Source organism: Limnohabitans sp. MMS-10A-178 (assembly GCF_003063375.1).
Classification (GTDB): Bacteria; Pseudomonadota; Gammaproteobacteria; order Burkholderiales; family Burkholderiaceae_C; genus Limnohabitans_A.
The window spans coordinates 229,534-287,204 of sequence record NZ_NERY01000002.1 but is presented as its reverse complement, the minus strand read 5'-3'; the positions used below and the strand labels follow the sequence as shown (position 1 = coordinate 287,204).

Below are 57,671 nucleotides of genomic sequence, written 5' to 3'. Positions count from 1 at the left end.
TTCAAAAAGATTTGGGATTGAGCTATTTGTTCATCTCACACGATTTGGAAGTGGTGAGATACATGTCCGACTCTTTGCTGGTGATGAACAAAGGCCAAGTGGTGGAGCAGGGGGATGCTGCAAGTATTTACCAGCAACCTCAGCATGCTTATACGCAAACCTTGTTGGCCGCTGTTCCGAGGGTTCAAGAGTCGTTCGTTTGATTCACTGTTGGCAGTTGTTTGATCGATCTCAAACGGGGTCTGGCATAGGCAATGGTGGCAACCAGCAAGGTTCCAACGCCTGCACATATCAAGGAGCTGCGCATGCCAACATGCTCGGCCATCCAACCTCCCAAAATGGCTCCTGGCCCAGCAGGCAAGGTAATGAGCCATCGCATGGTGGTTGTCATTCTGCCTAGAAGTTCTGTGGGCGTGTAAGACTGCCTCAATGATAAGAAATTGACGAACAGCAAAGTGGCTCCCCAACTAAAGCAAAGCAGCATCCACGAAAAGAGAATAATGCTTGGCAAATACCCTTCAAGCAAGAGAAGGCTTAACCATCCGATCGAAGTGATGACAATGCCAAGAATCAGTGCTGGCCCTAAACCAATGCGTTTTGAAATAGGCGGCCCCGCCATGCCACCCATGATGGAGCCCAAGCCCATGGCCACAAAACTCAAAGCCACCAATGCCTCATCGAGGCCCAGATCTTTGACCGCAAAAATGATTTGAACAGACAGCGCCATTTGTGCAAAGAATTGCCAAGCCCCTACAACCACGGCCATTTCAATCAGCATGTTGTGAGAGCGCACAAAATTGAGACCCTTCATCAGTTCTGCTTTGAACGAACGGTCCTTCCAAGTCGATCGAGGCGGCACTTGTTCATGGATCCGAATCCCTTTGAGCATGGCCACTGAACCAATTAGCAGAATGGCGTCCATGACCAGCGCCAAAGGGGCGCCAAATACTTTGATCAAAATACCCGCTAAACCGGGCCCCATCACTTCAGCCATAGAACCTGCAATGGCGTTTTGGGAATAGGCTTCCACCAATTTGTCGCGTCCCACCAGCTGGGTCAACACCAGTTGTGAGGCCGAGCCAGCAATGGTGTAAACAGCACCAATGGCAAAGCAAACGGCATACATCCAACCCATGGTGAGCAAATCAAAGGCCCATGCCAGTGGAATGGTCAGTAAAGAGAGCCCCATGACAAATTCGCCAGCAATGTAGACAGGTAGCTTTTGCATGCGATCTAGCAAAACACCACCAGGCAAAGACAAAAGCACAAAGGGTGCAATTTCCATGGCAGTGAGCAGGCCCATCTGAGTGGGCGAAGCATCTAGCAAAAAGACCGCGGTGAGAGGGAGGGCAAGGAGCGTAATTTGTCCTCCCAAATTACTGAACAAAATTGAAAACCACATCCGCCTGTAGCCAGGAATTTTGAACAAGGGGCTTTGGAAAATATTCATTCGCTTAACAAGTACTTACTGCAAGGGGCAGGTCAATTCAGTTTTAATGCCTCAAAAAAGAAAACCCCACTAAAACGTTGTTCTAGCAGGGTTTCAAATGTGGCGGAGCAGGCGGGATTCGAACCCGCGGTGGGGATAAACCCACACACGCTTTCCAGGCGTGCGACTTAAACCACTCATCCACCGCTCCGAAGCTGGCCATTCTATCAGAGGATCATGTGGAAAATGACGGTGCAAGCGTACCTTGGTATTCGAAATTAGAACGGCAAAGGCCTTTAAATTCTTTACACTTATGGTTTAAACAATGAATTGGGCGCTTCATGAAATTCCGTTTTCCGATTGTCATCATTGACGAAGATTACCGTTCTGAAAACACATCAGGTTTGGGAATTCGCGCCTTAGCGCAAGCCATCGAAACCGAAGGGTTTGAGGTGTTGGGGGTTACCAGTTATGGCGACCTGTCGCAATTTGCGCAGCAACAATCACGCGCCAGTGCCTTCATCTTATCGATTGACGATGAAGAGTTCAGCCCCGGACCAGACCTCGATCCTGCAGTTTTAAGCTTGCGGGCCTTCATCGAGGAAGTTCGACGCAAGAACGCAGATGTGCCTATTTACATTTACGGTGAAACCAAAACGTCTCGCCATATTCCCAATGACATCTTGCGAGAACTGCACGGCTTCATTCACATGTTTGAAGATACGCCAGAATTTGTATCGCGCCACATCATTCGCGAAGCCAAGAGTTATTTAGAAGGTCTTCAACCGCCGTTTTTCAAAGCTTTGCTTGACTACGCAGAAGACGGATCGTACTCATGGCATTGCCCAGGTCACTCTGGTGGCGTGGCGTTTTTGAAGAGCCCTGTGGGTCAGATGTATCACCAGTTTTATGGTGAAAACATGTTGCGTGCCGACGTTTGCAATGCCGTGGAGGAGCTGGGTCAATTGCTTGACCACAATGGCGCCATTGGCGAAAGCGAACGCAATGCCGCCCGCATTTTCAATGCAGACCACTGTTTCTTTGTCACCAACGGCACCAGCACTTCCAACAAAATGGTTTGGCACCACACAGTTGCTCCTGGCGATGTGGTGGTGGTCGATCGCAATTGCCACAAGTCAATTTTGCACGCCATCATCATGACGGGTGCCATTCCTGTTTTCTTGAAGCCAACGCGCAATCATTACGGCATCATTGGCCCCATTCCTCAAAGCGAATTTGAGGTGGCCAATATTCAGTCCAAAATCAAGGCCAACCCTTTGCTCATGGGGGTGGACGCCAAGAAGGTCAAGCCCAGAGTCATGACCCTGACGCAATCGACTTACGATGGCGTGTTGTACAACACCGAAACCATCAAGGGCATGCTTGATGGCTATGTGGAAAACTTGCACTTTGATGAAGCCTGGCTGCCACATGCGGCCTTCCATCCTTTCTATGGCACCTACCATGCCATGGGCAAGAAGCGCCCACGCCCAAAAAACTCGGTGGTGTATGCCACACAGTCCATTCACAAGTTGTTGGCTGGCATCAGCCAAGCCAGTCATGTGCTCATTCAAGATTCGCAAAACACCAAGTTGGACCGCCATTTGTTCAACGAGGCCTACCTCATGCATACCAGCACTAGCCCGCAGTACAGCATCATTGCCAGTTGCGACGTGGCTGCGGCCATGATGGAGCCACCCGGTGGTACTGCCTTGGTAGAGGAGAGTATTGCCGAGGCCCTAGACTTCCGCCGCGCCATGCGCAAGGTAGACGACGAATACGGCAAAGACTGGTGGTTCAAAGTATGGGGCCCGGAGAATTTGGTTGACGAGGGTATTGGCCGCGCTGAAGACTGGATCATTCGCAGTGACTCTCGCAAGAAGGGCAGCAAGTGGCACGGTTTCGGGCAAATGGCCGATGGCTTCAACATGCTCGACCCCATCAAGGCAACCATTGTCACGCCAGGCTTGAATTTGGATGGCAAGTTTGACAAAACAGGTATACCGGCCTCAATCCTCACCAAGTTCCTCACGGAGCATGGCGTGGTGGTGGAAAAAACAGGTCTTTACAGCTTCTTCATCATGTTCACCATCGGCATTACCAAAGGCCGTTGGAATTCATTGTTAACCGCGTTGCAGCAGTTTAAAGACGACTACGATCGCAACCAGCCCATGTGGCGCATCATGCCGGAGTTCTGCCAAAAGCAGCCCAAGTATGAGCGCATGGGCCTGCGTGATTTGTGCCAGCATATTCACACCTTGTATGCCAAATATGACATTGCACGTTTGACCACGGAAATGTATTTGTCAGACTTGACGCCTGCCATGACGCCCGCCGATGCCTACGCTCAAATTGCGCGTCGCAAAACAGAGCGTGTGTCAATCGATGAGCTAGAAGGACGCATTACGGTTGGGTTGGTCACGCCTTACCCACCTGGTATTCCATTGTTGGTACCTGGCGAGGTTTTCAACAAGAAAATTGTCGACTACCTGAAGTTCTCTCGAGAATTCAATTTGCAATGCCCAGGCTTTGAAACCGACATCCATGGTTTGGTGGAAGATATTGGCGAAGACGGTATCAAGCGGTATTTTGCCGACTGTGTTGCCGTTTAAACACGTATCTTTTTGCAATGGGCGTTGGGGACCTACTCGATGCCGCCAACGACATGGCTAAATCCGCCATCGACATAAATAATTTCAGCTGAAATGCCAGCTGAAAGTGGGCTCATTAAAAATGCCGCTGTATTTCCAACATCCTCGATGGTTACATTCCTTCGAATGGGAGATGTTGCGGCAACAGCACTCAAAATTTTGCCGAAATCTTTAATGCCAGAAGCCGCGAGGGTTTTAATGGGGCCCGCACTGATGCCGTTGACCCTGATTTTTTTAGGTCCTAAGGAGTTTGCCAAGTACCTGACAGAGGCTTCAAGCGAGGCCTTTGCAAGACCCATGGTGTTGTAGTTGGGTACGACCTTCAGAGAGCCCAAGTAGGTGAGGGTTAAGAGGGCGGCATCTTCTCTCAAGTAGGGCAGAGCCGCTTTGGCCATGGCTGGAAAACTGTAGGCACTGATGTCATGCGCAATCTTAAAACCTTCACGACTTAAGCCTTCAATGAAATCGCCTGCAATGGCCTCTTTGGGTGCGTAGCCGATGCTGTGCACAAAACCATCAAATTGCGGCCAGTGTTGCGACAAGTCTTGAAACAACTTGTTGATCTGTTCATCGTTCCCAACATCACAATCAAAAATGAGTTTTGAATTGAAGTCTGCAGCAAATTCAGTGATGCGATCTTTGAATCGATCACCCACATAGCTGAAGGCCAACTCAGCGCCTTGTTCATGACACGATTTGGCAATGCCATATGCGATGGACCTGTTAGAAAGAACACCTGTGATCAATATTTTTTTGCCGGATAGAAAGCTCATTTTGGTTCTTGTCAAGTTGCGATATCGAGTATTTTGACACGATACACGCCTAAATTTGGGCACAATAAGCGCTTGTTTAAAAGGGTTGAACGTTGAACTTCGATAAAAGTCATTTCCGGAAAATTGGGGCCGGCTTGTTGGTGGCTGCTTTGCTTTCAGGCTGCAACGGTGTTACCAACGAGCCCGTCCCCAAGGCCTTGTTGGCTGAAAATGCCTTGTTCACCTCCTATCAAGAATCGCCCAAATATTTAGATTCCACGTCTTCGTACAGCAACAACGAAACGCCATGGACCTATGCGGTTTATGAACCGCCGCTCAAATACCACTATTTGAAGCGCCCCTACGAGTTGGAAACTCGAACCCTGACACAAATGCCATCGGTCAAATACCTGAGCCAAAATGGCCGAGAACTTTCTGGTCAATCACCTGCAGATCAAATAGCCGAGAGCGTGTTTGAGCTCAAAATTCAGCCAGGCATCATGTACCAGCCCCATCCGGCCTTTGCCAAAACAGCCGATGGTCAACACCGTTATTTGGCGCTGAAAGATTCAGAAATTGAAGGCAAGCGGCGGCCATATGATTTTGAACACATGGGCACCCGCGAACTGTTGGCAGAGGACTATGCCTACGCCATCAAGCGACTGGCCACCCCCAGAGTCAAGTCGCCTTCTTTTGGTTTTTTGTCTGAAAAAATTGTGGGCCTGGCCGATTACGGAAAACACATCAAAAAAGTCAATGAGCAACTCAAGCAGGGCAAGTCTGCGCGTGAAGTAGGCCCCTTAGGCCATTTGCCTTGGCTTGACTTTCGTGAGCACGCGCTTTCTGGCGTTGAAGTGGTTGATGCCCACACTTTGAAAATTCGGGTGGTGGGCAAGTATCCCCAATTTAAATATTGGCTGGCCATGACTTTTTTCGCGCCTATTCCTTGGGAGGTTGACGCGTTTTATTCGCAAGATGGCATGTCTCGTCGCAACCTCAATCCAGACACATGGCCGGTGGGTAGTGGCCCCTATATGCTTACGGAATACATTCCCAACTCGCGCATGGAGTTGGTTCGAAATCCCAACTACAGAGGTGTTCCTTACCCTTGTGAGGGTGCGCCTGGCGATCAAGAAAAAGGCTTGTTAAAGGATTGTGGCAAGAAGACACCTTTTGTCGACAAAGTGGTTTCTGTGATCGAAAAGGAATCTACTGCCTTGGCAACCAAATTCATCCAAGGCTATTACGACATGCCGCAATTCGAGCGGGGTGAACCCGGCATTGGATATCAAGTTTCAATTCAAGATGGTACTGGTCGAGCCAAAGAATTGCTTGAGCGGAAAATTCAATTGCCCAGCACCATTCAAGTGGGCTTTTGGCACTTTGGCTTTAACTGGTTAGACCCTGTCGTGGGGCTTGGTAAAACGCCTGAAGAAAAAATTAGAAACAAAAAACTTCGACAAGCTTTGGCCATTGCGTTTGACTTTGAAGAATATGTCTCTATTTTTGAAGACGATCGCGCCCAAGTGAACCACAGCGTGGTGGTGCCTGGTTTATTTGGCAACAATTTGTCGCAACCCAACCCTGTCATTTACGACAAATTACCCGATGGCAAATACAAGCGCAAATCGATTGAGGCTGCCAAGAAGTTAATGGTTGAAGCGGGTTACCCCAATGGCCGCGATGCCAAGACGGGCCAGCCACTTGTTTTGAACTACGACACTCAAGGCGTTGGCCCGGGTTACAAGGCCAGACTCGATTGGGTGTCTAAGCAATTTGCCAAGCTCAATATTCAAATTGAGATAAGAAATACCGACTACAACCGCTTTCAGGACAAGATGCGCAAAGGCTCCGCTCAGTTCTATTTTTGGGGTTGGTTGGCTGACTATCCCGATCCAGAAAACTTTTTGTTCTTGCTCTATGGCCCCAACTCAAAGGTCAAGTTTGATGGCGAGAACTCAAGCAACTATGCCAATGCAGAATACGACAAATTGTTTGACCGCATGAAAGACTTAGACGACACGCCAGAACGTGCCGCCATGATTGCCAAAATGATTGAGATCACCCAAGACGAGTTGCCCATGTTGTATGGTTGGTCGGAGGAGTTTGGTGGTGCTTATCACCAATGGGTGAGCAACGGCAAGCCCTCCAACATCATTCGCGACTCCTTGCCCTATCTGCGCATTGACACACAACTTCGAAGCAACAAAATCAAAGAGTGGAACCAAGGCATTTGGTGGCCTGTGGCTATCTTGCCATTGTTGCTTTTGGCAGTGGCTTGGCCAGCATGGCAAGCATGGCGCCGTCGTCAATCACAACGCGCTGTTCAAGCCACTTCACAATCACAAAGGAGGCTGTGATGTTCAGTTTCTTAACTCGTAAATTGGCCTATGGTTTTGCCATTTTGATTGGCATCAATTTGCTCACCTTTGTGCTGTTCTTCAAGGTGAATACACCCGATGACATGGCTCGCATGCAATTGGGTGGCAAGCGTGTCACCCCCGATGCCATCGAGAAGTGGAAGGCCGAGCGTGGCTATGACAGACCTTTGTTCTTCAATGAAAAAGAGCAGGGTATTTCTAAGCTCACCAACACCTTGTTTTTAGACAGCTCCTTGCGCATGTTTGCCTTTGACTTTGGTCGTGCCGACAGTGGCCGCGACATTGCCTCTGAAATTGTTCGGCGCGCAGGGCCTTCCCTGGCACTTGCGCTGCCAACCTTTGTGGTGGGCTTGGGTATTTCAATCGTCCTGGCTTTGGGGCTTGCGTTTTTTAGAGGCACCTATCTGGACTTTTGGGGAACGGTGTTGTGTGTGGTGTTCATGTCGATCTCCTCACTTTTTTTCATCGTGATTGGGCAGTTCATGTTCTCGCGTGTTTTGCAACTGATGCCTGTGTCAGGCTTCGCTCCAGGATTGGATGCTTGGCGCTTTTTGATTTTGCCCATAGCCGTAGGCATTTTGGCTCGCTTGGGCGGCGAGGTGAGGTTTAACCGCACCTTGTTCATGGAAGAAATTGGCAAAGACTATGTTCGCACCGCACGTTCAAAAGGCTTGTCGGAGGCCAGGGTGATGCTGAGTCATGTGCTTCGCAATGCGCTCATCCCTATTTTGAGCGCATCGGTAGCGGTCATTCCCTTGTTGTTCATGGGTAGCCTCATTACCGAATCATTCTTTGCCATTCCCGGATTGGGTAGCTATTTGATTGAAGCCATCTCGGGACAAGACTTTGCCATTGTTCGCGCCATGGTGTTCATTGGTTCTTTCTTGTACATCCTTGGTTTGATTTTGACCGACATCAGCTACACCTTGGCCGATCCACGCATTCGTTTGCAGTAAGCGCACCATGCAACCTGTATTTTTATTAACTGATTTGTTTGTCTATGGCATTTTGCTGTTTGTGCTTTGGTACATCTGGCACGTGCGTTCAGATCGCAACCTCAGATCCAATTGGCGCTTGGCCATGCAACGGCCTGTGGCCATGGTCAGCAGCATGGTGTTGGGCTTCTTCCTGGTTGTAGCCCTCACAGACTCCGTTCACTTTCGGGAAGCGCTTCCATCGGCGGCTGGTCAGGCCACTCAATATTCAACTGAAGCCAGCTCGGTGTTAGACAAAGTGCTAGAGCCTTTGGCAAAAGCTCGTGAGCGCAGTTATTCAGAGCCTTTGTCTGCTGTTGGATTCAGAAAAGAAACTTTTGAGCGCGATGGCGTGTCGGTTCGTGACTACCCAAGACTGAATTTTGGGGGGCAACATTTGACCGATCCAACGCAACAGTTGTCTGCCGATATATCAAGCAAAACATGGTCTTCTTTGGGATTGAGCTTCACCATCATTTCTTTGACGCTGTTCTTGGGCTTAAGCTGGGCCACAGTTCGAACCCGCCAAACTTTCTCTGTGGTTTGGGAAAGGTTTCGGAAAGGTCAAACCGCGTGGCCTTGGCGCTCAATGGCCATTACTTTTGCTGTGATGGTTTTGTGCATCACATGGGTTGCAGTGTTGTCTCAGGGATATCACGTTTTTGGCACCGACCGCACTGGCAATTCCGTGTTGGTCTTTGCACTTAAAAGCGTTCGAACAGCGCTTGTCATTGGTGGCCTCACTACCTTGGTGGTATTGCCACTGGCATTGTTATTGGGTGTCATGGCTGGCTATTTGCGCGGTTGGGTGGATGAGGTTATTCAGTACATCTACACCTTGTTGGCTTCCATTCCCGATGTGCTCTTGATTGCAGCTTCCGTGTTGTTGTTGCAAGTATTCATTGATAAAAACCAAGGGGTATTTGAAACTGCTTTAGAACGCGCTGATGCACGTTTGTTTTTCCTTTGCCTCATTTTGGGAATTACCTCCTTCACAGGGCTGTGCCGATTGGTGCGAGGCGAAACCTTGAAACTGCGTGAGCTTGAATACATTCAATCTGCACGTGCATTTGGTGTCTCAACGCCACGTGTTTTATGGCGCCACATCGTGCCCAATTTGATGCACTTGGTTTTGATCAACACAGTCATGCAGTTTTCCAGTTTTGTTTTGGCTGAAGCCGTGCTGTCCTATGTGGGTGTGGGTGTAGATCCTAAAACTGCCAGCTTTGGTGTGATGATCAATACGGCGCGTGCTGAACTGTCGCAATCGCCCTTGGTTTGGTGGTCTTTAACCACCGCCTTTGGGTTCATGTTCCTCATTGTGCTCAGTGCCAATTTGTTGGCAGATGCTGTGCGTGATGCCTTTGACCCGCGAACCCGCTTGCGCAGCGTTACGCCTGTGTCTGCCAACTCAAAAGCTGGCACTGAAGGAGCTGCAGCATGAATGCTCAATTGAATGTGCAAAATTTGGTGGTTGACCTGCAAACTGAGGTGGGTATGGCCCGCGCAGTAGATGCACTCAATCTCACCTTGAGCAAGGGCCAAACCTTCGCATTGGTGGGAGAGTCGGGTTGCGGTAAATCCATGACAGCTTTGTCCTTGCTTCGACTGTTGCCCGACAACGCAGTGATTCAAAGTGGCCAAGTTCAGTTGAGCGACGTCGATGTTTTTCAGCTCAGTGAAAACCAAATGCGAAGCATTCGAGGGCGTCGCATTTCTATCATTTTTCAAGAGCCTTCCAGCAGCTTAAACCCTGTGATGACGGTGGGCGATCAAATTTTGGAAGTCATCTCACAGCACACCCCATTGAAGGGTGAGCAAGCTCGTGCGCGGGCAGTCGAGTGGTTCACCAAGGTTGGCTTGCCAGAGCCTGAACGCCGCATGGGCAGCTATCCCTTTGAAATGTCTGGAGGTCAGTTGCAACGGGTCATGATTGCCATTGCCTTGGCAGCCGAGCCCGATTTGCTCATTGCTGATGAACCCACCACGGCTTTGGACGTAACCATTCAAGCCCAGATACTCGATTTGCTCAAAAGTCTTCAGCAAGAGCGAGGCATGGCCATGTTGTTGATCACGCACGATTTGGCTGTGGTGAGTGGCATGGCAGACCAAGTGGCTTTGATGTATGCCGGACAAATTGTAGAAGTGGCATCAGCGGCTGACTTCTTTATCAGGCCCTCACACCCCTATGCCAAGTTGTTGTTACAAGCTTTACCGGGTGAAGATTTGCGAGGCAGGCAGCTCGCTGCCATCCAAGGCACTGTGCCTCCACTAACGCAAGCATTCAAGGGTTGCAGATTTGCGCCGCGCTGTCCTTATGAAACTGAAGCTTGCACCGACAAAGCGGTGGTCATGTCGCCTTTGTCCGATACACACCATGTGCGATGTGTTCGCCTTCAGGATGCTAGCTTGCAGTTCTTGAGCTTGCCGCCTTTGCTTGACCGCGCACAAGCCTTATCTAACGACCACTCAGCCCTTCTTTCTGTCAAAGACTTGTCTGTTGCATATTCCCTTGGCGGCGGTATTTTTGGCAGCAAAAAAACCTTCCAAGCAGTGAACAATGTGAGCTTTGAGATTCAGAAGGGCCAAACTTTGGCACTGGTAGGGGAATCTGGTTGTGGCAAAACGACCATTGGCAAAGCGCTGCTTCAACTGCTTACGCCACAAACCCAAATTGGCGGCCAAGCTTTTCTGAATGGCAAAGACTTGTTCACCTTAACGGGCCAAGAGTTGCAAGAATCTCGCCGCCAACTGCAAATCATTTTCCAAAACCCCTTTGGTTCATTGAACCCTCGCATGCGTGTTTTAGAGATTCTGGAAGAGGGCATGAAGAGTCTGCACCCCGACTGGTCGGCAGATCAAAGACGCGCTGATTTGAAAACCCTGATGGAACAGGTCGGGTTGAGGTCAGATGCTTTGGACCGCTATCCTCACGAGTTTTCGGGTGGTCAGCGCCAGAGAATTGCCATTGCGCGTGCGCTGGCTGTTAAGCCCAAACTGATTGTGTGTGATGAGCCTACTTCAGCACTCGATGTGTCTGTTCAGGCCCAGATTTTGAATTTATTGCGAGAGTTGCAGGATTCCTTGGGGGTCAGCTATCTTTTTGTAACGCACAACATTGGTGTGGTGGCCTATTTGGCCGACAAAGTGGCTGTCATGCATGCTGGAAAAATTGTTGAAATGGGAGATGCTTCTCAAATTTTGAACAATCCTCAAGATTCGTATACAAAAACCTTGCTTTCAGCGGTCCCCAAACTCAATCAGGCCTTGGTTTAAATGGCACTTTTTCCCAACAAATCCTTTCCAAATCAAGTATTTATAGATTAGAATGCGAGCTTCACGACCAAACGGGCGGGTTTTCACCGCCCGTTTTTTTTGGTCGATCGATTAATGAGCAGGGTTCGTACTAGGTACTTTTAGGTATATCAAGCGTGGCATTGCAGCAGATTGTTGAAGAAACCGTAGCCGGTTTGGGCTATGAACTGGTAGAGATTGAACGCTCTGCCGGGGGTCTCTTGCGCATCACCATCGACAACCCCTGGCAAGAAGGCATTGATCGGTTTGAAATTCCTTTCGTGACAGTGGAAGACTGTGAAAAGGTCAATCGCCAGTTGATGTTTGCTTTGGAGGTCGACGGTGTTGAATATCGCCGCCTTGAAGTGTCATCGCCTGGCATTGATCGTCCGTTAAAAAACGAACGCGACTTTGCGCGTTTTGAAGGAGAGCTCATTGACATCACGCTCAAGGCCCCCATGGGAGAGGCCGCAGCAGGTTTGGTCAATGCCACTCGCAAGAAATTTCGAGGTACGTTGGAAAAAGCAGAGACCGGTGAAGGCTGGCAAATTGTTTGGTCCGACGCGCCAGAGCCAAAACCAGGCGCACGTGTGAGTAAAAAACGTCCGCCTGTGCCACTTCAGGCACTTGGCTTTGGGTTAGACGAATTAAGAGAGGCGCGACTTGCGCCTGTGGTTGATTTCAAGGGCCGCAAGCCCAAAACAGACTTAGGAGAGTAATCACATGAACCGCGAATTGTTGATGTTGGTCGAAGCCATCTCACGTGAAAAGAATGTTGAACGTGACATCGTGTTTGGAGCCGTTGAATCCGCATTGGCCCAAGCCACTAAAAAGCTCTATGAAGGTGATGTTGACATTCGTGTTGCCATCGATCGCGACAGCGGCAACTATGAAACTTTCCGTCGTTGGCACGTGGTGCCAGATGAGGCGGGTCTGCAATTGCCCGATCAAGAAATTTTGTTGTTTGAAGCACTCGAGCAAATTCCTGACATTGAAGTCGATGAGTACATCGAAGAAGGTGTTGAGTCATTGCCCATTGGCCGCATTGGCGCCATGGCTGCCAAGCAAGTCATTTTGCAAAAAATTCGGGATGCCGAGCGCGAAATGTTGCTCAACGAATTCATGGCACGCGGTGAAAAAATCTTGGTGGGTACCGTCAAGCGCATGGACAAGGGCGACATCATTGTGGAGTCTGGCCGTGTAGAGGGCCGTCTGCGCCGCAGCGAAATGATCCCCAAAGAGAATCTTCGAAATGGCGACCGCGTGCGCGCCATGATCATGGAAGTCGACCTCACTTTGCGCGGTGCGCCCATTATTTTGTCGCGTTCTGCACCTGAGTTCATGATTGAACTTTTCCGTCAAGAAGTGCCCGAGATTGAGCAAGGCTTGTTGGAAATTAAGTCTTGCGCACGCGACCCAGGTTCACGCGCCAAGATTGCCGTGTTATCGCACGACAAACGTGTTGACCCTATTGGCACCTGTGTGGGTGTTCGCGGTACGCGCGTCAATGGTGTGACCACCGAGTTGGCTGGTGAACGTGTTGATATCGTGCTTTGGAGCGAAGACCCTGCCCAGTTCGTCATTGGCGCTTTGGCTCCTGCCAACGTTCAATCGATTGTGGTGGATGAAGAAAAGCATGCCATGGATGTGGTGGTTGACGAAGAAAACTTGGCCATTGCCATTGGCCGTGGTGGACAAAACGTTCGCCTGGCTTCCGACCTCACAGGCTGGAAGATCAACATCATGGATGCTGCTGAGTCTGCTCAAAAACAAGCCGAAGAAACCACTGGCATTCGTGCCTTGTTCATGGAAAAACTCGATGTCGATCAAGAAATTGCCGACATTCTGATTGAAGAAGGCTTCACCAGCTTGGAAGAAGTGGCTTATGTGCCCATTCAAGAAATGCTTGAAATTGAAAGCTTCGACGAAGACACGGTCAATGAATTGCGAACACGCGCCAAAGACGCCTTGCTCACCATTGAAATCGCTCGGGAAGAGAGCGTTGAAGACGTGTCACAAGACTTGCGCGACCTCTCAGGTTTGACGCCTGAGTTAATTGCCAAATTAGTCGAAGCAGGTATTCATACGCGCGACGACTTGGCCGATTTGGCCACCGACGAACTCACCGACATCACCGGACAAACCGATGCTGAAGCCACCGCCCTGATCATGACAGCCCGTGAACATTGGTTCACTGGTCAGGCCTAATCTCAAAGGAGGCTAGAACCCCATATGTCCAGTAACACTGTCGCAGAGTTCGCAAACGAACTCAAAAAATCACCCGATACGCTGATTGAGCAATTGCGCTCAGCCGGTGTTGAAAAAACTGCAGCGTCAGATCCGCTGACGGAGTCTGACAAGCAAAAGCTTTTAAGCTATTTGCAAACTAGCCACGGCACAGCCACAGCTGAACGTAAAAAAATTACTTTGGTGAAAAAATCCACCAGTGAAATTAAGCAAGCGGATGCCACTGGCAAAGCTCGCACCATTCAGGTTGAGGTTCGGAAAAAACGCACCTTCATCAAACGCGATGATGAATTAGACGCCACTTCTGCACCCGTTGCAGAAGAGCCTGCTGCACCTCTCATTGACCATGCTGAGTTGGCACGTCGCGAAGAAGAAGCAAGAAGTCAAGCAGAGCTTTTGCGCCGTCAAGAAGAGGCATTGGCTGAAAAACGCCGCGAACGTGAAGCCAAAGCATCAGAAGCTGCCAATTTGGCGCAAACTGAACAAGCACCTGCAAAATCTGCTGAAGAAATTACAAGTCAGGCTGCCGCTGTGCGCTCGGCCAAAGCGGCCGCTGCTCAGCAAGAAGCCGACAGCATCAATGCCGCTTCAAAGCCAGTAGATCCCTCTATTGCTCAGTCAGCAGAAGCAGAACGAGTCAATGCTGAAAACGCAGTCAAGGCTGAGAAAGTGGCTCAAAAAAGAGCTGCAGAAGTTCAAGCTGAACAAGATGCTCAGGCCATTGTTGAAGATGAAGCTGCTCGTGAGCTCGATTTAAACAAGCGCCGAAACAAGGCTTTGGCAGAAGCCGAAGCCATTCGCGCCATGATGAGTGGCCCGGCCAAAAAAGCCCCTCCCAAAGAGTTGCCAAAGGCAGATTCCAAAGCGGCCAAGGGCACATTGCACAAACCAGCGCAAGTGCCTGGTGCTGTTTCCAAGAAAGCGCCTTTGGTTTCAGAGCCCAAAGAGACAGCACCTAGTGGCAACAAGGAAGTTAAGTCTGCCAAGTTGTCTTCCAGCTGGGCTGGCGATCCAGCCACCAAAAAGAAAGCCATTCCCACGCGTGGTGACACCAGTGGTGGTGTTGGCCGTAACAACTGGCGCGGGGGTCCCAAAAACCGTCGTGGCAACGAACGCGACCGTGAAGATCAAGTGCAAGCAGCGCCGGCTGAAGCGCGTGTCATTGAAGTCCATGTGCCTGAAACCATTACCGTAGCCGAGTTGGCTCACAAAATGGCCATCAAGGCATCTGAAGTGATCAAGCAGTTGATGAAATTGGGCCAAATGGTCACCATCAACCAGCCCTTGGATCAAGACACCGCCATGATTTTGGTTGAAGAACTGGGTCACAAAGCGGTCATTGCAGCGCTCGACGATCCAGAAGCCTTTACCGACGAAGAAGTCTCACTCAGTGATGCGCCATTGTTGCCGCGTGCACCTGTGGTCACAGTCATGGGACACGTTGACCACGGTAAAACTTCATTGCTTGACTACATTCGCCGGGCCAAAGTGGCCTCGGGCGAAGCGGGTGGCATTACACAGCACATTGGCGCTTATCACGTAGAAACAGCGCGTGGCATGGTGTCCTTCTTAGATACCCCAGGTCACGAGGCCTTCACCGCCATGCGAGCTCGTGGTGCGCAAGCTACCGACATTGTGATCTTGGTGGTCGCCGCCGATGACGGCGTGATGCCGCAAACAAAAGAAGCCATCAAACACGCCAAAGCAGCTGGTGTGCCCATTGTTGTTGCCATCAATAAAATTGACAAACCCGATGCCAACCTCGATCGCGTCAAGGGTGAATTGGTAGCAGAAGAGGTGGTACCTGAAGAATTTGGTGGCGATTCCCCATTCGTGGGTGTGTCTGCCAAAACCGGTGCCGGTATTGATGAATTGCTAGAACAAGTGTTGTTGCAAGCAGAGGTGCTCGAACTCAGGGCGCCTGTTACAGCTGCGGCCAAGGGCTTGGTCATTGAAGCGCGTTTGGACAAAGGTCGTGGTCCTGTGGCCACCATTTTGGTTCAGTCGGGTACTCTGTCTACAGGCGATGTGGTGTTGGCGGGCCAAACATTTGGCCGTGTTCGCGCCATGTTGGACGAAAACGGCAAGCCCATTAAAACTGCGGGTCCTTCTATCCCTGTTGAAATTCAGGGTCTCACCGAAGTACCGCAGGCGGGTGACGAATTCATGGTGCTTGGCGACGAACGCCGCGCCCGTGAAATTGCCACTTACCGTGCTGGTAAGTTCCGTAATACCAAGTTGGCCAAACAACAAGCCGCCAAGTTGGAAAACATGTTTACAGACATGAATGCTGGCGAAGTTAAAACTTTGCCCATCATTGTCAAAGCAGACGTGCAAGGTTCGCAAGAAGCTTTGGCTGCCTCATTGCTCAAGCTGTCTACCGACGAGATCAAGGTTCAATTGGTCTACGCCGCAGTCGGCGGTATCAGCGAGTCCGACATCAATTTGGCCATTGCGTCCAAAGCGGTGGTCATTGGCTTTAACGTTCGTGCCGATGCAGGTGCGCGCAAACAAGCCGAAGGCAATGGCGTCAGCATTCATTACTACAACATCATTTATGACGCTGTAGACGAATTGAAAGCAGCCATGTCTGGCATGTTGGCACCCGAGCAGAAGGAAGAAGTCATTGGTATGGCCGAAATTCGCACTGTGTTCGTGGCCTCCAAAATTGGTACCGTTGCGGGTTGTATGGTCACCAACGGCCAAGTTACGCGTTCTTCCAAGTTCCGTTTGCTGCGCGACAACGTGGTCATTTACACCGGCGACATCGACTCCCTCAAACGCCTCAAAGACGACGTTCGCGAAGTCAAAGAAGGTTTCGAGTGCGGTATCAAACTCAAAAACTACAACGACATTGCAGTGGGCGACCAACTGGAATTCTTTGAAGTTAAAGAGATTGCACGTTCGTTGTAATTTTCTAAAGAACTGCCACACACATCCACATGGCCCGCAAACCTACCAGCTCAGCCCATCGCGGTTTCCGCGTTGCCGACCAGATCCAGCGCGATCTGTCGGAGCTGATTGCGCGCGAGCTTAAAGATCCTCGTGTGGGCATGGTCACCTTGAACGCAGTAGAAGTCACACCCGACTACGCCCACGCCAAGGTGTTCTTTAGTTTGATTACGGGCAAACCAGAAGAGGCCACCATCGGTTTAAATGCCGCAGCTGGCTTTCTTCGCAATGGCTTGTTCAAGCGTTTGCAAATTCACACTGTTCCCACGCTTCACTTCATTTTTGATCGCACCACCGAGCGCGCATCCGACATGAATGCCTTGATCTCCAAGGCTGTTGCGTCACGTTCTAAAGACGAGGCCTAACATGAACGCGCCACGCACCAGGGTGCAACGGCGCCCTGTGCATGGGGTGCTGTTGTTAGACAAACCATACGGTATGTCGAGTAACAATGCTTTGCAAAAAGCCAAGTGGCTTTTGCGCGCCGAAAAAGCAGGCCACACCGGTACCCTTGATCCATTGGCCACAGGGGTCTTGCCTTTGTGCTTTGGCGCTGCAACCAAGTTCAGTCAATTGCACTTGGATGCCGACAAGTCTTACGAAGCTGTTGTGGTTTTGGGAGTTCAAACCAGCACGGGTGATTTAGAAGGTGAAGTAGTAGCTGAGAAGCCTGTTCACTTTTCAGCCGAGCAGTTGCAGCAAGTTCAAGCAAAATTTACGGGCCCTGTTGACCAAATTCCGCCCATGTACAGCGCCTTGAAAAAGGACGGCAAAGCTCTGTATGACTATGCACGTGCCGGCATTGAAGTGGAGCGTGAAGCGCGACACATCGTGATTCACAATTTGGCTCTTGAAGAAATCGAGCCGCACAACAATCAACGTCGGCTCAAAATCACGGTTACCTGCAGCAAGGGCACCTACATCCGCACCTTGTGCGAAGACATTGCCATTGCCCTTGGTACTTGCGGGCACCTGAGCGCACTGCGCAGAATTCAAACCGGCCCATTTACAGAAGCCGAATGCCTCAGCATTCAAGACTTAGAAGCTTTGCCTGAAGCAGAGCGTGAAATGAAATTGTTGGCCATCGATGCTTTGCTCGACGGTCATACCCCTGTCACCTTGCCCCCAGATGATGCGGGCAGATTCTTAAGCGGCGTGCGACGTCGAGGCGAATGGCCCGACAACTTGCATGTGGCTGTGTACGGCAATTCACCGCGCGCGCTCTTGGGCACTGCGCACGTGAAAGCTGGTGAACTTATTCCGGGGCGCTTGTTAAGCCCCCTAGAGATTCAATCAATTTTGGAGAAGGCCTTAGCATGACTAGACAAATTCGTAACATCGCGATCATCGCCCACGTTGACCACGGTAAAACTACCATGGTTGACCAACTGCTTCGTCAGTCCGGCACATTTGCCGAACACGAAAAAGTGGTCGACACCGTCATGGACAACAACGCCATTGAGCGCGAGCGCGGCATTACCATCTTGGCCAAAAACTGTGCTGTGAGCTGGGAAGGTACCCACATCAACATCGTTGACACCCCAGGCCACGCCGACTTTGGCGGTGAGGTGGAGCGCGCTTTGTCCATGGTGGACGGTGTGGTTTTGCTCATTGACGCGCAAGAAGGCCCCATGCCCCAAACGCGTTTTGTGACCAAGAAGGCTTTGGCTTTGGGCCTTAAACCGATTGTTGTGGTTAATAAAGTAGACAAGCCAGGTGCGAACCCAGACAAAGTGGTCAATCAGGCTTTCGACTTGTTCGACAAGTTGGGCGCGACTGACGAGCAGCTCGACTTTCCCGTTGTGTATGCTTCTGGTATCAATGGTTGGACCTCCATGGAAGAAGGCGCACCCGGTGAGCAGTGGGGCCCCGACATGTCAGCTCTTTTCAACACGGTGCTCAAGCATGTTCCCCCGCAGGCTGGTGATCCCAATGCCCCATTGCAATTGCAAATTTCAGCGCTCGACTTTTCAACCTTCGTTGGCCGCATTGGCGTTGGTCGTATCAGCCAAGGCACTATCAAACCCATGATGGATGTCATGGTCATGGAGGGCCCAGATGGATCGTCCATCAAGGGCCGCGTGAACCAAGTTTTGACATTCCGTGGCTTGGATCGAGTTCAAGTGACTGAAGCAGGCCCTGGTGACATTGTGCTCATCAACGGCATTGCCGACTTGAACATTGGCGTGACGGTCACTGACCCAATCAATCCAGCACCCTTGCCCATGCTCAAAATTGACGAGCCCACATTGACCATGAACTTCTGCGTGAACACCAGCCCCTTGGCTGGCCGTGAAGGCAAGTACGTCACCAGCCGTCAAATTTGGGATCGTCTGCAAAAAGAACTTCAACACAACGTGGCTTTGCGTGTGAAAGAAACTGACGAAGAAGGTATCTTTGACGTGGCAGGTCGTGGTGAATTGCACCTCACCATCTTGTTGGAAAATATGCGCCGTGAAGGCTACGAATTGGCTGTGTCAAAGCCCCGCGTGGTTTACCGCGATGTCAATGGCGAGCGTCATGAGCCCATCGAATTGGTTACAGCCGACATTGAAGAAACCCATCAAGGCGGCGTGATGCAAGCTTTGGGTGAGCGCAAAGGCGAATTGGTCAACATGGAGCCCGATGGCCGCGGCCGTGTGCGTTTGGAATATCGCATTCCTGCACGTGGTTTGATTGGTTTCACCAATGAATTCTTGAACTTGACACGTGGCTCTGGCTTGATTTCAAACATCTTTGACAGCTACGAACCGCACAAAGGTGAAATTGGTGGCCGCAAAAATGGCGTGCTGATTTCTATGGACGACGGTGAAATTTTCACCTACGCCTTGGGCAAGTTGGACGACCGTGGCCGCATGTTTGTGAAAGCCAACGACCCTGTGTACGAAGGCATGATTGTGGGCATCCACAGCCGTGACAACGACTTGGTGGTGAATGCCACACGTACCAAGCAGCTCACCAACTTCCGTGTGTCTGGCAAAGAAGATGCCATCAAAATCACACCGCCCATTGACCTCACACTGGAATACGGTGTGGAGTTCATTGACGATGACGAGTTGGTGGAAATCACGCCTAAGAGCGTTCGTCTGCGCAAGCGCTTCTTGAAAGAGCATGAGCGCAAGAAGGCTGGTCGCGCTTAAGTCATAACCCTTCAAAGACGCACACTGTGCTCACACTCAAACACGGTCACGCAGTTGCCTTGATGGTGCTGGTGACTGCGATGTGGTCAATTGCAGGGGTAGTGTCCCGTCACCTTGAGCAGGCGAGGGGGTTTGAAATTACTTTCTGGCGAAGTGCCTTCACAGTTTTGGGCTTGATTGTCATCCTTACCGCATGGCAAGGTTGGCGGGTATGGACAAGGTTGCCATGGCGCAATGGCTACTTTTGGCTATCGGGATTGTGTTGGAGCATCATGTTCACAGCCTTCATGATGGCTTTGACTCTTACAGCAGTTGCCAATGTGCTGATCACATTGGCCTGCGGGCCGCTGCTCACAGCACTAGGCGCTTGGCTATTTACCTCTCAAAGATTGCCACTTCGAACCTGGCTTGCCATTGGCGTTGCAGGTGCTGGGATTGCCATGATGTTTGTCAGTCAATTGCAACTAGGCGATCCCAACTTTCTTTTAGGCGTTGGCATTGCACTTTGCGTTCCTTTGGCGGGCGCCACACAATGGAACCTCACGCACCAAAGTCAAAGGTCGGGCGTTTCGATCGATTTAGTGCCTTCTGTTTTGTTGGGTGCGCTCATTTCATCGCTCATGACTTTGCCAATGGCATGGCCATTACAAGCCAGTACCCACGACATCAGTTTATTGGCTTTGTTGGGCATTGTGCAATTGGCTATTCCATGTACTTTGTCAGTGATTTGTGCCAGAGTTCTCAAGGCGCCTGAGATTTCCTTGCTGGCATTGTTGGAAGTTATTTTTGGCATTGCTTTGGCGTGGTGGGGCGCCAATGAAGAACCTCAGCTCAGCGTTTTAATCGGTGGCAGCATGGTCATTGCTGCCTTGTTTGGCAATGAATGGTTTGGATGGAGACAACGCAATGTCTGATAAAAATATCAACAGTGCAGGCACAGGCTCTGAAGATTTGGTTCTTCAAGAGGTGGTTGGCAGAGTGGGGTGCATCACATTGAATCGACCCAAGGCCTTGAATGCACTCACGCTCGACATGGTGCGTCTGCTCACGACGGCATTGCTTGATTTTCAAAACAACCCTCAAGTGTTGGCCGTCTTGGTTAGGGGGCAAGGCAAGGAAGGCCCGTTCGGACATTTTTGTGCTGGCGGAGACATTCGGTTTTTTCACCAAGCTGCATTGGCAGGTGACAGCAGCTTGGGCGACTTCTTCACCGAAGAATACGCATTGAATCATTTGATTCACACTTATTCCAAGCCCTACATCGCTTTCATGGATGGCGTGGTTATGGGTGGCGGCATGGGCATCAGTCAAGGCGCGAGTGTTCGCATCGTGACCGAGAAGACGCAAATGGCCATGCCAGAAACACACATTGGTCTTTTTCCCGATGTGGGTGGTGGCTATTTCTTGAGCAGATGCCCTGGTTACGTGGGTGAATATTTAGGTCTCACGGGCCAAAAAATCAGTGGTCATCAAGCCATCTTGGCTGGCCTTGCCGATGGTTTGATCGAAACACAAAGGCTACCGCTCATCTGGAAAACACTCCTGAGCACGCCCTTTGAAAGCGGTGAAGCTGTTGAGCGCTGGCTGCAAAGTCAATTTACCAAGTTTGAACCTTCTCAGTTTCCCGACAAAGCGGCTATCGACAAATGTTTTTCTTTGGCCAGTCCGCTGGAAATTAGCTTAGCCCTTGAACAAGACAATTCCACTTGGGCAGCCCAAGCCTTAGCCAGTTTGAACAAGGCTTCGCCCTTGATGGTGCATGTGGTTCTGGCGCAAATTCGCAAAGCCCGAAGCATGGGCTTGGCGGATGATCTTCGCATGGAAAGAGATCTTGTTCACCATTGTTTCCACCTCAGAGCGAAGAGCGAAACGGTGGAAGGCATTCGAGCCTTGGCCATTGACAAGGACCATCATCCCAAATGGTCGCATGCGCACCTTTCTGAGGTGGCACAAGATGAATGGCCTTTGTTCTTTCAAAGTCCGTGGACACCCGAGACCCACCCGCTTCGACACCTGGTTTAAGGACTGATTAGCGATTGCGGCTTTTCATGGCGCGCTCTACCTCGCGTTTGCCTTCACGGTCTTTGATGGTATCTCGCTTGTCGTGCTCGGCTTTGCCTTTAGCCAAAGCTACTTCGCATTTGATAAACCCAGTTTTCCAATGCAAATTGATGGGCACCAAGGTGAATCCTTTTTGTTCCACCTTGCTGGTGAGTCGATCAATTTCGTCGCGTTTTAAAAGCAGTTTGCGTGTGCGAGCCGCTTCTGGGTTGACGTGGGTGGAAGCCGTTTTAAGGGGGTTGATCAAACACCCAATGATGAACATCTCTTTGTTTCGAATGACCACGTAGCCGTCGGTCAATTGAACTTTGCCTTCGCGCACAGCCTTAACTTCCCAACCTTCCAACACCATGCCGCACTCATGCCTTTCTTCAAAAAAGTAGTCAAACGCTGCTTTTTTGTTTTCGGCAATGAGCCCTGATTTACCAGGCCCTTTGTTTTTGGAAGGGGATGTAGCCATCTGAATGGGGTGAGTAAGGTGTTTGCCCTGATTGAATTTGCAAGAGAGGTCTCTGAGAAATTACAATCAGCAGAACAAGTCTTATTGTATGAAGAAACTCCTCAAATCTGTTCTCATCTGGTACACCCCAGAGGAAATGTTTCGGCTTGTCACGGATGTTGACCAGTATGTGAACTTTTTACCTTGGTGCAACCATTCCAAAGTGCTGCAATTCAATGAGCAAGGCATGGATGCAGAGGTAGGAATTGGCGTGGCGGGTGTCAGTCAAATCTTTGTGACTCACAACACACACATCCTGAATCACGAAATTCACATGAAGTTGGTCCAGGGTCCATTTTCGAATTTAGATGGTAAGTGGACCTTCGACCCTGTAGGCGACAATTCTCAACGTGCTTGCAAAGTCACCTTGTCGCTTGAATATGGTTTTTCAAGTGCCGCATTGGCAGCAGTCGTGGGGCCAGTTTTTGACAAAATTGCAGCCAGCTTGGTGGATGCATTTGTCAAACGCGCAGAACAGGTTTATGGCACTGAAAGCGCTTGATGCAAATTGTGTGTGTTTTTAGTCCTGGGCCAAGGCAAATAGTTGAGGTCCATCTCAATTTGGCGGAGAGTGCCAGTGTCGGTGCAGCCATTGAAATTTTTAAAACACGCCCTGAACTTCAAGCTCATCTCAAAGCCCTCGAGCTTGCACTGCAGCAAAAAAGAAACCATGGAGTTTGGGGCCGTTGGGTCAACCCAACCGATGCACTCAAGCCTGGCGATCGTTTAGAAATCTACCGTCCCCTGTTGGTAGACCCCAAATTTGCCAGAAAACAGCGCTTCAAGGGTCAAGGCAAAGGCCGAACAGGGCTTTTTGCACGTCGGCGAGTTGGCTCTGTGGCAGGTTATTGACAAGGGTACAATCGTTTTTTTGGAGCCATACCCTATGCGCCTGCTCGGTAAAGCACTCACCTTCGACGATGTGTTGTTGGTGCCAGCCTACTCTCAAGTTCTGCCCAAGGACACTTCGCTTTCTACCCAATTCACACGAAAACTTCGTTTGAATCTGCCCTTGGTCTCTGCGGCCATGGACACCGTCACAGAATCGCGTTTGGCCATTGCCATTGCCCAAGAAGGTGGGATTGGCATTGTTCACAAAAATCTCACTGCGCAAGAGCAAGCGGCTCAAGTTGCCAAAGTCAAACGCTACGAATCCGGTGTTTTACGGGACCCAGTCGTCATCACCCCCGATACCAAAGTGCGACAAGTGATGGCTTTGTCTGAAGAGTTGGGTGTTTCTGGCTTTCCAGTCTGCGAGGGTGGCAAAGTGGTGGGCATTGTCACGGGCCGCGACATGCGTTTTGAAACGCGTTATGACCAGCCCGTCAGTGAAATCATGACCACGCGCGAGCGTTTGATTACGGTCCCCGAAGGCACCACGCCCGAAGAAGCCAAAGCGCTTTTGAACAAATACAAATTAGAACGCTTGTTGGTGGTCAATGAGGCCTTTGAACTCAAAGGCTTGATTACGGTCAAGGACATTACCAAGCAATTGAATTTTCCCTTGGCTGCGCGTGATTCTGCAGGCCGATTGTTGGTGGGTGCCGCAGTGGGTGTGGGCGAGGGCACTGAAGCGCGTGTTGAAGCATTGGTCAAAGCCGGCGTAGATGCCATTGTGGTTGACACGGCGCACGGTCACAGCCAAGGTGTGATTGAGCGCGTGAGATGGGTGAAGAAAAACTACCCTTACATCGAAGTCATTGGCGGCAACATTGCTACTGGTGCTGCAGCGCTGGCCTTGGTTGAAGCTGGTGCCGATGCTGTCAAAGTTGGCATTGGCCCTGGGTCCATTTGCACCACCCGCATTGTGGCTGGTGTGGGTGTGCCTCAAGTGATGGCTATTGACAATGTGGCTACGGCACTTCAAGGCACTGGCGTGCCTCTCATCGCCGACGGCGGCATTCGCTACAGCGGTGACATTGCCAAAGCCATTGCTGCAGGCGCCAGCACCGTGATGATGGGCGGCATGTTTGCAGGCACTGAAGAAGCGCCTGGCGAAGTTATTTTGTACCAAGGTCGCAGCTACAAAAGCTACCGTGGCATGGGCAGCATTGGCGCGATGCAGCAGGGCAGTGCAGACAGATACTTTCAAGAATCGAGCACGGGCAACCCCAACGCAGACAAATTGGTGCCAGAGGGCATTGAAGGCCGCGTTCCCTATAAAGGCTCCGTGGTGGCCATTTTGTTCCAGATGGCTGGCGGCTTGAGAGCCAGCATGGGCTACTGCGGTTGCCCCACCATTGAAGACATGCGCAACAAAGCCGAGTTTGTAGAAATTACCTCTGCAGGCATTCGCGAGAGCCATGTGCACGATGTGCAAATTACCAAAGAAGCACCCAACTACCGCGCTGATTGATTCAGTGCTTGGCTTCATCTGACACTATTTTTTTGATACTGACCGTTCCATGCAGCACTCCAAAATTCTGATCCTCGACTTTGGCTCACAAGTGACGCAACTCATTGCGCGCCGCGTTCGAGAAGCCCATGTGTTTTGTGAAGTGCATCCATGCGATGTCACCAGCGACTGGGTTCGTGATTACGCCAAAGACGGCAACCTTAAAGGCATTATTTTGTCGGGTTCACACGCCAGCGTTTACGAAGTAGACGATCGCGCACCTGATGCTGTGTTTGAATTGGGAATACCTGTTCTGGGTATTTGCTATGGCATGCAAACCATGGCTGAGCAGTTGGGCGGCAAAGTAGAAGCTGGTCAGACCCGTGAATTTGGCTATGCTGAAGTGCGAGCGCATGGTCATACAGAACTACTTAAGGGCATTGAAGACTTTGCCACGCCAGAAGGTCACGGCATGCTCAAGGTGTGGATGAGCCATGGCGACAAGGTTACTCAACTGCCTGCAGGATTCAAAGTGATGGCCTCTACGCCAGCTTGTCCTATTGCGGGCATGGCCGATGAAGCGCGACGATTTTATGCGGTGCAGTTTCACCCAGAAGTGACGCACACCATTCAAGGCCAAGCGCTTTTGAATCGATTTGTTCTGGACATTTGCAAAGCAAGCCCCGATTGGATCATGGGCAATTACATCGAAGAAGCCGTTGCCAAAATTCGCGAACAAGTTGGCGATGAAGAAGTCATTTTGGGCTTGTCTGGTGGTGTCGATTCTTCTGTGGCAGCGGCCCTCATTCACCGCGCCATTGGCGATCAGCTTACTTGTGTATTTGTAGACCATGGGCTTTTGCGTTTGAACGAAGGCGATATGGTCATGGAAATGTTCGAGGGCAAATTGCATGCGCGCGTTATTCGCGTCAATGCCAGCGATTTGTTTTTAGGCAAGTTGGCCGGTGTCAGTGAACCTGAACAAAAACGCAAAATCATTGGTGGCTTGTTTGTTGATGTGTTCAAAGACGAAGCGGCCAAATTGAAAGCGGGCACTGGCGGTCACAAGGGCGCAAGTTTCTTGGCGCAGGGCACCATTTACCCAGACGTCATTGAATCGGGGGGTGCCAAAAGTAAGAAAGCTGTCACCATCAAAAGCCACCACAACGTGGGCGGTTTGCCAGAGCAATTGGGTTTGAAATTGTTAGAGCCATTGCGCGAACTCTTTAAAGATGAAGTGCGCGAACTTGGTGTTGCTCTAGGCTTGCCACGCGAGATGGTTTATCGCCACCCCTTCCCAGGCCCCGGTTTGGGCGTGCGCATTTTGGGCGAAGTGAAAAAAGAATATGCAGATTTGCTGCGACGCGCCGATGCCATCTTCATCGAAGAATTGCGCAACTTCACCGACGACAAAGGCAAGTCATGGTACGACCTCACTAGCCAAGCCTTCACGGTGTTTTTACCGGTGAAGAGCGTTGGTGTGATGGGCGATGGCCGCACTTACGATTATGTGGTGGCATTGCGCGCCGTTCAGACCTCCGACTTTATGACAGCCGATTGGGCAGAATTGCCTTATGCCTTGCTGAAGAAAGTTTCGGGTCGCATCATCAATGAAGTGCGCGGTATCAACCGAGTAACCTATGACGTGAGCAGCAAACCGCCCGCCACCATTGAGTGGGAATAAGGCCTCAACCTTATTGAGTGCATTGGTAACTGCTTGCCTGCTCTTTGTCGCCTGATTTGTATCGAGCCACCAAAGGATAGGGGCACAAGGGTCGTGTTCGGTTGCTTGGCCACGTGCTTGGCACATCGGCATTGGCACCGCCCACATTGCCCGGACCTCTTGAGGCAGCCAAAATGCTTTCGGGTGCTTTGCCCAGCTCTACCCAATCGACCAACGCACTCAACGCATCGAACTGGTCTGTAGCGGGTCCGCCTCGAGAGTGCCCCATACCCGGCACTGGGAAAAATCTAGCAAAACGGTTGGCCTTACCGCCATGGTGAGCGTCAAGTGCCTGATACCACGCAGCGGTATCGTCAATGGAGAAAATGGGGTCGGACGTACCATGAACCACAATGATCTTGCCGCCTCTGTTGCGAAGTTCATTCAACTGTGTGGCATTGGGAGGTGACATCAATGCTAGGCCACTTTCCTTATTAAGAGCGTCTGTTGCAAAGATTTTGGGAGCCTCGCGCTCGAAGTCAAAGCTGAGCGCATAGGCCGCTGCTCTTGACGTGTCGGTCGCCATGCTTAAGTCGGGGTTGGGAGGGGTAGAGAAAATGTAGCCCACAGAAACGGGGTTGCGTGCGGTGCGAACCGAATTGCGAAATTTCCACTCTCCCCAGCCTGGATGTGCAATACCAGGATCAAACGGAAAGCCCGCATAAAAGAGTTCTCCATTGGCACGCTTTACTGGTGCGTAAACAGCAGAAATGACACTCTTCTGTGCATCGGTTAGGCAAGAGCCATCCCTTTGTCCTTGACAACTCGGTACATCCCGATGGATGTCAAAAGCTTTGCGGCAAGCTTGAGCGTCTTGTACCAAGCCATCTACGGCGCCATCTAAAGCATCGCAATGAGCGAGGATGGCATTGGCAATCAGCCGACGTTCCACCATGGGAAGTGCAGACTCGTAGTCAGGTAGCCCATTGCTCGTTTTGCTGGTAGCCACGGAGTCCCAGCGCTTGACATGCGATAGATTGGCCACGGAGGCCCTGGGCAGATAAATGCCAGGTGCGTTGGCAAGAATTCCGTCGTAATCTTTGGCGTAGCGCGAAGCTGCCACCAAAGCATGACGGCCGCCGTTGGAGGTGCCACCAATGTAGGAGCGATCGGGGCCTTTGCCATAAGCTGCTTGAATCAGCGCTTTGGCCATAGGGGTCAGTGATCCGACAGCTTGGTAACCGTAGTCCAGTCGGGCTTGAGGATCCCGTCCGAAGAGAGGGTTTTGAGCGGCAGTATGTCCGGCATCGGAGCTGATAATGGCAAAGCCATGCTGCAAGCCGTTGCGTAAAAGGCCGCCGCTGCCCATGGAAGAGCCACCGTCTGCAGTTACAACGTTGCCGTCGGTTCCGCCATTGCCTTGGAATAGAAATCGACCGCTCCAATCTCGTGGCAGACGCATTTCAAAACCAATGGCATAGGTTTGACCATCTACAGGACTGATGCGCTGATTCATATGTCCAGAGACTTGGCAGTGTTCAGCTAAGGGTTGACCCGCATTTTTGAGAACGCCAGAGGCTACTTCGCGGGCAGCCGTTATTTTGGTGTTGCTGAAGCTAAAGCTCAGCAAACTGCTGCATTGGACAAGGGCAGCGCCCTTGGCGGGGGAAAGTTGTGGGGGCGCATCGCTTAAGCCAATGGAACTACAACCAGCAAGTGCCATGATTGCGATGGCAGTCAAAGAGCTTTTCAGTAACATGAATTGTCTCCTGTTCTTTTAGGGAAACACGAGCTTACAAATTGGTTAAATTTGCATGCCAAAAAAGATCGCTCTTTACTTCTAAGTGGGAGAAATATAACACTTACCCTAATTAAATTAAATTTTGTTGACTTTATTAAAAGTGGTGTATTAAAGTAACAAAGTAGCTAATTTTATCAAATTGACACATTTAACTTTGGCTATTCATTTCAACAACATTTAGGAGTTCGAACAGTGCGAATGCTAAAAAAGACAAAAATCACCACGGCCTGCATGTTAGCCCTAGGAGCATTGATTGCACCCAGCGCTTTCGCTCAGCAAGCCGCTTCTACAGACAACCAACTTGTGATCACTGGTTCGCGCCTGAAGACTGCAGCAACTGAAGGTGCCTCACCAGTCACCATCATTGACCGAACAGCCATTGAGGCAAGCGGTCAAATTTCTGTGGCTGAGCTGCTTCGCGATTCAAACTTCTCATCCTTTGGCAATACAAAGCCCCAGTCTGGTAACTCTGCTCAAGCCTTGTCAGACATTGACCTGCGCGGTCTGGGTTCCAACCGTACTTTGGTTCTGGTAGACGGTCGTCGTATTTCTAAAGCTCCTTATACTGGTTCAGTACAAGACTTGAACCAAATTCCTTTGGCTGCGGTTGAGCGAATTGAAATCCTGAGTGATGGCGCATCTGCTATCTATGGAACGGACGCTATCGGCGGCGTGGTTAACGTGATCACTCGCAAAAACTTCAACGGCGTTCAATTTAACTACGGCAGCGGCAATCCATCAGTCGTTGGTGGTGACACAAGAGAAATGTCGCTCTTAATGGGTACATCTGGTTCCCTTGGTCGTTTGTTCGCTGGCGCTTCATTGAACAAGCGCGAAATGATTTTTACCCGTAATCAAATTGGTGGCGATGTAAAAGGCGTTTCTAGTTTCGGTAATAACTACGCGAAATTGAACGCCAGTGGCACTGGTGCTACTGGCGCATTTGCGGCAGTTCCTGGTTTTGGATGTACTCAAGGAGACTTTTGGAATACTGCCCCAGGTACGGCCACTAACCTGTGCTCCTTCAATTTCAACGCTTCCGCTGCAAACGAAGCTGCCATCGGAAACAAGTCTCTCTTCGTCAACGGCGAATTCAACGTCAATGACGATTGGACTATTTATTCATCCGTTAGCGCAAGCAACATCGATAGTTTTGGTCGCTATGCAGCCACCCCAGTAAACGCTATTCTTTCCCCTACCAGTCCTGCATACCTTGCAATTACAGGCGCTACACCCGGTTTGGCAGCTGCAAGTCCTAATGGTCTTGCCCTTCGCCACCGTATGGCGGCTGCTGGCTCACGTGATACCAGCACCGACTCTCTTGTAAGTTCATTCATGGGTGGTACCAGAGGTACCATTTTTGGTGATGTCAATGTTGACGCAGGCTTCAGATCTGAAAAGTACAAATATCTAGAGCTGGGAAGAGGCTACATTGTTCGCCCGCTGCTTGAGCAATCTCTCAACAAGGTGGGTGGCTACAACATCATGGATCCATTCGGTAACTCCGCCGATATTCTGAACTCAATTAAGGCAACCCTCGCACGCGAAAGTATCTGGGATTCACAAGAAACTTTTGCCACTGTCTCTAAGCCACTGGCTAAGATTGATGGCCGCAATGTAATGGCATTGGTGGGTTTTGAAGCCCGCAGAGAGAAATTCTCTGATCAATACGATCCACAGTCAGAAGCTGGCATTATTGAAGGCTCCGCTGGTAACTCAAGTGCAGGATCTCGTGATTCGGTCTCTTCTTTCTTCGAAGTTTCCTTGCCCGTGCTGAAGAATCTTGAAATGAACGTTGCAGCCCGCAGAGACACCTACAAAAATGGCCCTGGCGGAAACGCTACTGCAGATTCTCCCAAGATTTCTGCTCGCTGGCAGCCAATGCCCACATTGACAGTTCGTGGATCTGTCTCTGAGGGATTCCGTGTGCCGACGCTTGATATTTTGACCCAGAAGCCTTCTTTCTCTGCGGATTCAATCACTGACGACGCTACCTGCATGTCCTACGGTTATACGCTCACGCAGTGTAACAACTGGGGCGGCAAAGCAGGTGTTAAGCCTCAAATTCAGGTAGACGGCACAGTCATTGCAAACGGTCTTCTTGGCCCCGAGACTTCTAAACAGAAGTCATTTGGTGTGATCTTTAAGCCAGTCAATTGGATTAGCCTGACTGCAGATGCTTACAATATCGGCATCGAAAACCGTATTGCCTCTTTGTCTGCACAGACTGTGATCAATCGGAGACTGAACCCCACCTTAGGTCCTCTGCCACCATCTTTTGCAGTCAATCGCGACCCAGCTACTGGCGCTATTACCTCACTTGTAAGGGGCTCAGTGAATGAGGGTACTGTTGACACCAACGGTTATGACCTCACTGCTAGAACCGACTTCAAACTGGGTGACATGGGTCGCTTGCAGAACCTGCTTCAGTACAGCAACGTTAATTCGTACACAATTAATGATGGTGAAAATCTGATTGGTTATCAGGGCAATCCTGGCACACGCTGGAGCTTGTCCAACATGTGGACTTACCAACGCGTTCAAACTGCTTTGTCATTCAATCACATCGCAGCCCAGAACTTGGGTGCAGCAAGCACACACACCAAAGCTTACATGACGACCAATCTGAGCGTCACTTACCGCCACCCCACCAAGACCACAGTCTCGGTTGGCGTGCGTAACCTTGAAGGCAAGTTGCCACAGCTCATCACTTATGATGGCCGTCCTTGGAACTTCAGCTTGTATGATGCTCTCGGCCGTCAGGTGTACTTCCGCCTTACACAGGCGCTATAAGGATCAAGTCGTTTCTTGAACTTACGGGGGACCCTCTGGGTCCCCCTTTTTCATTCGAAGCTGGTTTTTTGCATTTTTTGTTTCCCTTGGAGACCTCGATGGTTGATGAAGTTCGCCAGAGCTTAAATTCTGTGCTTGCCCAGACGGATGGCTGGCAAAAGTCGTTGAAACATATTGTTCAATCCTCTCGTGAATCAGGCCCCGATCGCTTAGAGGTGATTGATCAGTTCTTATCGCTTGAGGGGTCTGGACCAGGTCTTTCCTATCTGGCAATGGCCCACGCAACATGGATGGCTAATTCTGAACAAGCTACCTCTGCTCTTAATAGTTGGAATAGAGCAGCTAGAAATCGTGCCGATATGCTTGATGCAGAAGCAATGGCAATTTTGGGGTTTGGCGATGAACAGCTTTTTCGAGCCATGTCTACCAAAATGCGAGATTTGAGGACAAAATACCTCAAGCAATCTATTAACAAAAGCTCTAATAATATTGAATCTAAAGAATATTTTCGAATCAATCGAGCCTTGAGTGGTTACTTGGGAGAGGCCAATGTTTTCTCGTCCTTTGCCACTCAACAGCCCAAAGTGATTTACATCCCCGGACTGGATACGGGTGGATTTCTAGACGCTCAAAGCCATCCGATCGTGCCAACGCTGAAAAGCGCTTTTCTTGACATTCAGGCTGAATTCGATGAACTGATGAATGACCAACAGGTCTTAAAGCCTTTCATGGGACATACTGGCCAAAACGATTTGAAGACTTATGTTTCGGGCAACGAAAAAGCATCATGGGACGCATTTTTCTTTTACCGTCATGGAACTCGTTTTGAGGCGGCCCAGCAGAAATGTCCAAACACCTCCAAGGTATTGGAATCTATCGACCTTTGTCGCATTGATGGCCAGTCGCCAGAAATTTGTTTTTCCGTGCTGCAACCTGGCTCCCGTATTGAGCCGCACTTTGGGGTGACCAATGCCCGCGTGGTTGTGCACTTGCCCTTGCGAGTTCCAGATGGTTGCTATTTGGAGTTGACCAATGTGGGGCGCCATTATTGGAAAGAGGGCGAACCCTTGGTATTTGATGACACCTTTGAACACAGCGCCTTGAACCCTTCTGACAAGCGGCGAGGCATCTTATTGATGGATGCTTGGCATCCCAACCTCAGCATGGTGGAGAGAGAGGTTTTTTCCAACTTAATCAAAGCGATTTCATCCATTGAACGCGATCAATTTTTACCTGCGGAGCCTGAAAATGTCTGATTTAAAAAGCTCTGAAGTCACAAGCACTGATCCTTGGTCTCAACTCTGGAGTCAGACCGTGCTTCCCTCTTGGAATCTTCTGGGCTCTGATCCCGCTGCAGTTGCATTGCGCGAGCACTGGTTTGAGCAGAAGTCTTGGATATTTGAAAGCTCGAATATTGTTGACATTGGCAGTGGGCCTGCTGTGCTTTCCAGACTTTTTGCCTCAATAGACAGTGAGCACCAAAGGCCTGCATCTGCCACTCAATGGTTGTGTGTGGACCAAGCCCAAATTCCTTCAACTTCTGTCAGTGACCTTCCTTTTGTGACAGGCAAATTCGGTGTGCCATGGGAGAACTTGTCTGCTTCGGAGCACCATGCAAACGCCATTGTCAGCAACTTTGGCCTGGAATATGTGAGCCATGAACACATCGCACAAGGCTGCGCCTCCTGGCTAGAAAAGGGGGGGAGGTTACATGCGGTTGTGCATGTCCAAGGATCGGTGATTGATCGACAGTCAGCGCTTGGTTTATCTGATCTCAACCTCATTCTCGATGAACTGGGCTTTCCCGAGCTAGTATCTGCTTTGCTGAAATCGAAGGTAACTGCCCCTGCAGATCCGGTCGCTCGAATGATGCATGGCGTTGAGGTTCGTGATGCCTTTAATCAATCCGTCAATCGAATGAAGACGGTTCTTGATGAGCGCAGCGATGCTCAGAGTGTCTTGCTTAACTGGCTTGTGATATCCCGAGACATGGTGCAAGCTGTATCGGAGGAAACACTAGGCGCCGCCCAAGAACACCTAAAGACACTTCGCGTTTTGTACGAAGCCGAAAGGTCGCGGCTGACGGCCATGAGGTCTTGCGCGCTGGATCAATCAGGCATAGATGCCATTGCGCATGAGCTCACTTTGAATGGGTTTGATCCTATCCATGTAAGCCTTCTTGAGTGCTCTTTGGGTACTGTGGCATGGACATTGGATGCTCACAAGCTTGTTAAATCAATTTGACACTTGACTTTTTGATGTAGCATTTATACTATCTACATAGATTTTACTTATTCAGCCCAGTGAAGTCGTTTTTGCCGTATTCACTGGACGTATTTTTTTTGAAGGAGCAGGCTCGATGAAGTATGACCATGTTGCGCAAAAGGCGCGAATTGCATTGACAGTTGCTTTGGGGATTTTTTCTCTTTATCCCTTGGGACACTTGCAGGCACAGACATCCCCCACAGCTACCACAGCTACCACGGCCCTTCCTGCGATTGAAGAATTTGTCAGGCGTCCTCAGTACACCGAAATGCTTGCGTCACCCAGTGGGCGCTATTTGGCAACAACTAGGGCAATTTCGGGGCGCCTTAATCTGGTCATCATCGACCTTGAAAAGCGCAGCTCGTCTGGGATCACAAATTTCAATGACATTGATGTCGGCCAAGTCAGGTGGGTGGGTGACGAGCGCTTGGTTTTCTCTGCCATCGAAATCAACAAACCTTCTGGCCAAGAAGCCCCCAATGCCGGCGGACTGTTCACAGTGTCTAGGGAGGGCAAAGACTTTCGCCAACTTGCCAATACTGCCGCACAGCTCAGAAGAAACGAAACTGGTGGCTTTGTGGCACTGCGTTACCAAGCCTCCATCCCCGGCACAACTGATGAAATTATTGCAGCCGGCGCAATTGGAACCGATGACTCGTTTGAGCTTTACCGTCTAAACCTCCTAACTGGCCGTTACCGACTATTGACCGCCGGTAGGCCTGCCAACGGCATCTCGCGCTGGATCTTAGACTCCAAAAATGCGCCATTGGTTGCAGTGGCTTCGGGCCGCGGTAGCAGTAACTTGATACACACTTACTATCGAGCTAATGTTGAATCTCCATGGAAGGAGATCAATCGCTTTGACGCTACCAAGCCGCCAGCTTTTGTGCCTCTGGCCATTGAGCCTGACGGCAAGACCCTCTTGATCTCGTCCAACGAAGGTCGAGCCAACATGGCAATCTTCAGGTACGACCCCGAAAAGCAGCAAATTCTTGAATTGGTCGCAGAACATCCCCAGTACGATCTTGGTGCTTCGCCTCAGGGTGAACCCCTTTCAAGCCTCATTCGAGACCCAGTCAGTGGACGACTGATTGGCATCAGGATTGATGCCGACACACTTCAGACGGTCTGGCTGGATGAGGAAGCTGCAAAGATGCAAGCTTCAGTGGATGCGTCATTGCCAGGAAGAACCAACCTCATTTCGGCGCCCAGAAAACGCTTGGTGGTGTCCTCTTTCTCGGACCGTTCACCTGGAAAGTTCTATCTTTTTGACTCTGAAGCAAAACGCTTGGAAGAAATTGGACCCTCACGCCCATGGCTAGAAGGAAAACTTGCAGCAGTTCGCCCCTTCCGCCTCAAAACCAGAGATGGCTTGGAAATACCTTCTTTTTACGTATTGCCACCCAATTACAAGCAAGGTGACAAACTCGCCACTATCTTCCACATTCATGGAGGCCCATTTGCAAGGGATGTGGTTTCCGGTGGCCGATTTGGGTCTTCTTTTGGTGTCTTAGAAGCTCAAGTGTTGGCCTCAAGGGGTTATGCGGTGGTTCTACCCAACTTTCGAATCACACCTGAACTCGGCTCTTCCATCTACTACGCAGGCTTTGGAACTTACGGTCGGCAAATGCTCGATGACCACGAAGACGCTGTGACTTGGGCCGTTGCGCAAGGCTTTGCCGATCCAAAAAGATTGTGCATCTCGGGTGCCAGTTACGGTGGTTACGCAGCTTTGCAAGCCTTGGTTAGGCCAAGCAATCCTTTTAGTTGCGCCATCTCAGGTCTGCCTGTTACAGATTTACCTTTTCAGCATACCAATGCGGACTATTCTGCGAGCCAGTCTGCAAGGGCATACTGGTTGCGGGTGATCGGAGTCAATTCCATTGATGATCCCATTGCAAAAAGCATATCTCCCATCCATCATGCCGACAAGATCAAGGTGCCAGTTTTCATGTATGTGGGAGAGCGAGATACACGCACACCGCCTTCGCAGGCAGTCCGAATGGCTGACGCACTGCGAGCCTCCGGAAATCCCGTCAAGGAATATTTCGTGGGCAAGGGGGAGGGACACGGATACGGTGTCACCGCCAACAATATCCGCTTGTTTGAGGGCATGCTTCAGTTTTTGGAAACTGCGCTACCAAAATGAAGCGCATTGCTTAAAAGAATGAGCCTAATTAACTTGCGAAAAATAAGCTGACGTTTATCATCGCAACTTATGAAATCTCATTCTTTTAAAGCCCTCTTTTTATCTGCCTCATGCATTTTTAGCACCTTGTGCCTTCATGCAGGGGCGCAAGATAAATCTGCAGTGGTGCAATCCGAGAAACACGCTTTTCGAATTTCCACTTTGGTATCGGGTCTTGAGAACCCATGGTCTGTTGCCTTTTTGCCAGACGGTCGATTTTTGATCACTGAAAGGGCCGGGCGCTTGCGTTTGGTGAGTTCTGATTTCAAGTTAGACCCCAAACCCATTGATGGTTTGCCAGAAGTAATTTCTCACGGCCAAGGCGGCTTGTTCGACGTGGTTTTGCATCCTCAGTATGCGCAAAACGGTTGGATCTATTGGGCTTATAACGCGCCAGGACCGGGTGGCTGGGGCACAGCACTGGCCAGGGGCAAGCTTCAAGGTCAGCGCATGACAGACGTCCAAGTGATTTTTAGCATGCAGCCCAAAACGCGTTCTGGGTTTCATTTCGGTGGACGAATTGTTTTCGATCAATCAGGTTTTGTGTATCTCACCTTAGGTGATCGTGGCGACAAAGACCGAGCCCAAAAATTTGACGACCACGCTGGCTCTGTCATTCGCTTGCACGATGATGGGCGTGTGCCTGACAACAATCCCTTTGTCAAAAGGGCAGGGGCATTGCCTGAAAAATGGACACTAGGCAATCGCAACATGCAAGGTGCGGCCTTGCACCCTCAAACTGGCGAACTCTGGACGCATGAACACGGGCCTCAAGGTGGTGATGAGGTCAACGTGATGCGCTCGGGCTTGAATTATGGCTGGCCCGTGATCACGCATGGCGTGAACTATGGTCTGGGTACCAAAATTGGTGAGGGTCAGGAAAAGCAAGGTATGGTGCAAGCAGTGAAGGTGTGGGTGCCGTCCATTGCGCCATCGGGCATGGCTTTTGTCAGTGGTTCTCAGTTCCCCCAGTGGCAGGGCAGTTTGCTGGTGGGCGCCTTGCGCGGTCAGATGCTGGTTCGGCTAAGCCTCGATGGGGAAAAGGTTGTGAGCGAAGAACGTCTGTTCCAAGGTCGGCCTGGACGCATTCGGGATGTGCGCATGGGGCCCGATGGCCTGGTCTATTTGTTGACAGATGACGTACAGGGCGCTTTGCTCAGAATTGAGCCAGCCAAGCCCTGAGAGTTCTAACTTGAATCACTCTGATTGAATCACATGAATGGCTTTCAACTCAAACCTGGTTTGCCTTCTCAACTTGCCTTGGTAATTTGTTTGCTTCTGAGCCTATGGGGTTGCGCTCAAAAACCTTTAGCGCCCCAAACCGCGTCATTGCCCTTGAGTTCTATTCAGATTCAAGGCGCAGCAGCAGAATGGCGAGCCATCAACCGACTTACCTATGGTCCTTCTCCAGCATTGTTGGCTGATCTCAAATCCAATGGACAGCCCAAAAATTGGGCCTTGGCTCAATTGGACGCAGCGCGCAAAGCCAGCTTAGAAGCCCCCAAGCTTCCACCCGACTTGGCATCCATTAACGACCCACTGCCAACGATCTTTGATGGCGCACGAAAAGAACGCGAAGCTCGCGCTTCAGTACCAGCCGGAACTCGCATCAATGAATTCGTGGCCAACGAAAAACGCTTTCATTTTCAAGAAGAGCCTGACCCACTTTTTTACAATCGCACCCAAGTTAACAAGGCCATTGCTTGGCGCTTGGCCAGTTGCAGCAATGACGATGTCGAACAGCCACTCCTGGCAAGGATGACTGAGTTTTGGTTTAACCATTTCAACATCTACCAACAAAAGGGTCCTGTCCGACCCTTTGCAGGGCACTATGCCATTCATGTGGCCCGTGCCCATGCATTGGGTAAATTTGAAGATTTAGTGTTGGCCAGCGCCAAGCACCCCGCCATGTTGTACTACTTAGACCAGTGGCTGAGTGTGAGTCCGCAATCTGTCAGAGCTGGACAAAATAGTCGGGGTTTGAACGAAAACTACGCCCGTGAATTGATGGAGCTCCACACATTGGGCGTGCAGGGTGGCTATACCCAAAACGATGTTCGTGAACTTGCTCGAATTTTTACGGGTTGGACTATCTCGCCACGATCTGACAGCGGTTTTCAATTTGTCATGCGCCTACATGAATCTGGCAATAAATCACTGATGGGTCAGAGCATTCCAAGTTCTGCGGCATCGATAGGTATGACAGAAGGAGAGCAAGCCATTCGTTTCTTGGCCAATCATCCTGCAACTGCCCAACGCGTTTCTCGCAGACTTGCAGAATATTTTGTTGCTGACTCGCCACCTCAGGACTTGATTGATTTGATGGAAAAAACGTTTTTAGCAAGCGGCGGAGACATTTATCAAGTGATGAAAGTGATGCTTAACCACGCAGCTTTTTGGGATCCAGAGAACAAGCTGTATAGAACGCCTTATGACTTTGCTTGTGCCAGTTTGCGTGTCTTGAATGTGCCGCAAGATCGCTTTAAGTGGTTGCAAGCCTTTGGCTATTCGGCTGTTGCGGGACATGCCATTCAAAATTGGCAAACACCCGATGGCTATTCTTTCAATGCCAATACCTGGTTCACACCTGAGGCTTTAACTCGTCGCATTGACTTTGCACTCAACATTTCGAGGAACGCAGGCGAGAGAAGCGATTTGTACCCCTACTTGGGAGACAACACCAAGAAAGCTGTCATGAATCAAGCGCCCCAACAAAGAATGGGCTTTGTGCTGGGCAGTTCTGAAATGGTTTTTAAATAAGCAACTTGAAAGCAGCTCACATGAGAATCAATCGCCGCCAAGCTATTTTTCAGACTCTCAGAATGGGCGCATTTTCATTGCCAGCCATTTCTGCCATTCCTGCTTTGGCTGACGCACCCTCTCAATCGGGTCGAATGGTTCTTGTGTTTTTGCGGGGCGCTTACGATGGTTTGTCGATGTTGGTTCCGCATGGCGATGCCAGGTATTACCAATTGCGTCCCAGCATTGCCATTCCCAAACCAGATGGCACGCTCAAAACAGCTTTAACCCTAGACGACACTTTTGGTCTTCACCCTGCTTGCGCTGGTTTGCTACCCCTTTGGCAGCAAGGTGTCTTAGCTGCAATTCCCTGCGCAGGTTCTCCCGATACAAGCCGATCTCATTTTGATGCTCAGTACCATTGGGAAACGGGCAAGCCAGGTTCTAGTTCTCCTTCTGCTGGATGGCTGAACGTTTTGTCAGGCATGGTTGGCGATGGAATGGGCCTGCATGCATTGGGTGTGGGGGAAAGCAGTCCTCGTATTTTGTCGGGTCCTGCGCCGGTGCAATTGGTAGGAAACGGTTTGTCAGCAACAAGGCCAGGTACGCTAGCGGAAACCAAAACACGAGAGGCAGTGCTGCAGTTGTACGCAGGGCACGAGAAGATGGCCAGTGCCATGTTGGAGGGAGCCAATAGCCGAATGTCAACGGCAAACATGCTCAAAGCGCCCAACATGGCATCAAGCAATGAGCAGCAAGCTGCCAACAATGGTGCGGGATCGCCTCAGGGCTTGGCTTTGGATGCCAAACACCTTGGCATCTTGATGCAACAAAATCGTCACCTTCGCATTGGATTCTTGTCTTCGGGCGGCTGGGACACGCACATCAATCAAGGCGGAGCAACCGGCTTATTGGCCAACAATTTAACCAATCTCAGCAACACACTCATTCAGTTGCGATCGGCCTACAATGAGCCCAACGACGTGGTTATTGTGGCGAGCGAATTTGGCCGAACTTGTGCTGAAAACGGTTCACGGGGTACCGACCACGGTCATGGCAATGTGATGTGGTTATTGGGAAATCGAGTTCAGGGAGGAAGGTGGCACGGGCGATGGGATGGTTTGGCCCAAAACCAACTCAATGAAGGCAGAGACTTGCCCGTTCACCACGACTTCAGAGCCGTATTTGCGCAAACCCTTGTGGCCAGTTTGGGACTGTCTAAAACAGACATACCGCAAGTATTTCCTGGCTACAAGTGGGACCAGAAGCTCGATGAAATATTCAAGATTTAGTAGCTTATTTTATTGAAAATAGCACCACAATCCATAACACTTGCCTGAAAACCACTCGATGGCAATATCTAGTAATACTGTGAAAAGAAAAAATGGCATTCCAAAATACACAGCGGCCCAAAATCCAGCCAACCATGTGGGCCGAGGCTCTTTGAGCCTGTAGCCCATCACAGTTTGGGCGCGTCGTTTTTCAAGGAATTTTTTGAGCATGCTGTTGCGCTTAACGTCAGTCTTCCTAAAGGTACGCCAATGATAGTGCATTGGGACGGGCACGATCTTGCGCAATGGGATGCTGTCCATCAAACTGCAGCGGGCGCCTTGCAGCAGGCCTGGGACTATGGCTCGAGTTTGAAATTGTTAGGAGTACCTGTTCTCAGGGCGCGAGTATTGGATGAAGGTCAGCAAGTTGCTCAAGCGCAGTTCATTGTTAGAAAATGGGGCAAATTTGGGGCAGTAGCACTGTGTACGCGAGGTCCTATTTGGTCCAAAACCCTCACGCCCGAAAACGAATCCTTGGTTTACAAGGCCTTGAAAAAAACACTGCCGCTCAAAGGCATTCGCTTCATGGCCATCACGCCTGAAGTGGCCGAAGGTCAAGCGCACGGTTTGCATCCTATGCGAAGAATCATGTCTGGTATGTCTACCGTCATGCTGGACATTAGCCTGCCAATGTCTGACATCAGAGCACAACTCGAAGGCCGTTGGCGAACCAGTTTGGTTGGTGCCGAAGCCAGTGAAATGAAGGTGCACCGTGTAGGCACCAATGAAGGCCAATACAGGTGGCTGCTTGACACCGAGAAGCAGCAAAGAGTGGACAAACAGCTTGAAGGTTTGCCCATTCCATTTTTCGACATGTATGTTCAATCTCGCAAGCAACCCGCCAAAAATATTCTGACGCTCCGAAGCGACTTAGGCCGAGATCGCATTGCAGCCATGATGTTTCTAATTCATGGGAAAGCAGCTACCTATCAAGTGGGCTGGACCTCTGATCAGGGGCGTGAGTTGAATGCGCACCATCTGATTTTGTGGCGCGCCATTGAGGAGTTGCGCGAAAGGGGTATCCGGGTTTTGGACTTGGGGGGCGTGAATACCATACGAAGCGCAGGTGTTGCCCGATTTAAGATGCGAACCGGTGGCAAAATTCTGACCTTGGCTGGCACTTATATTTGAATTTGGAAACTTGAATTTTCAATGTACTTACCTAAACAATTCAATTTTCCTGAACATGCCAGAAACATCATTCGGGAGAACCCTTTTGCCAGTTTGATCTCCAATGACGATCAAGGCTTTCCTTTTGTCACCCACATTCCCATCAAATTAATTCCGCATGCAAGCGATCCCAAGCAAGACACGCTGCTGGGCCATGTTGCAAAAGGCAATCCGCACACCAGTTTTTTGCGCAGTCGTCCCTTTGTACTTCTGACATTCATGGGGCCACAAGCCTATATGTCGCCGGCGGTGTATCCCGACTTGGTCAGGGTGCCTACCTGGAGTTATGTGGCCGTTCATGTCAAGGCGGAAGTCAGAATTTTGGAAGGTGAAGAGGCCAAGGACGCCATTTTGAAACAGCTCATTGCCGACCATGAACCGCCCTATGCCCATCAATGGCGAGGCCTTCCAGAATCTTATACGCAGCCTATGTTGAATGCCATTGTGGCGTTTGAGATGAAGGTGCAAGACATACAGACCAAGGTCAAACTCAATCAACATCGACCAGAATCACATGCTGCCATGCATGACGCCTATGAAGCTGGCAACGAATCGGAAAAAGCTTTGGCGCTTTGGATGCGGCGGCTTGGAATGGCTGCATGAGCCAAGATGTTCAATGGATGCAGGCCGCTTTGGAACTTGCCAAGCAAGCAGGGGAGGAGGGCGAAGTTCCCGTTGGTGCGGTGGTTGTGAAAGATGGAAAAATTGTTGGCCGAGGAAAAAATGGTCCGGTTGCTGGCAATGATCCCACAGCACATGCAGAGCTTTTGGCTTTGCGCGATGCCGCCCAAGCGCTTGGCAATTACCGCCTTGAAAACTGCACCCTCTACGTCACCCTTGAACCTTGCACCATGTGTTCAGGCGCCATTGTGAATTCACGCATTGCTCGCTTGGTCTATGGTGCATCCGAGCCCAGAACAGGCGCTGCAGGGTCCGTGGTAGACATCTTTTCAAATACTTCTCTGAACCACCACACCTCAGTAGAGGGAGGAATTTTGGCTGAAGAATCACGCCAACTCTTGCAAGATTTTTTCATGCCCAAGCGAGTCAATCAGAACCCATTGCGTGAAGACGCGTTGAGACCCAGGGACGATTGGTTTGCGGGCATTCCCAATTACCCATGGTCAGCCAATTACATGGCCGATTTGCCATCCTTGAATGGCTTGCGCCTGCACTATTTAGACGAAGGCAGCACACCAGACAATGCCAAGCAGATCACCTACTTGTGTTTGCACGGAAACCCTGCTTGGAGTTACTTGTACCGCAAAATGATCCCGGTTTTTACGGCACATGGTCATCGTGTGGTGGCGCCCGACCTCATTGGTTTTGGCAAAAGCGATAAGTTCAAAAAAACCCAGCAACACAGCTTTGAGTTTCACAGACAAGTCTTGCTTGATTTCATTGAGCGATTGAATTTGCAACGCGTGGTACTGGTTGTACAAGACTGGGGCGGCATTTTGGGCCTCACTTTGCCAATGGCCATGGCCCATCGATTTATGGGCTTGCTGGTAATGAACACAACTTTGGCAACCGGAACTCAGCCTTTGTCAGTTGGCTTTTTGAGTTGGCGAGCTTGGTGCCAATCCAACCCAGACTTTGATGTTGCCAAACTCTTTGCGCGAGGCAACAAGCACATGTCTGTAGAAGAAACACAAGCCTACAACAGCCCCTTCAAAGATCGCGGACATCGAGCTGCTCTCCATGCCTTTCCGCCCATGGTGCCTGAGCATGAAAACAGCGCAGGTGCAGACATCTCCAGACAAGCCCTGCATTTTTGGCGAGAGCGCTGGGATGGCCAATCAATGATGGCCATCGGGCTTCAAGATCCAGTGCTTGGCCAATCTGTGATGGACGACTTGCGTCAAAACATTCGAAATTGTCCACCCCCTATGCTGTTGCCGCATGCCGGACATTTTGTCCAAGAGCATGGTCAAATCATTGCTGAATCTGCTGTTCAGCATTTCAAACTAAGTTCCTCATGAGTCACATTTATATTTTTTCACCTTCCAGCGCCGTTCGCGACAAGGCAGCATTCAAAAGAGGGCTCAAGCGATTACGAGCTCAAGGCCATGAAGTTGAAATTGACGCCGATGCCTTAAGCAGTCACATGCGGTTTGCAGGTGATGACGACACTCGCTTGAAAGCCATTGAGAGAGCCTGCGCCAGTGGTGCCAACATTGCCATGATCTCAAGAGGTGGCTATGGCTTGACACGTTTGTTAACCCAATTGCCTTTCAAAAGCATTGCCAAAGCCGTTGACAAGGGAACTCAATTTGTGGGCTTGAGTGACTTCACCGCTTTTCAATTAGCGGTATATGCCAAAACTCAGCGAATAACTTGGCAAGGTCCCGCGCTTGGCGAAGACTTTGGCCCTGAAAGTGAGCCCGATGAAATCATGCAAGCCTGCTTTGATGATTTGTGTTTGGAGCAAGGGGAGGGCACAGGTTGGCGCATGCCTTCAACGCCCTCATCGCCCATGCTACCTTCTGTGAAAGTCAATGACGCTGTTTTGTGGGGTGGCAATTTAGCGGTTCTGACATCTCTCTTGGGCACCCCTTACCTCCCGATGGTCAAAGGTGGCGTTTTATTTTTAGAAGATGTGGGTGAGCACCCTTACAAAATTGAACGCATGCTGACGCAATTGTTCAATGCTGGCGTGTTGAAGCAGCAAAAAGCAATTGTGTTCGGTCAATTCACTTCCTACAAATTGGTCACGCACGACAAAGGCTTCAAGCTTCACACCGTGATAGAGCGGCTGCGGTCTCAGCTCAAAACACCCGTTTTAACAGGTCTGCCTTTTGGCCATGTTGCCACCAAAGTGATTTTGCCCATCGGTGCCAAAGTTGACCTCGCCACAGACGGTCGAGATGCCTTTTTAGTGTGGGGCCATGTGTAATGGCAAAGAAAAAAATTAGCTGGGTCCGTTGGTTTCTGATTGCCGTTTTGGCACTTGTGTTGCTCGCCTTAACTGGATTGGGCGCGTTTCAGGTTTATTTGCTTCGATCCATGGCGCCGCTTTCAGGCAGCCAACAATTGCCCCTCTTAAATTCTGGCGTTGAAATCAAGCGAGATGCCTCCGATGTCACCCACATTCATGCCTCCAATCCCATGGATGCGTGGCGAGCAATCGGCTATGTTCATGCGCAGGAGCGGGGTTGGCAATTGGCTTTCAACCGCCAAGTGATGCACGGAGAATTGTCCGAATGGCTTGGTGCGACTACATTAGAAACAGACAAATTGATGCGTACTTTGGGCATCATGAAAGCCGCACAAGCTCAGTTTGACAAGTTGCCAGTTCATGTGCAAAAGGCGCTTGAAGCTTATGCGGAAGGTGTGCAGGCGGGCTATGCCAGCGAGCAGTGGCGGGCACCTGAGTTTGTCATCTTGGGTATCAATCCAACAAAGTCATTGAAGCCTTGGACGGCGGTCGACAGCGTGGGCTGGGCACTCATGATGGCGCTTGATTTGGGTGGCAACTGGGGCAATGAGTTTGCACGGCTCATGGCGGCACAAACCTTGACAACCGAGGACCTCTGGAAGCTGATGCCCCCATATCCTGGTGAATCGCGCGGCTCCAAAGTGGATATTGCTGCGCTCTACCAAAACTTGGATGTTTATAAAAAAGAGACATCTCCACAAAGCAAAGCTAATGCGAATCAACAACTTTTAGCTTCAAGTACCTTGGATGTGGGCGTGCTGGAAGGCAAGGGCAGTAACAATTGGGTTGTTCCGGGCAGCAATACGCGCTCTGGTATGCCACTGCTTGCCAATGATCCACATTTGGGCTTGAGCGCACCTGCGGTTTGGTACTTTGCAGGTTTGCATGCACCAGCCGGACAATTTGCCGATGGCCAAGCGCATCCAGCTTTGGATGTGGTGGGTGCCACTTTGCCTGGTTTGCCTTTTGTGGTTTTAGGTCGAACCAGCAAGGCTGCATGGGGCTTTACAAACACCGCACCAGATGTTCAAGACTTGTACTTGGAAGCTTTGGAAGGCAAGGACAGTTATCGCACGCCAACTGGTGTGCAGGCTTTTGAAATTCGAGACGAAGTGATCAAAGTGAAGGGGCAGGAGAACGTCACGATCAAGGTTCGCTCGACACGGCACGGCCCCGTTATTTCCGATGTACAACCTGCCTACGCTCAGTTTTTGAACAAAGACAAATACGCTATTTCATTGCGCTGGACCGCTTTGGACGCTGATAACCAAACCGTGGTGGCAGGCATGGAGGCCAACTTAGCAAGTTCTGTAGCCGAGTTGCGTCAGGCCTTTTCCAAAAATCACTCGCCCATGCAAAGTGTGGTGATGGCAGACACACAAGGAAATGTTTTGTTCAAAGCTGCGGGCAAAGTGCCTGTGCGTTCAGCTGCTCACGATTTGCAAGGCATGGTGCCTGCGCCTGGTTGGATGAGTCAATACGATTGGCAGTCTTGGATTCCATATGAGCAAACGCCGGAGGTGTCACAAGCTGACATTGAAAAACGCGGATGGCATGCTACCGCCAACCAAAAAATTCTGCCACCAGGCTACGCTCAATTTTTAACCAATGACTGGACAGGACCAGAGAGATTTGACCGTATTGCTCAATTGATGAGTGCTGGATCCAAGTTTGATGCCAATCAAATGAAGAGTATGCAAGCCGACGTTCACTCACTGGCGGCTGTTCGTTTGATCCCATATTTACAAAGCTTGAAGTCAGATCATGCCAAGGCACCTGAGGCACTGCCTTTGTTGAAGTCTTTCAAAGGCGACATGACGGCAGATTCAGCAGGCGCATTGATCTATGCCGTTTGGATTGATGAAGTTACAAGAGCCATCTTGATTCCAAAATTGGGAGAAACTCGATTTAAGGCCTTGTTTGGAAAGCGAGCATTTCGCCCAGCCATTGAGGGTGTGCTGGCTTCGCAAGATAAATCTTGGTGTGGTGAAGCGGGTTGCCAAGCTTTGATGAACAAGTCGCTTGACTCTGCTTTAGACAAAATTGTGGTAATGCAGGGCTCTGACGTAGCTGAATGGACATGGGGCCGTGCTCATCCGGCCCTCAGTACACACAAACCTTTTGGCAATGTCAAAGCATTGGCGCCATTTTTTGATGTTTCAGTACCGAGTGCCGGAGACAACTTCACGGTCAATGTGGGTCAATATTGGACTAGCAGTAGCACTGTGCCTTTTGCAAGTCGGCATGCTGCGTCTTTAAGAGCGGTTTATGACTTGGCTAATTTGGATGAGTCTGGCTTCATTTACCAGACCGGTCAAAGTGGCCATCCTTTTTCGCCTCGTTACAAAGACATGAAAGACGAATGGGGACAGGTTAAGTATCGACCTTTGAGAATGGGAACTACTGGGCCGACTCAAATACTGCAACTTGTTCCATGATCATTTGCTAGGTGGGGTGGTTTTTTTCAAGCTATGTTTTGCCACACAGACTTTACTTAACATAATATACATCGTGTAAAGTTAATAATGACTCTTGAATCTACTTTGTTCGATTTGAATCACTGTTGGCCAACTTCATGGCTGTTTCCAATAACTTGATGGCTTCAGGACGTTTCCCTTGTATCGCAAAGTCAAGCGCAGTCAAGCCCAATTGATTCTTGACCTCGAAATCAGCACCTTCATTCAGCAACAATTGCACTGACTTGGCGTTGCCGTATCGTGCAGCCATCATCAAAGGCGTGCTCCCATTGGGCGATTCGGCATCAATGTAGGCACTTTCATCTAGAAGCAATTGAATAATTTCGACATGGCCGCCTGTAGCCGCGTAATGCAATGGCGTCCAGCCCGTATGATTGATGTCTGCTTGCCGGCTGACCAGCAACTTTGCCAGCTGCGTGTAGCCCCTCAAACTCACCAACATCAAGGCAGTCTCACTGTGCGCATTGCGAACATTCAATTGCGTCTTTGGATGTTTGGCAATCAATTCAAAAGTTTTGAGTGAGTCGTGAATAAGGCACAACAGAATGGCCGGTTCTGCGTTCAAACTCACCGTATTGGGGTCAAAACCTCGGGTCAATAAGTTAGAAACTACTTTAACTTCATCGTTTCGAATGGCCTTGAAAAAGTCTTCGTAAGAACCTGCAGTTGCAGGAAATAAAAATGAAATAAAAGTATATAAAACAACATATTTTAATACTTTATTAAAGTATATTATGAGGTTAAGGATGGGCCTAAACATGGGCGTGGATCTTTGAAAAAAGACGGTCAAAATTGAGGCTCGTAAGTTCACCCATTTGCTCTGGTGTCATGCCCCTTAACTCAGCCAAAATTTTGGCCACATAGGGTACATACGAGGGATTATTGGTCTTGCCGCGGTATGGAACGGGAGCCAAATAAGGGCTATCGGTTTCAATCAATAGACGATCGAGCGGAACCCAAGCCGCCACATCTCTCAAATCTTGAGCGGTTTTGAAGGTCAAAATGCCTGAAAAAGAGATGTAGAAGCCCAAATCCAATGCAGCCTTAGCCACAGCCTGTGTTTCTGTGAAGCAGTGAAAAACGCCGCCAGCGCTGTTTGAATCCCCTACTTCGCCCTCCTCCTTCAAGATTCTGATGGTGTCATCTGAAGAGGAGCGCGTGTGAATGACCAAGGGCAGCTGCGCTTGTTGTGCTGCACGGATATGAGTTCTAAAACGATCTCTTTGCCAATCCATATCGTCAATGGTACGGCCGCCTTTGCGCTCTTCCATTTGGTAATAGTCGAGCCCAGTTTCACCAACCGCAATGACCCGTGGCAGCTTGGCTTTGATAAGCAAGTCTTGAACGCTGGGCTCATAGATATCTTCATTGTCTGGGTGAACACCAACGGTGCTCCAGAAATTGTTGTGTGACATGGCCAAGTTGTGAACTTGGTCAAATTCTTCCATGGTGGTGCAAATGCAAAGTGCACGGCTCACTTGAGCCTCCAACATACTTTTGCGAATTTCTGGCAGTTGGGAAACCAGTTCTGGAAATGAAAGGTGGCAATGTGAATCGGTGTACATACTAGGATGGGCTGTTCATGATTTCACGTGCTTCAGAGCACAAAGCCTCAAGCATGAGACCCGCATTGAAAGGGTGTTCAGACGTTTTTGCAGCTTGCGCAAGCCGTTTGAACCAAGCGCTTAGCTTCGCAGAAGATATCTTGAGTTTGGGTAAATCTGCCTCATTGAAGTACCGCAAAGGCGCTTGGGTTTGTTGCATCATCAAATCATGACAAAGTTTTTGCAATGCATCGATCACTTCTGATGGGGGAAAGTCTGCACAAAATGAAGCATCTCCCGAAAGCATGGCGCGTGGAAATTGCGACCACCATTTCACTGACTGACCTAAATTTTGTTGCCTCAGAACTTCATCGGGCCGCCCGCCCGCTGCTTTCAGCATCGTGATCGAATCTTCATTTGAAATACCCTGCGACTCAAGCCATGTGAGTGCTTCGGATGTCGAGGGCCAAATCATGGTGTGAATCAAACAACGACTGCGAATGGTGGGCAACAACTGATGTGCAGATTCTGTGGCCAAGACAAACTTCACATCACCTGGGGGTTCTTCTAAAGTTTTGAGCAGTGCATTGGCCGTGACATGGTTCATGCGCTCAGCTGGAAATACCAAGACTGCTTTGCCTCGCCCGCGCGCATTGGTTCTTTGCGAAAACTCGATGGCATCTCGCATGGCATCGATCCGAATTTCTTTGCTGGGTTTTCGGCTTTTATTGTCTATTTCTGATTGTGCCTTTTCGCTGAGAGGCCATCCCAACTCCAACAAAATGGTTTCTGGCATCAGCACAAACAAGTCTGCATGCGTGTGCACGCTGAGGGCGTGACAACTGCCGCATTGACCGCACGCACCCTGGATCAAAGCGTTTGGAGATTCGCACAGCCAAGCGCTGACCATGGCTGAAGCCAATGCATATTGCCCAAGTCCAGACGGCCCTTGCAAAAGCCAAGCATGCCCTTGCTGCGACAGCAGGGATAAATTTTGTTGGCGTAGCCAAGGTGCCAATGCATTCATTTAGAGTATGCCAATTCAATGGCTCTGACAACATCAAGCCACACCATTTCACGGCTTTGATCGGCTGCAATCTGAGCAAATCTGGTGGGTGATTCTTGCATTCTTTTGGCATAGCCATAACGCACAGATTCAAAGAAGGATTGCGGCTGCGATTCAAATTTATCAGGCACGCGGGCTGTGCTTAAGCGTTGAGCAGCCACTGCAGGTGGCAAGTCAAACCAAATGGTGAGATCGGGTTGGCGCAAGTTTGTGTTTGGTACTTTCTGTACCATTTGCTCCAAGTTTTGAAGAACCTGCCAATCGAATCCGCGGCCGCCCCCTTGGTAGGCAAATGTGGCATCGGTAAATCGATCACAAAGAACCACTTCACCACGGGCCAAGGCGGGTTCTATCACCTGAACCAAGTGCTCTCTTCGGGCCGCAAACATGATCAATGCTTCTGTGAGTGAATCCATAGATTCGTGCAAAGCAAGTTCTCTCAACTTTTCAGCCAAAGGGGTTCCGCCAGGCTCACGCGTCAAAGTGACCACATGACCACGGCTTTTGAACCACTGAGCCAAGCCTTCTATGTGAGTGGACTTGCCAGCGCCATCAATGCCTTCAAAACTGATAAACCAAGATCGACTCATAAATCATTGACCCTCTTTGGACAGACCACGCTGATACTTATTCACAGCTTGATTGTGCTCGTTCAGTGACAAGCTGAAGTAGCTCGATCCATCACCCTTGGCTACAAAATAAAGGGCATTGGATTTAGCGGGTTCGAGAGCCGCCTTCAAAGCAGCTTTGCCAGGCATGGCAATGGGTGTGGGCGGCAAGCCTGAACGGGTGTAAGTGTTGTAGGGTGTGTCGGTGCGCAAATCGATGCGGCGCAAATTGCCATCGAAGGCATCGCCCAATCCATAAATGACTGTAGGGTCGGTTTGCAGTCGCATGCCCATTTTGAGCCGATTGTGAAACACAGCAGAGATCAGGGGCCGGTCGCTGGCACGTCCCGTTTCTTTCTCAACAATGCTTGCCAGAATGAGTAAATCTTCGGAGCTTGTTAACGCTAGTGGTGAGGATTTTTTAGACCACACTTCAGCCAATTGACGGTCCATTGCTTTCAATGCGCGTTTCATGACCGCAATGTCGGTGGATCCTTTGGAATAAGTGTAGGTATCGGGATAAAAGCGCCCTTCCGGGTGGACATTGGGTCGTCCTAAAAGGCTCATGATTTCGGCGTCAGTCATGCCTTGGGTTGTGAGCTTGAGAGTGTCTGCTTTGCTCAAGGCCTGTTTAAATTGCTTGAAGGTCCAGCCTTCCACCAAGGTCAGGCTGCGCAAACTTTCTTCACCTCGAACCAGCATGTTCAATACCGTTCTGGGCGACATGGCTGCCGTGATTTCATAACTGCCGGCCTTGATGGCGCGGTCTTGTCCTGAAAGACGAAACCACAAACTGAGCAATTGGGGAGAAACATCGGCTCCAGCATTTGCAATGGCCTGAGCAACTCCTTTGGGCGTGGTGCCCAGCTCGATGGACAGATCGGCGACTTGTCCTGATGTCATATCTGTCGACAAAGGTGCATTGGGTTTGAAGCCCATGGGCATGTGCAGCCAAGCAAGGGAGGCCGCCATCAAGACCAGGGCGAGCAAGCTTGTAAGCGTCAGAAAAGTTCTCCACGAACTGTTTTTTCGTGAAGATTTTGACTTTTTAGCTTTGGAGGCAGAGCGGCTCAAACCTTGAATCCTTTGGGTTTCTCAGAGGAGATCATAATTCAGGGATGGAACTCCTTGAACCTCAACTGAATTTCTCTCCCTCTGGCGTGATCGAGCCCTCAGATTGGGGCCTCATTTTGGCCGAAGGGCCCGATGCAGGCTCTTTTTTACAAGGGCAGCTCACAAACGATGTTTTGCTTCTGCCGGTTGGTCAAAGCCGCTTTTCTGGCTATTGCTCAGCCAAAGGCAGACTTTTAGCCAGCTTCATCGCTTTAAAGCTAAGCTCAGAAAAGTATTTGATGGTCTGCCATCAAAATTTGATCGCCGCCACTGTCAAGCGTTTGTCAATGTTTGTGTTGCGTGCCAAAGTCAAGCTAACAGACGCCTCTTCTGATTTTCAAACTTTGGCTTATTTAGGGCAAGCAGCCACTGACGTCAGCCCTGCATTGCATGCCGCACCACCTTGGCATGTTAGCCAACAAGCTGAATCCTATTTCATCCAACTGCACCCCGCTAAGTCGGCATCAGGATCACTGGCTCGCGTTTTGCAAATCAGCCCAAACAATACCTCCAACGCCACGCCGTTGAAGCCTGAGTCTGTGAAGCCTATTTCAATTCAAGATTGGCAAATGGCAGAGGTACTTTCTGGCATCAGCATGGTCCAATCTCAAACATCTGAAGCGTTTGTGCCGCAAATGTTGAACTACGAGTCTGTGGAGGGCGTGAGCTTCAAGAAGGGTTGTTATCCTGGGCAGGAGGTGGTGGCCAGAAGTCAATTCAGGGGCACACTGAAACGCAGAGCCTTTATAGTTTCATGCAATGAGCCCATGCAAGTGGGTCAAGAAGTATTTTCTTCAGACGATGCAGAGCAAGCTTGCGGCATGATCTCAAGTGCCGCTAAGTTGGAGCTAGAAGGAAGCCAGCAGGCCCAATGGTGGGGCATTGCTTCATTGCAACTCAGTGCCATGCAAAACCCCCTTCATCTAGGACAAGCAGGAGGGGCCGCCATGCAGCCTTATGCTCTGCCCTACCCTTTGCTTGAGGACATTTAAGTCAATTGGCGCGTCATTTCAATGTGATCAATGCCGGCATCGTCAAAGATGTCGCCATGCGCCTTGAATCCCAATCGGCGGTAAAAGCCTTCTGCACTGCATTGGGCGTGCAAGATGACTGTTTTATCGCCGCGTTTTCTGGCCACTTCAATGAGTGATTCAACCACCTTCTGACCAAGATGGCCACCGCGCAATGGTTTTGAAACAGCCATGCGGCCAATTTGAGCCACTTGGGGTTGAGGCTGAAGCAAACGCCCTGTAGCCACGGCCTGGCCTAGCTTGTTGACAACAACTGCGTGCAATGCCGTGGCGTCTAGCTCATCCCATTCAAGCTCGGGCGGGATTTCTTGCTCTTTGACAAATACTTCGGTGCGCAAGGGCGAGGCCAAAGATTGCAACTCAGCCCAAGATCCGGTTTTGAGATCGACCACAGATTCTCCAGCTTCAAAAATGAGCAAGATGTGACGTAAGGCTTCAGGAATTGGCTTGGAGGTTTGTGTTTGAGGGTCTGCAAACACATAAATCAATTCGCCACTGATGAGTAATTTGTCGCCCCGAAAAATTCCAGCCTGAAAAACCATGGAAGAATTTCCCAGCTTGCTGCACTTCATTCCAACACTCAAGTCATCGTCCATGAGCGCTGAGGCATGGTATTCCAAGGTGGCTTTTTTAACGTACAACTCACCACCCAATATATGGAAAGCTGTTTCGTAGGGCAACGCAATACGCCCCCAATATGCCGTGACGGCTGTATCGATGTAAGTCAAGTAATGGCCATTGAAAACAATTTTTTGCATGTCTATCTCGGCCCATCTCACGCGCAGACGATGGAAAAAACGGAAATCACTTCGTTTCATGGCGATGTCTTTCTCAGAAGTATTTGGCAAATTAGATGCTATCACTGAAGGCTTTTTTCAAAGCCAATCCGGCATCATGGTGTGCTTGTTTGGCCTCGGGAATGGCTCGCCCCATATTGATAAAACCGTGAACCACACCGTGGTAAATCTCTAGGTTGACAGGGACACCGGCCATGCGGAGCAAATCTGCATAGGCAATGCCTTCGTCGACCAAGGGGTCACATTCTGCCAAGCCAATCCAAGCAGGAGCAAGGCCGTCGTGACGCTCGGCCAACATGGGTGCAAAACGCCAGTCGTCTCTGTCTGTGCTGTCAATGTAATGGTCAAAAAACCAATCAACAGTTGCCTTGTCGAGCATAAATCCGTTGTCGTAAGTGTGATGTGATTCGGTTTCTTGGCGCGCAGCAGTACCGGGATAAAAGAGCAGCTGAAGAGAAAGGGGCAAGCCCGTATCGCGAGCATGAATGGCACACACCGCGGCCAATGTGCCACCAGCGCTATCACCACCTACAGCCAAAGCGTTGGACCGAAGTCCCAAGGCTTTGGCAGATTGAGAAATCCACTGAAGGGCGTCCCACGCATCGTTGGTGGCAGTTGGAAAACGGTGCTCTGGCGCCAACCGATAGTCGACTGAAATTACAGCACAGTGCGCAATGCGCGACAACTCTCGGCAAAGTACGTTGTGCGTTTGAATACTGCCAATCGTGAAACCGCCGCCATGGTAAAAAACCAATGTCGGTAGAAGGATGCTGTCTGATTTGGCCTTGGGCGCAAACAGTCTGGCCTTGATCAAATGGCCGTCGCGCATGGGAATGTGCAGTTCTTCTACTCTGGCTATTTGGGGTTCAGGCAAGTCCAAAATACTGGCAGACACCTCATAAAACAAACGAGCTTGTTGCGCCGTTAACAAATACATGGGTGGACGACCTGCTCGATGAATATTGCGCAGAACCAAACGCATGGCATCTGTGAGCCGGCTGTGAGGATTGGGATGAGTACTCATGGAGTTTTTTTATCGCCAATGTGACTGACTGAGGGTTGTAGAGGCTGACTTCCTGTGCGACTTGCATTAGAGTGAAGCATCATCGTAACGCATCCATTCAAGTCATCATGGCCTTTATCAATTACGTCACCCAAATTCAAATCGATTTCGGCGCCATTCAGCTTTTGAAACAAGAATGTGAAAGGGTTGGCATTCACAAGCCCCTGATCATCACCGACCAAGGGGTCAAGGCTGCAGGTGTTTTGCAAAAGGCTCTGGATGCGCTTGAAGGCGTTAAGGTAACCGTGTTTGATCAAACACCCTCCAATCCAACAGAAGCGGCAGTCAGAGCAGCCAGCGCTGTTTACAAAGCCAATGGCTGCGATGGTTTGATTGCAGTGGGTGGTGGCTCTTCCATTGACTGCGCCAAATGTGCCTCGATAGCTGTCAGCCACGAAGGCCCTCTCAAAAACTTTGCCACCATTGAAGGTGGATCGCTCAAAATTACCGACCGAGTGGCTCCCATCATTGCAGTTCCCACCACCAGTGGCACGGGCAGCGAAGTTGCACGCGGTGCCATTTTGATTGTGGATGATGGTCGCAAGCTGGGATTCCACTCCTGGTTCATTGTGCCCAAGGCCGCCATCTGCGATCCAGAGCTCACCTTTGGACTGCCCCCCATGCTCACAGCCGCCACCGGCATGGATGCCATTGCGCATTGCATGGAAACTTTCATGGCTGCTGCCTTCAATCCACCAGCCGATGGCATTGGTTTGGATGGCTTGCAACGCGCTTGGGCGCACATTGAACGGGCTACCAAAAATGGCCAAGACAAAGAAGCCAGAATGCACCTCATGAGCGCCTCCATGCAAGGCGCCATGGCATTTCAAAAGGGCTTGGGATGTGTCCACTCTTTAAGCCACAGCTTGGGCGGCGTGAATCCCCGCTTGCACCATGGCACCTTGAACGCCATGTTTTTACCTTCCGTAGTGCAGTTCAATGCCAGCGCCGAGTCTATGCAAAAGGAAAATCGCTTGAACCGCATGGCACAGGTCATGGGACTTAGTTCGGGATCTGATATTCCACAAGCCATTCAAGAGATGAATGCTCGCCTGGGATTGCCATCTGGCTTGCAAGCGATGGGCGTGACCGAGTCCTTGTTTGACGCGGTCATTCATGGTGCCATGGCCGACCACTGCCACAAAACCAACCCCCGCATAGCCACACCTGAAGACTACAGAGAAATGCTAACCACTTCCATGTGATCAGAGGTCTTGCACCACTGACATGTGAGGTTGGTTCAGCCATTGCGCCAATTCGTCTGCCAGTTGCTCGCTGGCAGATGTAGCAGCTTTCCAAACCTTGACCCTTGCTTGCAGATCTTGGCCATAGGTTGAAAAGTCATTTCGGTCGGGCAATTTGCCATTGGGCAATGTTTTGATCCACTCGGGGTTCGGAGCCAAAACCACGGTATTGCTTAAAAATGGGGTGGCTTTGTGGCGCCATTTCAATGTTTTGTCTAGCCAGCCTGGCACCACAGATTTTTGGAAATGGGGATACAACACCAGCCCCCTGTGTTGCTCAGGGTGAGCGCTGTTTTGCCAGTCTAGGTGCAAGTGGTAATCGGTGATGCCACCATCCCAATAAGCACCACTCGGAGCACCTTCGATATTGTGCACCGCCTTCAATACAAATGGAATAGCGCAACTGGCTTGCAACGCATCCATGAAATTGTTGGGTGTCAGTGTCAGGTGCCTGCTAGCGTAATCTTGTGTGCCAAATGGCAAATGCCCAGCAGAAGAAAAAACCACTCGCTCTAGCGATGCACCCATGGCTTTGCGATGAATAACGTTGCTCAAGAAAGCTACGCCATAACCCAAAGGACTCCACAATGGATGCTCGCGCTTGAGCAGGCCTTTGCCGCGAGACGTTAGTACATGCAGCCGGTATCTGGGATGTGTAAGCAAAGATTCAATCGAGCCACCATAAAACAAATCCAAATTGTCTCGGAAGGCATCACTGACTTGTTGAGCACTCGGAAACTTTTGACCTGGTTTTAACTCGTAATGCTGATGAATGTAATCGTGCTCTAAGCGAAGCAGTCCTGCAAGGCTGTTTGGCATACAAGCCGTGGCCATTCGCCAAGCGCCTATGGAGGCACCTACCAAATCGATGGTTTGTTGGCTGTTGGGCAACCATTCATGGAACAAAAATCTGTCGATCGGCCCGAGTATCAAACCCTTGGGGCCTCCCGCTGCTGCGGGAATAACCCCAACATCCGATGCGCTCAAGCCCTGCCTTGCTAAATGCTGCTTGGCCTGCGGACCCGCGTAAATACAAAGAGCTTTCATGTCAGCATGAGTTTTGATGATTGAAAGAATGGAGGCGCATTAAGATTTATTTTGCAACTTGGCAAAAGCCGATGCCATGGCGCTTTGGCCTAAATTGCCAGCCTGGTTGGAAGCCTGCTTAGAAGCCTGCGAATGATGGTTTTGATGGCCTTGGCGCGGCCCACCTTCAAATTTATTTTCACGGCTACGCTGGGCACCAGAAGGTGCTGCGTCGCTGAGTTTCATGGTGAGGCCTATGCGTTTGCGAGCCACATCGACTTCAGTCACTTTAACTTTGACGATGTCGCCCGTCTTCACCACTTCACGTGCATCGGTGATGAACTTGTTGCTGAGTTGACTCACGTGAACCAAACCATCTTGGTGAACGCCTAAATCGACAAAGGCACCAAAGGCCGCCACGTTGCTGACAGTGCCTTCCAAAATCATGCCTTCTTTTAAATCTCTAATGTCGTCCACACCGTCGTTAAAACGCGCCACTTTGAAATCTGGGCGGGGATCACGACCCGGTTTTTCCAACTCCACCAAAATATCTTTGACGGTAATGACACCAAACTTTTCGTTGGCAAACAATTCGGGACGCAGGGTTTTGAGCATGTCTGCACGCCCCATGACATTCTCAACAGGCTGAGCTACCTTCGCCATAATGGCTTCCACCACAGGGTAGGTTTCTGGGTGAACACCTGTCATGTCCAGAGGATTGTCACCACCGCGAATGCGCAAAAAGCCCGCGCTTTGCTCAAACGTCTTGGCACCCAGTCCTGTTACTTTCAGCAAGTCTTGGCGGTTTTTAAATGCCCCATTGGCTTCACGCCAACGGACCACAGATTTAGCGACACCCCCCGACAGACCAGACACGCGTGAGAGCAAGGGCACGCTGGCTGTGTTCAAGTCAACACCCACAGCGTTCACGCAATCTTCCACCACGGCTTCCAAAGTGCGTGCCAATTCTGTTTGATTCACATCATGCTGGTACTGACCTACACCAATCGATTTGGGGTCGATCTTGACCAACTCAGCCAAGGGGTCTTGCAAGCGGCGTGCAATGCTGGCTGCACCGCGCAAGCTCACATCGACATCTGGCATTTCTTGGCTGGCAAATTCGCTGGCGGAATACACCGAAGCGCCCGCCTCGCTAACCACCACTTTTTGAATTTCAGGCTTGTCTGGTGTTGTGAGTTGCTTGATGAGATCGGCAGCCAGTTTGTCGGTTTCACGGCTGGCGGTGCCATTGCCAATGGCGATCAAATTGACCCCGTGTTTTTGACAAAGTTTGTTCAATGTGTGCAATGAGCCATCCCAGTCACGGCGAGGTTCATGAGGATAAACAGTTGATGTTTCAACCAACTTACCCGTCTCATCCACCACAGCCACTTTGACACCGGTGCGAATACCTGGGTCCAAGCCCAACACCACACGAGGGCCTGCAGGAGCAGCCAGCAACAAATCGCGCAGGTTGTCTGCAAAAACTTTGATGGCCACTTTTTCGGCTTCTTCACGAAGTCGTGCAAAAAGGTCTCGCTCTAAAGACAAGCTGAGCTTGACGCGCCATGTCCATAAAACAGTTTTGCGAATGAGGTCGTCAGAGGGCCTTGCGTTGTGTGACCAACGAAGGTGTAGCGCAATGCGACCTTCAGCCAAAGCACTGGCAGCGTGGGCTGCTGCTGTGGCCGTTAAGGGTGCAGCCGAAGAACTGAGCGCTTCAGGTTCAGGCAAAGAAAGCTTGGCGTCTAGCAATTCCAAAGTACGACCCCGAAACACGGCCAAAGCTCTGTGCGAAGGAACGCGGCCAATGGGTTCGCTGTAATCAAAATAGTCCCTGAACTTGGCGACTTCGGCTTGGTTTTCGTCTTTGCCAGAGGCCAAATGGCTGGTGAACAAACCTTCTTTCCAAAGCCATTCACGCAGGGCTTGAATGAGAGAGGCATCTTCGGCCCAACGCTCAGACAAAATATCGCGGACACCATCTAGCACTGCGCCCACGGTTGAAAAATCAGCGCCTTCAATGGCATCTGCTGGCTTCAAATAGGCTTGCGCTTCGTCTTGTGGATTGAGCGAAGGATTGGCCCACAAAGCATCTG

At 50.3% G+C, this 57,671-nt stretch carries 46 protein-coding genes and 1 tRNA gene (2 of these 47 only partly in view); 32 read left to right on the top strand and 15 right to left on the bottom strand.

Going from position 1 to position 57,671, the window contains the following annotated elements:
• Window positions 1-203, top strand: the 3' portion of a protein-coding gene (locus B9Z32_RS10280) for an ABC transporter ATP-binding protein (RefSeq protein ID WP_108421333.1). Its footprint begins 1,552 nt before the window's first position; 203 of the gene's 1,755 nt are visible here — the last part of the coding sequence; its start codon lies beyond the left edge, outside the window; its stop codon occupies window positions 201-203.
• On the opposite strand, the gene B9Z32_RS10275 is transcribed toward B9Z32_RS10280, so the two are convergent.
• Together B9Z32_RS10275 and B9Z32_RS10270 are read right to left on the bottom strand one after the other, a co-directional pair.
• Window positions 185-1,450, bottom strand: a complete 1,266-nt coding sequence (locus B9Z32_RS10275) for an MFS transporter (protein WP_108421332.1) — start codon at window positions 1,448-1,450, stop codon at window positions 185-187. The two genes, B9Z32_RS10280 and B9Z32_RS10275, sit on opposite strands and share 19 nt — an antisense overlap.
• Before the next feature lie 100 nt (window positions 1,451-1,550).
• A tRNA-Ser gene (locus B9Z32_RS10270) sits at window positions 1,551-1,640 on the bottom strand.
• Window positions 1,641-1,770: 130 nt separating this feature from the next.
• Between B9Z32_RS10270 and B9Z32_RS10265 the strand changes: the two genes are divergently transcribed.
• Window positions 1,771-4,041 (top strand): arginine/lysine/ornithine decarboxylase, encoded by a 2,271-nt coding sequence (locus B9Z32_RS10265; protein ID WP_108421331.1) that lies wholly within the window; start codon window positions 1,771-1,773, stop codon window positions 4,039-4,041.
• 32 nt (window positions 4,042-4,073) lie between these two features.
• Here B9Z32_RS10265 and fabI read toward each other — a convergent pair whose 3' ends face one another.
• Window positions 4,074-4,853, bottom strand: coding sequence for an enoyl-ACP reductase FabI (gene fabI, locus B9Z32_RS10260; protein WP_108421330.1), 780 nt, complete (start codon window positions 4,851-4,853; stop codon window positions 4,074-4,076).
• Between the two features lie 92 nt (window positions 4,854-4,945).
• Here fabI and B9Z32_RS10255 point away from each other — a divergent pair, with 92 nt between their 5' ends.
• From B9Z32_RS10255 to B9Z32_RS10200, 12 genes are all read left to right on the top strand, one after another.
• Window positions 4,946-7,192, top strand: a complete 2,247-nt coding sequence (locus B9Z32_RS10255; RefSeq protein WP_108421329.1) for an ABC transporter substrate-binding protein — start codon at window positions 4,946-4,948, stop codon at window positions 7,190-7,192.
• Complete coding sequence (locus B9Z32_RS10250; protein ID WP_108421328.1) at window positions 7,192-8,169, top strand: ABC transporter permease; 978 nt, start codon at window positions 7,192-7,194, stop codon at window positions 8,167-8,169. Before B9Z32_RS10255 ends, B9Z32_RS10250 begins: the two co-directional genes overlap by 1 nt.
• Before the next feature lie 7 nt (window positions 8,170-8,176).
• Window positions 8,177-9,631 (top strand): ABC transporter permease, encoded by a 1,455-nt coding sequence (locus B9Z32_RS10245; RefSeq protein ID WP_108421327.1) that lies wholly within the window; start codon window positions 8,177-8,179, stop codon window positions 9,629-9,631.
• Window positions 9,628-11,463: an ABC transporter ATP-binding protein gene (locus B9Z32_RS10240; RefSeq protein ID WP_108421326.1), complete on the top strand. Its 1,836-nt coding sequence runs from the start codon at window positions 9,628-9,630 to the stop codon at window positions 11,461-11,463. The genes B9Z32_RS10245 and B9Z32_RS10240 overlap by 4 nt, the downstream gene beginning before the upstream one ends.
• 155 nt (window positions 11,464-11,618) lie before the next feature.
• Complete coding sequence (gene rimP / locus B9Z32_RS10235) at window positions 11,619-12,200, top strand: ribosome maturation factor RimP (protein WP_108421325.1); 582 nt, start codon at window positions 11,619-11,621, stop codon at window positions 12,198-12,200.
• 4 nt (window positions 12,201-12,204) lie between these two features.
• Window positions 12,205-13,689 (top strand): transcription termination factor NusA, encoded by a 1,485-nt coding sequence (nusA, locus tag B9Z32_RS10230; protein WP_108421324.1) that lies wholly within the window; start codon window positions 12,205-12,207, stop codon window positions 13,687-13,689.
• A gap of 24 nt (window positions 13,690-13,713) precedes the next feature.
• A complete protein-coding gene (gene infB, locus B9Z32_RS10225; RefSeq protein WP_108421323.1) occupies window positions 13,714-16,641 on the top strand; it encodes a translation initiation factor IF-2 in 2,928 nt (975 codons plus the stop codon).
• Between the two features lie 29 nt (window positions 16,642-16,670).
• Window positions 16,671-17,045, top strand: coding sequence for a 30S ribosome-binding factor RbfA (gene rbfA / locus B9Z32_RS10220; RefSeq protein ID WP_108421322.1), 375 nt, complete (start codon window positions 16,671-16,673; stop codon window positions 17,043-17,045).
• Between the two features lies 1 nt (window position 17,046).
• Window positions 17,047-18,000, top strand: a complete 954-nt coding sequence (truB, locus tag B9Z32_RS10215) for a tRNA pseudouridine(55) synthase TruB (RefSeq protein WP_108421321.1) — start codon at window positions 17,047-17,049, stop codon at window positions 17,998-18,000.
• On the top strand, window positions 17,997-19,820 hold the full coding sequence (typA, locus tag B9Z32_RS10210; RefSeq protein ID WP_108421320.1) for a translational GTPase TypA: 1,824 nt from the start codon (window positions 17,997-17,999) through the stop codon (window positions 19,818-19,820). Before truB ends, typA begins: the two co-directional genes overlap by 4 nt.
• Before the next feature lie 26 nt (window positions 19,821-19,846).
• On the top strand, window positions 19,847-20,734 hold the full coding sequence (locus B9Z32_RS10205; RefSeq protein ID WP_369909919.1) for a DMT family transporter: 888 nt from the start codon (window positions 19,847-19,849) through the stop codon (window positions 20,732-20,734).
• Window positions 20,727-21,842 carry an enoyl-CoA hydratase/isomerase family protein gene (locus B9Z32_RS10200; protein ID WP_108421319.1) on the top strand — a complete coding sequence of 372 codons (1,116 nt, stop codon included), beginning with the start codon at window positions 20,727-20,729 and terminating at the stop codon, window positions 21,840-21,842. Before B9Z32_RS10205 ends, B9Z32_RS10200 begins: the two co-directional genes overlap by 8 nt.
• A gap of 7 nt (window positions 21,843-21,849) precedes the next feature.
• Here B9Z32_RS10200 and smpB read toward each other — a convergent pair whose 3' ends face one another.
• Window positions 21,850-22,341: an SsrA-binding protein SmpB gene (smpB, locus tag B9Z32_RS10195; protein WP_108421318.1), complete on the bottom strand. Its 492-nt coding sequence runs from the start codon at window positions 22,339-22,341 to the stop codon at window positions 21,850-21,852.
• An 88-nt stretch (window positions 22,342-22,429) separates the two neighbouring features.
• Between smpB and B9Z32_RS10190 the strand changes: the two genes are divergently transcribed.
• From B9Z32_RS10190 to guaA, 4 genes are read left to right on the top strand one after another with little or no spacing between them, the layout of a single operon-like run.
• Entirely contained in the window at window positions 22,430-22,882 is a 453-nt protein-coding gene (locus B9Z32_RS10190; RefSeq protein ID WP_108421317.1) for a type II toxin-antitoxin system RatA family toxin, read from the top strand.
• Window positions 22,882-23,232 (top strand): RnfH family protein, encoded by a 351-nt coding sequence (locus B9Z32_RS10185; protein WP_108421316.1) that lies wholly within the window; start codon window positions 22,882-22,884, stop codon window positions 23,230-23,232. Before B9Z32_RS10190 ends, B9Z32_RS10185 begins: the two co-directional genes overlap by 1 nt.
• Before the next feature lie 34 nt (window positions 23,233-23,266).
• On the top strand, window positions 23,267-24,736 hold the full coding sequence (gene guaB, locus B9Z32_RS10180; RefSeq protein WP_108421315.1) for an IMP dehydrogenase: 1,470 nt from the start codon (window positions 23,267-23,269) through the stop codon (window positions 24,734-24,736).
• 49 nt (window positions 24,737-24,785) lie between these two features.
• On the top strand, window positions 24,786-26,399 hold the full coding sequence (gene guaA, locus B9Z32_RS10175; RefSeq protein WP_108421314.1) for a glutamine-hydrolyzing GMP synthase: 1,614 nt from the start codon (window positions 24,786-24,788) through the stop codon (window positions 26,397-26,399).
• Window positions 26,400-26,409: 10 nt separating this feature from the next.
• On the opposite strand, the gene B9Z32_RS10170 is transcribed toward guaA, so the two are convergent.
• Window positions 26,410-28,137, bottom strand: coding sequence for a tannase/feruloyl esterase family alpha/beta hydrolase (locus B9Z32_RS10170; protein ID WP_108421313.1), 1,728 nt, complete (start codon window positions 28,135-28,137; stop codon window positions 26,410-26,412).
• Between the two features lie 240 nt (window positions 28,138-28,377).
• Here B9Z32_RS10170 and B9Z32_RS10165 point away from each other — a divergent pair, with 240 nt between their 5' ends.
• The 7 genes from B9Z32_RS10165 (at window position 28,378) to B9Z32_RS10135 (ending at window position 39,456) form a co-directional block, all read left to right on the top strand.
• Entirely contained in the window at window positions 28,378-30,972 is a 2,595-nt protein-coding gene (locus B9Z32_RS10165; protein WP_108421312.1) for a TonB-dependent siderophore receptor, read from the top strand.
• A 98-nt stretch (window positions 30,973-31,070) separates the two neighbouring features.
• Complete coding sequence (locus B9Z32_RS10160) at window positions 31,071-32,228, top strand: aspartyl/asparaginyl beta-hydroxylase domain-containing protein (RefSeq protein WP_108421311.1); 1,158 nt, start codon at window positions 31,071-31,073, stop codon at window positions 32,226-32,228.
• Window positions 32,221-33,216: a hypothetical protein gene (locus B9Z32_RS10155; protein ID WP_108421310.1), complete on the top strand. Its 996-nt coding sequence runs from the start codon at window positions 32,221-32,223 to the stop codon at window positions 33,214-33,216. Before B9Z32_RS10160 ends, B9Z32_RS10155 begins: the two co-directional genes overlap by 8 nt.
• Window positions 33,217-33,331: 115 nt before the next feature.
• Window positions 33,332-35,386, top strand: a complete 2,055-nt coding sequence (locus B9Z32_RS10150; RefSeq protein ID WP_108421309.1) for a S9 family peptidase — start codon at window positions 33,332-33,334, stop codon at window positions 35,384-35,386.
• A 69-nt stretch (window positions 35,387-35,455) separates the two neighbouring features.
• On the top strand, window positions 35,456-36,607 hold the full coding sequence (locus tag B9Z32_RS10145) for a PQQ-dependent sugar dehydrogenase (protein ID WP_108421308.1): 1,152 nt from the start codon (window positions 35,456-35,458) through the stop codon (window positions 36,605-36,607).
• Between the two features lie 33 nt (window positions 36,608-36,640).
• Window positions 36,641-38,185, top strand: coding sequence for a DUF1800 family protein (locus B9Z32_RS10140; protein WP_108421307.1), 1,545 nt, complete (start codon window positions 36,641-36,643; stop codon window positions 38,183-38,185).
• Between the two features lie 20 nt (window positions 38,186-38,205).
• Entirely contained in the window at window positions 38,206-39,456 is a 1,251-nt protein-coding gene (locus tag B9Z32_RS10135) for a DUF1501 domain-containing protein (RefSeq protein ID WP_108421306.1), read from the top strand.
• Between the two features lie 9 nt (window positions 39,457-39,465).
• Here B9Z32_RS10135 and B9Z32_RS10130 read toward each other — a convergent pair whose 3' ends face one another.
• Window positions 39,466-39,666 (bottom strand): hypothetical protein, encoded by a 201-nt coding sequence (locus B9Z32_RS10130; RefSeq protein ID WP_108421305.1) that lies wholly within the window; start codon window positions 39,664-39,666, stop codon window positions 39,466-39,468.
• A 39-nt stretch (window positions 39,667-39,705) separates the two neighbouring features.
• Between B9Z32_RS10130 and B9Z32_RS10125 the strand changes: the two genes are divergently transcribed.
• The 5 genes from B9Z32_RS10125 to B9Z32_RS10105 are packed head-to-tail and all read left to right on the top strand — an operon-like array spanning window position 39,706 to window position 46,041.
• Window positions 39,706-40,626 (top strand): peptidoglycan bridge formation glycyltransferase FemA/FemB family protein, encoded by a 921-nt coding sequence (locus B9Z32_RS10125; protein ID WP_108421304.1) that lies wholly within the window; start codon window positions 39,706-39,708, stop codon window positions 40,624-40,626.
• Between the two features lie 21 nt (window positions 40,627-40,647).
• Window positions 40,648-41,268 carry an FMN-binding negative transcriptional regulator gene (locus tag B9Z32_RS10120; protein WP_108421303.1) on the top strand — a complete coding sequence of 207 codons (621 nt, stop codon included), beginning with the start codon at window positions 40,648-40,650 and terminating at the stop codon, window positions 41,266-41,268.
• Complete coding sequence (gene tadA, locus B9Z32_RS10115; protein ID WP_108421302.1) at window positions 41,265-42,647, top strand: tRNA adenosine(34) deaminase TadA; 1,383 nt, start codon at window positions 41,265-41,267, stop codon at window positions 42,645-42,647. Before B9Z32_RS10120 ends, tadA begins: the two co-directional genes overlap by 4 nt.
• Entirely contained in the window at window positions 42,644-43,561 is a 918-nt protein-coding gene (locus B9Z32_RS10110; protein ID WP_108421301.1) for an LD-carboxypeptidase, read from the top strand. Before tadA ends, B9Z32_RS10110 begins: the two co-directional genes overlap by 4 nt.
• Window positions 43,561-46,041 (top strand): penicillin acylase family protein, encoded by a 2,481-nt coding sequence (locus B9Z32_RS10105; protein WP_108421300.1) that lies wholly within the window; start codon window positions 43,561-43,563, stop codon window positions 46,039-46,041. Before B9Z32_RS10110 ends, B9Z32_RS10105 begins: the two co-directional genes overlap by 1 nt.
• Window positions 46,042-46,141: 100 nt before the next feature.
• On the opposite strand, the gene B9Z32_RS10100 is transcribed toward B9Z32_RS10105, so the two are convergent.
• From B9Z32_RS10100 to mltG, 5 genes are read right to left on the bottom strand one after another with little or no spacing between them, the layout of a single operon-like run.
• Complete coding sequence (locus tag B9Z32_RS10100) at window positions 46,142-46,840, bottom strand: ankyrin repeat domain-containing protein (RefSeq protein WP_369909916.1); 699 nt, start codon at window positions 46,838-46,840, stop codon at window positions 46,142-46,144.
• Window positions 46,833-47,645, bottom strand: coding sequence for a TatD family hydrolase (locus tag B9Z32_RS10095; protein ID WP_108421299.1), 813 nt, complete (start codon window positions 47,643-47,645; stop codon window positions 46,833-46,835). Before B9Z32_RS10095 ends, B9Z32_RS10100 begins: the two co-directional genes overlap by 8 nt.
• A 1-nt stretch (window position 47,646) precedes the next feature.
• Window positions 47,647-48,651: a DNA polymerase III subunit delta' gene (locus tag B9Z32_RS10090; protein WP_108421298.1), complete on the bottom strand. Its 1,005-nt coding sequence runs from the start codon at window positions 48,649-48,651 to the stop codon at window positions 47,647-47,649.
• Window positions 48,648-49,280: a dTMP kinase gene (tmk, locus tag B9Z32_RS10085; protein ID WP_108421297.1), complete on the bottom strand. Its 633-nt coding sequence runs from the start codon at window positions 49,278-49,280 to the stop codon at window positions 48,648-48,650. The genes B9Z32_RS10090 and tmk overlap by 4 nt, the downstream gene beginning before the upstream one ends.
• 3 nt (window positions 49,281-49,283) lie before the next feature.
• On the bottom strand, window positions 49,284-50,303 hold the full coding sequence (mltG, locus tag B9Z32_RS10080) for an endolytic transglycosylase MltG (protein WP_255416652.1): 1,020 nt from the start codon (window positions 50,301-50,303) through the stop codon (window positions 49,284-49,286).
• Between the two features lie 113 nt (window positions 50,304-50,416).
• Here mltG and B9Z32_RS10075 point away from each other — a divergent pair, with 113 nt between their 5' ends.
• Entirely contained in the window at window positions 50,417-51,403 is a 987-nt protein-coding gene (locus B9Z32_RS10075; RefSeq protein WP_108421296.1) for a folate-binding protein YgfZ, read from the top strand.
• On the opposite strand, the gene B9Z32_RS10070 is transcribed toward B9Z32_RS10075, so the two are convergent.
• On the bottom strand, window positions 51,400-52,260 hold the full coding sequence (locus B9Z32_RS10070) for a YbgC/FadM family acyl-CoA thioesterase (protein WP_108421594.1): 861 nt from the start codon (window positions 52,258-52,260) through the stop codon (window positions 51,400-51,402). The genes B9Z32_RS10075 and B9Z32_RS10070 overlap by 4 nt on opposite strands.
• 31 nt (window positions 52,261-52,291) lie before the next feature.
• Window positions 52,292-53,263: an alpha/beta hydrolase gene (locus B9Z32_RS10065; RefSeq protein WP_108421295.1), complete on the bottom strand. Its 972-nt coding sequence runs from the start codon at window positions 53,261-53,263 to the stop codon at window positions 52,292-52,294.
• A gap of 107 nt (window positions 53,264-53,370) precedes the next feature.
• Between B9Z32_RS10065 and B9Z32_RS10060 the strand changes: the two genes are divergently transcribed.
• Window positions 53,371-54,507 carry an iron-containing alcohol dehydrogenase gene (locus tag B9Z32_RS10060; RefSeq protein ID WP_108421294.1) on the top strand — a complete coding sequence of 379 codons (1,137 nt, stop codon included), beginning with the start codon at window positions 53,371-53,373 and terminating at the stop codon, window positions 54,505-54,507.
• On the opposite strand, the gene B9Z32_RS10055 is transcribed toward B9Z32_RS10060, so the two are convergent.
• A complete protein-coding gene (locus B9Z32_RS10055; protein ID WP_108421293.1) occupies window positions 54,508-55,593 on the bottom strand; it encodes a phospholipase in 1,086 nt (361 codons plus the stop codon). It lies immediately after the preceding gene.
• Between the two features lie 39 nt (window positions 55,594-55,632).
• On the bottom strand, window positions 55,633-57,671 hold the 3' portion of the coding sequence (locus B9Z32_RS10050; protein WP_108421292.1) for a Tex family protein. It continues 373 nt past the right edge of the window; 2,039 of the gene's 2,412 nt are visible here — the last part of the coding sequence; its start codon lies beyond the right edge, outside the window; the stop codon is at window positions 55,633-55,635.

What these genes read in the sequence shown, in the direction of transcription:
- truB (WP_108421321.1), top strand. Translation starts at nt 17,047, where the DNA reads ATGAACGCGCCACGCACCAGGGTGCAACGGCGCCCTGTGCATGGGGTG.
- nusA (WP_108421324.1), top strand. Translation starts at nt 12,205, where the DNA reads ATGAACCGCGAATTGTTGATGTTGGTCGAAGCCATCTCACGTGAAAAG.
- B9Z32_RS10155 (WP_108421310.1), top strand. Translation starts at nt 32,221, where the DNA reads ATGTCTGATTTAAAAAGCTCTGAAGTCACAAGCACTGATCCTTGGTCT.
- tmk (WP_108421297.1), bottom strand. Translation starts at nt 49,280, where the DNA reads ATGAGTCGATCTTGGTTTATCAGTTTTGAAGGCATTGATGGCGCTGGC.
- B9Z32_RS10100 (WP_369909916.1), bottom strand. Translation starts at nt 46,840, where the DNA reads ATGTTTAGGCCCATCCTTAACCTCATAATATACTTTAATAAAGTATTA.
- B9Z32_RS10070 (WP_108421594.1), bottom strand. Translation starts at nt 52,260, where the DNA reads ATGAAACGAAGTGATTTCCGTTTTTTCCATCGTCTGCGCGTGAGATGG.
- B9Z32_RS10130 (WP_108421305.1), bottom strand. Translation starts at nt 39,666, where the DNA reads ATGCTCAAAAAATTCCTTGAAAAACGACGCGCCCAAACTGTGATGGGC.
- B9Z32_RS10065 (WP_108421295.1), bottom strand. Translation starts at nt 53,263, where the DNA reads ATGAGTACTCATCCCAATCCTCACAGCCGGCTCACAGATGCCATGCGT.
- B9Z32_RS10125 (WP_108421304.1), top strand. Translation starts at nt 39,706, where the DNA reads ATGATAGTGCATTGGGACGGGCACGATCTTGCGCAATGGGATGCTGTC.
- B9Z32_RS10250 (WP_108421328.1), top strand. Translation starts at nt 7,192, where the DNA reads ATGTTCAGTTTCTTAACTCGTAAATTGGCCTATGGTTTTGCCATTTTG.
- B9Z32_RS10095 (WP_108421299.1), bottom strand. Translation starts at nt 47,645, where the DNA reads ATGTACACCGATTCACATTGCCACCTTTCATTTCCAGAACTGGTTTCC.
- guaA (WP_108421314.1), top strand. Translation starts at nt 24,786, where the DNA reads ATGCAGCACTCCAAAATTCTGATCCTCGACTTTGGCTCACAAGTGACG.
- B9Z32_RS10245 (WP_108421327.1), top strand. Translation starts at nt 8,177, where the DNA reads ATGCAACCTGTATTTTTATTAACTGATTTGTTTGTCTATGGCATTTTG.
- B9Z32_RS10135 (WP_108421306.1), top strand. Translation starts at nt 38,206, where the DNA reads ATGAGAATCAATCGCCGCCAAGCTATTTTTCAGACTCTCAGAATGGGC.
- B9Z32_RS10150 (WP_108421309.1), top strand. Translation starts at nt 33,332, where the DNA reads ATGAAGTATGACCATGTTGCGCAAAAGGCGCGAATTGCATTGACAGTT.
- fabI (WP_108421330.1), bottom strand. Translation starts at nt 4,853, where the DNA reads ATGAGCTTTCTATCCGGCAAAAAAATATTGATCACAGGTGTTCTTTCT.
- B9Z32_RS10090 (WP_108421298.1), bottom strand. Translation starts at nt 48,651, where the DNA reads ATGAATGCATTGGCACCTTGGCTACGCCAACAAAATTTATCCCTGCTG.
- B9Z32_RS10165 (WP_108421312.1), top strand. Translation starts at nt 28,378, where the DNA reads ATGCTAAAAAAGACAAAAATCACCACGGCCTGCATGTTAGCCCTAGGA.
- B9Z32_RS10240 (WP_108421326.1), top strand. Translation starts at nt 9,628, where the DNA reads ATGAATGCTCAATTGAATGTGCAAAATTTGGTGGTTGACCTGCAAACT.
- tadA (WP_108421302.1), top strand. Translation starts at nt 41,265, where the DNA reads ATGAGCCAAGATGTTCAATGGATGCAGGCCGCTTTGGAACTTGCCAAG.
- B9Z32_RS10190 (WP_108421317.1), top strand. Translation starts at nt 22,430, where the DNA reads ATGAAGAAACTCCTCAAATCTGTTCTCATCTGGTACACCCCAGAGGAA.
- B9Z32_RS10120 (WP_108421303.1), top strand. Translation starts at nt 40,648, where the DNA reads ATGTACTTACCTAAACAATTCAATTTTCCTGAACATGCCAGAAACATC.
- B9Z32_RS10140 (WP_108421307.1), top strand. Translation starts at nt 36,641, where the DNA reads ATGAATGGCTTTCAACTCAAACCTGGTTTGCCTTCTCAACTTGCCTTG.
- B9Z32_RS10060 (WP_108421294.1), top strand. Translation starts at nt 53,371, where the DNA reads ATGGCCTTTATCAATTACGTCACCCAAATTCAAATCGATTTCGGCGCC.
- B9Z32_RS10105 (WP_108421300.1), top strand. Translation starts at nt 43,561, where the DNA reads ATGGCAAAGAAAAAAATTAGCTGGGTCCGTTGGTTTCTGATTGCCGTT.
- typA (WP_108421320.1), top strand. Translation starts at nt 17,997, where the DNA reads ATGACTAGACAAATTCGTAACATCGCGATCATCGCCCACGTTGACCAC.
- B9Z32_RS10185 (WP_108421316.1), top strand. Translation starts at nt 22,882, where the DNA reads ATGCAAATTGTGTGTGTTTTTAGTCCTGGGCCAAGGCAAATAGTTGAG.
- B9Z32_RS10110 (WP_108421301.1), top strand. Translation starts at nt 42,644, where the DNA reads ATGAGTCACATTTATATTTTTTCACCTTCCAGCGCCGTTCGCGACAAG.
- B9Z32_RS10055 (WP_108421293.1), bottom strand. Translation starts at nt 55,593, where the DNA reads ATGAAAGCTCTTTGTATTTACGCGGGTCCGCAGGCCAAGCAGCATTTA.
- B9Z32_RS10075 (WP_108421296.1), top strand. Translation starts at nt 50,417, where the DNA reads ATGGAACTCCTTGAACCTCAACTGAATTTCTCTCCCTCTGGCGTGATC.
- smpB (WP_108421318.1), bottom strand. Translation starts at nt 22,341, where the DNA reads ATGGCTACATCCCCTTCCAAAAACAAAGGGCCTGGTAAATCAGGGCTC.
- B9Z32_RS10200 (WP_108421319.1), top strand. Translation starts at nt 20,727, where the DNA reads ATGTCTGATAAAAATATCAACAGTGCAGGCACAGGCTCTGAAGATTTG.
- guaB (WP_108421315.1), top strand. Translation starts at nt 23,267, where the DNA reads ATGCGCCTGCTCGGTAAAGCACTCACCTTCGACGATGTGTTGTTGGTG.
- infB (WP_108421323.1), top strand. Translation starts at nt 13,714, where the DNA reads ATGTCCAGTAACACTGTCGCAGAGTTCGCAAACGAACTCAAAAAATCA.
- B9Z32_RS10275 (WP_108421332.1), bottom strand. Translation starts at nt 1,450, where the DNA reads ATGAATATTTTCCAAAGCCCCTTGTTCAAAATTCCTGGCTACAGGCGG.
- B9Z32_RS10170 (WP_108421313.1), bottom strand. Translation starts at nt 28,137, where the DNA reads ATGTTACTGAAAAGCTCTTTGACTGCCATCGCAATCATGGCACTTGCT.
- B9Z32_RS10265 (WP_108421331.1), top strand. Translation starts at nt 1,771, where the DNA reads ATGAAATTCCGTTTTCCGATTGTCATCATTGACGAAGATTACCGTTCT.
- B9Z32_RS10145 (WP_108421308.1), top strand. Translation starts at nt 35,456, where the DNA reads ATGAAATCTCATTCTTTTAAAGCCCTCTTTTTATCTGCCTCATGCATT.
- rbfA (WP_108421322.1), top strand. Translation starts at nt 16,671, where the DNA reads ATGGCCCGCAAACCTACCAGCTCAGCCCATCGCGGTTTCCGCGTTGCC.
- B9Z32_RS10160 (WP_108421311.1), top strand. Translation starts at nt 31,071, where the DNA reads ATGGTTGATGAAGTTCGCCAGAGCTTAAATTCTGTGCTTGCCCAGACG.